This window comes from Gracilibacillus timonensis (assembly GCF_900086715.1).
Classification (GTDB): Bacteria; Bacillota; Bacilli; order Bacillales; family Amphibacillaceae; genus Gracilibacillus; species Gracilibacillus timonensis.
On the sequence record NZ_FLKH01000012.1, the window covers coordinates 1,614,803 to 1,672,473 of the forward strand.

Here is a 57,671-nt window from a genome sequence, read left to right on the forward strand (position 1 = left end):
GTTGTTATTGCCTGAAATACTTGATGAAACAACGTGGTTACATCATGATCGCTTGCTTTATCGTCTGATTCATAGGTGTCCAGTCCAAGATCTAAACCAAGCGATAGGATAAAATGAATCCCATCTACATACTCCTCGGCAATGACTGATTTCTCGCTCGGCGGTTTGATGCTCCAATATTTAAAGCAACGTGTTTCATTAGCGAGTTCACCAATCTCTACTAAGAGTGCTAAGACCTTTTTATCAAAAATATTTTCCGTTTGCAAGTCATGTTGTGTTAAAATATAGTGGTCCAATTCTTTCTGCATGTCGAAAAGTGTCTTCCAGTTCATATTATACTCCTTTTGTCTTGCTGAATTTTTCTCTTTGGAACAACTTCTATTATTATAACATGATTCTATGATATTTTTGAAACCAATGCTTCCACTCATTCGTACATAATGTAACGAGCCCTTTTATCGTCAGGAGGTGGAGAAGGATGATCATCATTCTTTTTCGGGTATTAATTTTAGCAGCTATCATTGTATTATTATATACAGGATATCAATACTGGATTAGCCCTAACCGTAAGCTAGCACTAGCCCAGAAGCGAAAAGATTTTTATTTTTTAGATCAAAATGATGATATTAAGCGAAATTTCTTTATTGCGTATAAAGGATATTTGTTTGAAGGGGAAAAGTATGTAGGTGCGACGGAGGACGCATTTGAAGTGACAAACATCGTGATGCATATCCATAATCCTGAGAATTTAAATCGGTTTGAGCGGCAAGATATGTATTTTTTAGAACAAGAGATATTGATTCGTTATGCACATGCCAAGATTGAGTGGCGTTATCCGATGAATAGACTGCTGCTTCCATAAGATTAAGCAGCAGTCTCTGAAAAGAATTGGTGCCATTTGATGATCGCTTGCTTTCTGCGAACAAGGTATGTTAATAACAGCATTAGCGCAATGATCGGTATGGCATAGTAAATGGACACAGCTTGAATCGATTGCCCTAGCAATGTGTATAAGATGGCAACCGGAATTACGGATATAAGCGTGGTACATAAATAAGAAGCAAAATTACGAGATTTTTTATAAATACAAAAGGACAGTAAATGAAAATGCATAAATGGCAGCATACGTAAGATCATAATTTGGAGGGTGTTTAAATGGATTTGATTCTTCAACCATTTTTCTTCCATCTTCCTACATGACTTTTCTAGCATTGGTAATAGCTTGATCAAGCAATAAAACCCAATGCTGGAGACCACCAAACCAATGATGGAATAAATACTTCCTGCTGCGAAACCAAATACCATTCCTCCAGTCACACAAACCATTAGGACTGGTACAAACAAGATGGGGCGCAACAAATGCACGAGAATAAATAACACTGGTGCTACGAATACATAGCTCTCCTTCACCTCTAATTGACTGATAAACTCCACCGTCATTCCCATCACCCCTCCCTTCCATCTTATGATGGTTTGGAGGGGATTATACCTGTAAAGGCTATGCAGACAGGCTGTTTGTCTTCGCAGACATCCTTTTTCAGGAAAAGAATGACGCTACCCTTCAGTTAAAATAATAAATAATCAATCCAATCTGCACAATCGTTAACAACGGCAATCCGAAACGAAACAGTAGATGCCTGGTTTTGTGTCGAAATTGAAACATCGCCAATGTTGCTCCGAAGGCTCCGCCAATCAGGGCCACCAGCCAAAGATGGGCTTCTGGTGTGCGCCATTTTTGTTTTTCTGCCTTACGCTTATCCCTTTTCATCATAATAAATGCGATATAATTAATAAGTGCCAAATAAATAATCATGTTTCCCCATCCTTATATGTCGTTATTGCTTGATACATCTCTTCTGTCTCCTCTGCCGTTGAACGGTTGAAAATAATCGTATCTTGATCGGTTTCTATATAAAGATAAGGCGTCTGCTCACCACTAATAAACAAGATAACCGAGGAATCATATTCTTCAACCAGGAACCTGCCTTTCCATTGATTGGCCATCGCAAATCCATTGGTCCTTGCCGTAATCGTTGGCGCTTGATCCATCATCTCCACGGTTTGAATCTCTTCCCAAGCAAGCTCTTCCCCATACATACCATCTATCGTTATGCCATCATTGGTTACGGTAATCTCGGTTGTCACATATCCATAACCAGTTAAAACAGCAACAAATACAATCGTCACCACGGCGATACTGCCATTAATCCAGTAGCCTTTTTTACGCTTAGCTGGTACCTCGTAGCGATTGATCCATACGATACCAGCCATCACAACCAATAAAAACATGCCTATACCGATTGATACGCCATATGGCACTTGGAAGATCCCTAAAATATAACTAAGCAAAAATAAGAAAAAGCTATAGGTTAACAGCTTTCCGATGGCATCTACATAACCATTTTCCATAAGATACTTCTTTTCTTCTTCCGAACGATTGATAAACCCGTTAATTAAGGAGAGATCCTTTTTCTTGGCAATCAAAAAGGTAAGTCCCCCGTAAATAAGCACAGCCCATCCCATTAATATAACAAATAGAATTTGTCCTTTATCCATTATCATCCCTCATTTTTTATGCTGGTAACGATGTATACGGTTTGGGAGATTGTTTTGTTTCATGGTATTTTTTCTCTACATAAGTTGAACTATAAATGTAACAAAAACGTGTGACAAGCAAGCCTTTGCTCGCATAATCTCCTGATCATACCGCATAAATAGATCAAGAGCACTATCAGATTCATAAGACATTATTTAATTCAACTTAACTTATATAGAAAGGTAAGAAAATGACTGGAGATGGAAAAGAAGAGGATATCTAAAGGTGACTTCACTTATGAATTTCAACAAATCAACGATCAAATACGATTTACCACAGCGTTAAGGGTTCATGAGTTTTCCGGCTATAGAGGAGGTAATCCATCGTGGATATGGAAAACAACGATCCATAAACATCCTGATAAGTCTCGCTTTACCACAGCGGAATCATTCAAGTGGGGAGGAAATATGTAATAAAATATTATTTTATTTATAAATCGTGATATTTTATAAATGTTCGTGTTATATTCTTAAAATCTTGTTTGCTCAAAACTCCAATTTCTTTTATATGAATATTTTTAAACTTTTTATAGCGATCAAATTGTACATATGATCTTTTGGTTAACCCTGAATAAGGACTATTTATAATTGGAATTCTATTGTAACGCGGACTGCCTGTTATTTTTAAACCTAAAGCTTGATTTCCATCATCGGATAGGACAATAATTAAGACAGGACGCATTTTCGCCTCCTGCCTTTCTTCATATGGGAACCGTAATCGGTAAATATAGCCTTCTTTCATCAATCATCTTCCGTCCAATACTTATAATCAGGATGGTCCGGTTGAATATCTACGTTTCCTAGAGAGTCTACAGGCAATACCTCTTGATCATTTAATTTAGTAATATCAATCTGTTTGGAAATAGCTCTTAATTCACGTCCATGTAAATCTTCTCTAACCGCTTTTGCAGATCTTTTCACAGGAGTGTTAGTATCCATACTGTATCCTCCTTTTCTCCTCAATACTAATCACCACCTTTTGGTAATCAGTATATGCAATTCATTTAATATTAGTCATCTTATATTTACATCATATCACGTATTACATAATTTCTCAATCATCATACATATACTTTAGCTCCAGCAAAAAAGATTAGAATTTCTTCTGTTCCCGCTTTTTTGCGTTCTAACACGAAAAAAGGACACCTCACTCACATGTGAAGCGCCCTTGAGTATCTTATTTTAAAGCAGATTTTGCTTGGTCTGCTAATTGTGCAAATGCTTTTTCGTCGTTAATGGCAATATCTGCTAGCATTTTACGATTTACTTCTACACCAGCAAGCTTTAAGCCATGCATGAAACGGCTGTAAGAAAGATCATTTAAACGTGCCGCTGCGTTAATACGCGCAATCCATAGCTTACGGAAATCACGTTTTTTCTGACGACGGTCACGGTATGCATACTGACCTGATTTCATTACCTGTTGTTTTGCTGTTTTGAATAGTGCATGTTTCGAACCATAATATCCTTTAGCTAACTTTAATATACGTTTACGACGCTTACGTGTAACTGTTCCACCTTTAACACGTGCCATTTTAAACCCCTCCTGTATAAATCAACGAATCTGTTGTTCCTTTTTTTGTTGTACGTTTGACTACCTTATTTAGGCAGCATTTGGTTAATACGTCGCTGATCTCCAGCAGACACAATCGCTGATTTACGTAACTTACGCTTTTGCTTTTGCGACTTGTTGGCGAACATGTGACTTGTATATGCGTGGGAACGTTTGAGCTTCCCAGAACCTGTTCTTTTCATTCTTTTCGCTGTACCGCTGTGTGTTTTCATCTTTGGCATGATTACTTCCTCCTTGAAACTAGAATCTATTTAACTACGCGCACGAATAGCGAGTTATTTCTTTTCGTTTACTGGTCCAAGCATAAGGAACATACTGCGACCTTCCATCTTCGCCCGCTGTTCAACCGTTGAAACATCCTTACATGCTTCCGCCATGCGTTCCAGCACTTTTTGACCTAATTCTTTGTGCATGATCGCACGACCACGGAAACGGATCGATACTTTTACCTTATCGCCCTTCTCCAAGAATTTACGTGCGTTACGTAACTTGGTATTGAAGTCATGTTCTTCAATGCTTGGGCTAAGTCGAACTTCTTTCACGTTGATCACTTTTTGTTTTTTGCGTGCTTCTTTTTCTTTCTTTTGCTGCTCAAAACGGTATTTACCGTAATCCATGATTCGGCATACGGGCGGTTTTGCTTTGGGCGCCACCAATACTAAATCAAGATTTCTTGTTTGAGCGATGTCTAATGCTTCTTGACGAGATTTTACTCCTAATTGATCCCCGTTAGAATCAATGAGACGCACTTCACGTGCACGAATATTCTCATTGACATTCATATCTTTGCTAATAATCAGCCACCTCCGAAATATAATAAAAACGTAATGAAACATGATCGATGGTACTAGACAAGTGTCATTTTTCCATAAAAAAAGCGTCGGTACACATACGGCACCCACACGTCCTCATTTCATTACTAAATGCTCGGATCTGTTACCTGTCAACTGCCTTAAGCGTCAATCAGGTGAGAAGCGGGTGCTTCTACTTGTCTTTTAAGTGATCATATTTAATTTACCTAACATAGTTTACCATGTAGGTATTGCTTTGTCAACTTGTTTTATTGAATCTTTTGGTTAGGTCTTATTTACAGCAACCCTTTTCCTATTTAATAATGGAATGGCAATCCTATTTACGGCAAACACATACGCAGGAAATAACAATATTACAAGAATTAAGAAAAACGTGTGACAAGCAAATCTTTGCTCGCATTATTTCCTGATAACACCTCGTTTGATCCATGAGACATGATTTCAAGATACTATTTGCTTCACTAAATAGATCATTTTTTTATTTTATCACAGTGTTAAATTGATTTTAAAAATATGGCTCTATAGTACCCCTATGAATCATGAAACTATTTTCCCTCCATCAGATGACATCAAATATTATACATGTTATCATGTGAATAAATTACTACATATAAAGAAGGTATTTTGGGATGGACAGGATGAAATAAATCATTGATACCGCAGTAAATTGCGCGCTCCATCATGGCATTCGCTTATAACGAACAGAAGCCGATTATTATAAGGAGGCTGATCAATGCTGAAGAAAAAAACTTATCTTTGGAAAGTGAAACTGCTAATATTTATCATTTTGGCAGTCTGTATTTATTCCCTTCCTAAAGAATATGGATTGTATATTGCATTGATAGCTTCTCTGGCCCCCTTTATCATCGAGGTCATCTACGAAAAAAAGAAAGAGATAGCTGAATCTGAAGCTACCCATAAGCGTTAGCATCATAGACAACTAACGCTTATGATGATGAAAGCTTTAAATGTGAATAATATCACATAATTATATTGAACTCCTTACCTATTTATGATATCCTGTAAATAATACTTGTGAATGATTGAACAAAAGGAGTACTTGCTATGAAAGCATTGATTGTATTTTGTCACCCAAGAGAAGAAAGTTTCTCACATGCCTTATTGGAGCGCATCACCAAGACATTAGTGGCTAAAGGTTATCAAGTAAACGTAAGGGATCTCTATAAAATGGACTTTCAACCGATCTTAACGGGGCCAGAGATGATTCATATTGAAGATGATGTCTTTGTAAGGGAGAATAAAGAATTTCCCGCAGATGTGCAAGCAGAAATGCAATATATGCTAGAGAGTGACCTGTATCTTTATATTTTTCCAAGTTGGTGGAACGGTATGCCCGCAATGATGAAAGGGTATTTTGATCGTGTCTTTCAGCATGGCTTTGCCTACAGTTTTGATGATGAAACAGTCGCCGATCAATTTGCAGGAAAACGTGCTTTATTTTTCACACCAACAGGACAGCCACAGCAAATAGACGGAAAAGAAAATCCATTAACCGCACCGATTCGCACCTTGACATCTGGATGGTTATTTAATGGGAATGACGTCGAAGTAATCGATCATGTTTTTTACGGCAGCGTACCTTATCTAACAACAGAAGAACTAGAACGATATTTACAAGATGCAGAGAAAAGAATAATGGAATTGTAAAATGAGACTGGGTCTAAGCGGAGATAAGTGATCCCTTCGCTTAGACCCAGCTATGATTTATATCATCCTGTAAAGTTAAATTGAAAGCGCTGTATAGGTATGATATACTATGGTAAATATGGGAGGTGAATAAAGTTGCAATCTGTACAAACGCTACTGTTGTTTCTTGTTGTTTTTGTAGCCCTTTATGCGATTTTGAGAACCTTTTTCGATCCACCCAAGGGCAAGTTGAAAAACTTCATCGCAATCACACCCGCTTTGACTGGTGCTGTCGTATTTCTTATCGTCACCTATTTATTCCCCGAGATTATCAGCGCCGATTTAATGATGACCGAGTTACTAGCCGCTAATTTACTGCCTACCTTGATGGTACTGATCACCTTCGTTCTATTGATGAAATTAAAGATAACTAATACTTCCAATGAATGACTTTTTCAATGGAATGTATCAAAAAGGGAAAGCCCCTTCATCGTTATAGGCTTTCACTTTTTATTTTCATGATTCTGTAACGAGGGAGGGATTAACATGATTGGTATATTCTTATTATCATGGCTGTTGTTATCACTGTCAGGCTATTTACTATGGCAGAAACACAAGCAAGACCATTTCTTTCTGATCGTTCAGGCTGTGCTATGGCTGGGGATCAGTGCTTTTATGATTAGTTATTTGATCTCACCAGCAGTCATTACTGCCGTACCAGCTATCATCTATTGGTTTCTTATCTTTATCAGTATGCTATTGGCAGGCATCAGCTTTCCTAAAAAACATATCCCCGGTGAATTGATGGCGATATCCTTATTTCTTTTTACAGGTTTTATCACTATTTTTTCTATTGGCATCTTCTTGCTTGCTCTCGCTGCTATCGGTATCGTTATGTTACTATTCCATTTCAAACAATCCGTCACTGTCGCCTATTAGCCAAAGTTACTTCACATGCTGCTAAGTCTATTAAAAATCCGACCCACTATGGATCGGATTTTTCGTTTACTTATTTTTTCCGCAAAACCTTATTCTGAATTTCATTAGTAATTAATGCCTGGAATTCATTTAAAGGCATCGTCTCAGACTGCTGCTCGCCATAACGGCGAACATTAACTGCCTTCGCTTCTACTTCCTTATCCCCTACGACTAAGGCAAATGGAATCTTGGCAGTTTGGGCCTCGCGAATCTTATAACCGATTTTCTCATCACGATGATCGATTTCGACCCTTACGCCCGCTTCACGCAGCTCATCTTCCACTTTTTTGGCATAGTCGGTGTGGGCATCAGCCGATACAGGAATAATCCGAGCTTGAATTGGTGCGAGCCAAGTTGGCAAGGCTCCTTTGTATTCTTCCAATAAAAAGGCTACAAAGCGTTCCATGGTAGACACAACACCGCGGTGGATAACGACTGGTCGATGTTCTTTTCCATCTTCACCAATATAAGTTAAATCAAACTTCTCTGGTGAGTTGAAATCAAGCTGAACCGTCGATAAGGTTTCGTCCTTACCTAGGGCCGTTTTTACCTGTACATCCAATTTCGGACCATAGAAGGCTGCTTCCCCTTCTGCTTCCACATAGTCCAATTTCATATCATCCATGGTTTCTTTCAATAAGCTTTGCGCCTTTTCCCACATTTCATCGTTATCGATATACTTTTCCGTATCTTCTGGATCACGATAAGATAAGCGGAAATAATATTTATCAATGCCAAAATCTTTATAAACATTCTCGATCAATTGCACGACTCGAATAAATTCTTCTTTCAATTGATCAGGACGAGCAAAGATATGGGCATCGTTTAATGTCATGGCCCGAACACGCTGCAAGCCAGCCAAAGCTCCGGACATTTCATGACGATGCATCATACCCAATTCAGCAATACGGACAGGAAGATTACGGTAACTGTACAGCTCATTTTTATAAATCATCATATGGTGTGGACAATTCATCGGACGTAAAATTAACTCCTCATTATCCATCTTCATTGGCGGGAAGTTATCTTCACTGTAATGATCCCAGTGTCCACTGGTTACATACAATTCCTTACTTCCAAGCACCGGTGTATAGACATGATCATAACCTAAGCGTTCTTCCAAATCAACAATATAACGTTCGATGGTGCGTCGAATCGTTGCCCCTTTTGGTAGCCAAAGCGGTAATCCTTGGCCTACCTTTTGGGATACGGTAAAAATACCGAGCTCTTTTCCTAATTTACGATGATCCCGTTCCTTTGCCTCTTCACGAAGACGTAAATATTCGTCTAATTGACTTTGCTTTTCAAAGGCTGTTCCGTAAATTCGCTGCAGCATCTTATTATTACTGTCGCCACGCCAATAGGCTCCAGAGATACTTAACAGTTTAAAGACTTTGATTTTACTGGTTTGCGGTACGTGAACACCACGACAAAGATCGAAGAATTCCCCTTGACGATAGATCGTCACTGTCTCCTCCTCTGGAATCGCATCGAGCAATTCTAATTTCAGATCATCACCTATCTCTGCAAATAATGCTCTTGCCTCATCGCGTGTTACTTCTTCTCTAACAATTTCTAAGTTTTCATCGACAATCCGCTTCATTTCTTTTTCAATACGTGGCAAATCTTCTGGGGTAATCGCCTCTTCCATATCAATATCATAATAGAAGCCATCTTCAATAGTCGGGCCTACCCCTAACTGCACGTGATTGTACAGCCGCTTAATCGCTTGTGCCATCAAGTGAGCAGTAGAGTGACGTAAAATATCCAAGCCCTCGTCTGTTTTAATCGTGATAATCTCGATCACGCCGTCTGTCTCCAGCGGTGTACGAAGATCATATAATTGCTGATCTAATTTAATGGCTAACGCCTGTTTTTTTAAGCCTGGAGAAATAGAGACGGCAATCTCTTCTCCTGTTGTTCCCTTATCAAAACCCTTAATGGAGCCATCGGGGAAAGTAATATGAATCTGACTCATTTTCTTGCACTCCTTTTCTAGATCGATTGTACTTGCTTTATTTTCATATGCTCTGCACCTATTTTCACATTAAAAAACACCCGCCCCTCTACTAACGTGTAAAGGGACGAGTGTGGTTACCCGTGGTTCCACCCAATTTTCTGCACAACAAATGCGCAGCTCATTGAAAACAAATCAATAACGATGATGAATCGCTGCTAAATAGTAGCGTTACGCGTTCCTTAGCAGTGCTCCGAGGTGGTAATAGGGAGTAGCTGATACAGGAAGTTTTCAGCTGGTACTTCCTTCTCTGTTCGTATCGCAGACAAACTATCTTGTCCTCATCTAAGCATTTTTATCCTAACTATGACACTTATTATAACGATTCAGATAAAAAAAAGCAAGATCCTCATTCTGAAAATAAAATCGGCATACTATTCTCCACTTGTCACTCGATCGTCATTGGGGTAAAAAGGGAAATAACAAGAATCATGAAAAGAACACCTTTCCTGAAAAATATTCATCATCGTATGTGTCTTTGGTTCGAGCGGATCCTCCCCATAGATAAATATCTGCTGAGGACTAAGCATAATCAATGGAGAAATATTCCACTCCTCCTGTTCCAAACCAAAAATAAACAAAGGAAATAACGATTGTAACTTTCTAAAATCAGATGTCGTATAGAGTTCCCCGCTATCCCGATAAATCTGGAACTGCTTGCCTTGCAAGACATGTACCGCTTCTACCTCAGGAGGTTTTTTGCTGATAAACTCTCTAATCGATTGAATAAACGCCTGATGGTCCTCTTCTCGTTTAAATTCATCAATAGCTAGTCCTACCAATTCGGTTAATTGTTCAAAGTAAGGGTGCAGTCTGAACTGTACAATCGAATCAAAGGATATGATTTCTCGATTTAATTGTAGCTGAAATAATGCCGTTAACGTATCACGCAATTCATGTTGATGTACCCTTTCCTCATAGAAGGTCTCCTCTTTATCTAATAGCGAAATAGCAATTAATGTGATCCTTTCGATTTCTTCCTCTAATGAAAAATAGTATTTTTTCCTAAGTATTTGCTGGATCATGTTCATCTCACGCCATTCGGTAAAAACTTTTGTGAGCAGGCATGCCAGCTTCCACGTCTCTTCCTCTCCTTCCATCGAAGCCGCCGGAACAGCTTGAATTGTCTTTCTTGTACTTCTCCTCCTAAAGGCTGTCCATTGCTCATCTTGTTTTACTAGCTTGTAAAACATGGAAGCCTCTTGTTCCTCTGTAAATTGAATCTGCATTACCATAGTAATCATCACCCTTATCACCATCAAACTGGTATATTATATGGGTGAAAAGGCAAAAAAATAACTCCTGTCTAAGGATTAGACAGAAGTCCTGTAAAAAAGTATGGTAGCAACAATGATAACTAGCGGTAACGATTCATTAATTCGATTGGCTGGCTCAGCTGTTTGATCCGCTCAATAATTCTCCCCGCTTTAATCGTCTCGACATCGCCGCGATTATTCGTTGCTAAGTGGCTTTCCAGCTGATCGAGATCGTAATTGGACGTGAAAAATATGGGCAGCTCTTCCATCATACGATATTGCAAGATCGCTCCGAGCACCTCATCACGAAACCAGGGTGAGATCGATTCTGCGCCAATATCATCCAACATCAGTACTGGTACTTGTTTGAATCGTTCTATTTTTTCCTGTAAGGTGTCATTTCCAATCGAGGCCTTCATTTCTCTGACAAATTCCGGCATATAAATGATATCGGTAGGAATATCATGTTTTTTAAGTTCATTGGCAATGACCCCTAAAATATATGATTTACCTGTACCGAATTGCCCGTAGATATACAAACCTTGATGAAAATCCCCTGCCTTACTCGCTTCCACAAATTCAATGATCTGTTTGACCACATCTTTACGCTCATAGCTGGAGGCATCAAGGTCTTCCAGTTTTGCCTGCTTAATTTGCTTCGGAATATATAAACTGTGGACCAGCGATTCTTTTTGGACTTGTTCTTCCTCATGAAGTTTATTGGGACATTTCTCATAACGCAAAGAAATATCCTTTCCATTGATATCCAGATGGGGCGTGTATCCCTTTAGAATATTGATGCATCCTTCTAAATGAGGGCAATCATGACAATCTTTGGAGGCTTGTTGATACTCATATAATTTCATCAAATGCCGGTTAATATCTTGTTCATCCAACTCGACATGCTCGCTCAATCGTCTCTTTATCTCAGGATCATTGATCACCTGATTACGTTGAGCGACAAATTGCTCTTGCATTTTTTTATTCGAGTTCATCCATTTTTTCATTGCTGATTGGATCGGCTCCATCTTTATCACCTTTATTCTTGATTAGCCTGATTTGCTAAATAGTTCGCCAGCATTTCATCCGCTTCCTTGGCCGTTTTTGCTTTTTCTTCGGTGCTTGGTGTTTGTTTTGGTTGTTGCTGCTGTTTCTGTTTCTTATACCATTCTGGCACGATATCTTTTTTGGGACTCGTCTGACGGTATCGTTGATTACTCTTCGTATTGGTTGTCCATTGCTGATATTTTTTGTTTTCCGACTTAGCTAATGTCATCGCCTGACGGACCGTTTTTACATTTTTACGTGCCCAATGACTGGCTATCTTCTCCATATAGGCCTTGGAAAGTTTCATATCTGTCTTTAACATCACATAATGAATCAATACATTCATCACGCCAGGATTAAGCCCTTGATTTGTCATAATATCACTAATCATGCGCAGTTCCTGCCTGGAGGCTTGATGTCCATCCAATTGATCCTCTAACAGTTTTTTTGGCGAGATATGCTCCAGCATATCGATAAATTGTTCTTCTTTCGTTTCCGGTTTGGCGACAGACGCCGAACTGATCACCTTTTGCTGATTGGTTACCTTATTTGAGGAATCCGACGAAGCACGTGGTATCAAATCCATACATGCCTGCTTGAATTCTTCAATCTGTAATTGGTTTTCCTCATTGATCGCCCAAAGCAGTGCCTTTTCAATGTCTTGATTATGAAGTTCATAGGCTACATACATCTGGTTAATAATCTGTTTCGCCTGTTTGGTCAAGATAGTGTCAACGGGAAGCATCCGCTGCCTTAATACTTGCTCCAGCCATTCGAAGTCTACTTCATTATCGATGGGAATGGCTGGTCGTGATTCTACCGATTCTATAGAGGGAGCCCCTGACTCACCAGCAAATGGGAAAACTTCCGTGAATTTTGCTGTTGTTTCTTTTTCCTGACTTGTTCGCTTATGTTTGCGAAAGATCGCTTGTACTTTCTTATATTTCTCGCTGCCAAGTTGATGATACAGCAGATGATTTAAGAAATCATCGTTGAGAAATCGTTCTGGTGACAAAGGCGGATGCAGCAAATAATGAAAGGCTTTATTCCCCTGATGTTCCTGTTCAAAAGTTTGCAGTAAGCCGATTGCTTCCAGCTTTCTTCTGGCTCGATACAGCCGATCCAATGGTAAAGAAATATAGGACATTAATTGGTGATGGGTTTGATATTCTTCTGTCAAGGCTGCTTCCGTATATAAGGTTTGATACAGGGTTAATGCTTCCATTCCTATCAACGGCTGATAAAGGTGCGTTAGTGAATTGGTATAAGATAATGGAACATCATTGGACATCTCGACTATATATAATTCTGATGGTAGTATTTTTCCGATATCTCCTAGTTGCATATATACATAGCCCCTTTATTCTTTATCCTTCGTTCTTATCTGTACGTATCAAATCCTTCAATTCATCAAGAAACACACTGATATCCTTAAACTGACGATATACCGAAGCAAATCGTACATAGGCGACTTCATCGACATCTACCAGACGATCCATTACCATTTCGCCGATTTCATCACTTTTTACCTCTGATGTACCGCGATTTCGTAATTCAGTCTCGATTTCTATCGCTATATTCTCTAATTCCTCTAACGCAACTGGACGTTTTTCACAGGCCCTGATCAGACCCCTTAACAGTTTATCTCTGCTGTATTCTTCTCGAGTGCCTTCTTTTTTTACTACTATAAGTGGTACCTCTTCGATCCGCTCAAAGGTAGTGAAACGAAAATGACACGATTCACACTCTCTACGGCGGCGTATCGTGCGACCTTCTTCAATGGGCCTTGAGTCTAAGACTTTGGTATTCTTATAGTGACAATGAGGACATCGCACAATCCATCACCCTTTATGTTATTTATTCTGTCGTCCCAACAAAGTCTAATTCTTTCTTAATCCTATCATATAGTTTGGGGATGAGTCGATGACTGTAACCAAAATCAAATGGAATAGCCGACTCCGTAGTTGCTGAGATATCAATTGCTGTACGATATGGCTTTACCATAATAATCGTCATAATGACAAATACCTTTCTGCCGGCTTTATAATTGAAACTAATCTCGCCATGATCTTTGGACATCCCCACAATTTGGCATTCCTTCATTTCTTTGAAAAGAGGTTCCAATTTATCAAATGCCTTGTCCTTGGTTGTCTTAAAATAGTGGGTTTTTAATGCCTCATCCCAATGCTTGTCTCTCGTCTCTGAATGGTTATTAAAATTCTTGTTTAACGTGTCCCTAAATGACATGTAATGTAACACCCCAATTATGTATTATTATTTTATCATCATGCACTCGTTCTTATGTTTTCAGCCCAAAGCAAGCAGCTGCAAGTCGTCCAGTGCCAGCGAACGATATACCGTCTGATAAGTTGTATGGATCATTAGCAAGAAAATCGCTACTAATGAATGCCTCACTTAATTATATTGTAACATGTTTTTAAAAAGAAAACGATTAAACACGTTGATTTATCAGGAAAACAATCAAAATCATGAAGGAGGGATAGATTTAGCAGGGATTTCCCCATCCCTAACGGATCAGGCAGGGATTACATACTAAAAACGGTCTATTGATGATGGGAAGTGGTCTCTCTCCTACCTCTTTTTAATTCTTGCTTGGAGACATTTTTTGCCTCTAGCTTATCTACCAGTTTTGTCACAATATCATGCGGATTGATGGTTTCACCACATGTATATACATCGATGCTGGCGTAGGCATGTTCTGGAAAACTATGTATGGTTAAATGCGACTCTGAAATAATCACCACACCACTCACGCCTGCAGGTGCAAATTGATGAAACGCCACCTCTCGCACTTCTGCACCTGCCAGTAAAGCAGCATTTACAAGGATTCTTTCCAGTTTCTCTATATCATTTAAACGTTCTGGGTTACACTCCCATAATTCTGCTATAACATGTCTGCCTAATGTATCCATTTCCCATCTTCTCTCCTATCCCAACTCTTAAAGTGGATAATCATTCACCCTTGTGATTTGCCAATCCTTTAGAACAGCCGCCACTTGTTGTTTGGTTTCCGTAATAGTGCCGCTATTATCAATCACATAATCAGCCAGTTGTTTCTTTTTTTCCAGATCCATTTGACTGCCCATTCGTTTTTCTGCTTCTTCTTTAGACAGCTGGTTCCGTTCCATTAGTCTTTTTTTTTGCACCGATTCGGTCGCTGCCACTACTATAGTTCGGTCGACTAAATATGTCAGATTATTTTCAAATAACAAGGGAATATCCAAAGCGATGGTGGCATGTCCTTGTTGCAGTAATGTCTCTTTTTGCTGCTGCATGCGTTGCCGTATGGCTGGGTGTACAATACTATTTAATTGATGTCGGCTTTCCTTCTCCTGAAAAATAAGCTTGCCCAGCTTCCCACGGTCAAGCGTTCCGTCAGCTTGTAACATTTCTTCGCCAAATACGGTTATAATTTCATGGAGCGCCGGTTCTCCTGGTTCAACTACTTCACGAGCAACAAGATCTGCGTCAATCACGGGGATATGATAGTCCTCCATCAATATTTGACTGACCAGTGATTTGCCTGTAGCAATGTTCCCTGTTATACCAATTATCATGTATGTCTCTCCTCTTTTTCACAGAAACAGAGTAAGCCACCCTGTTTCTGATTCAACTTTCACCCTGTTCAAGAATTGCCCCTCTTTCTTTATCACTAATCTAGGGTAGATAGAATGAGATAGTCACATCCAACATTTTTTCCATGCTAGGCAAGTACTCCGCTGCGTTTAAGATCACCATCATGTTAACAGTGAGGGCTTTGATTGTGTAGTTACTAGACAATCACCATTTTCCAAATACCAATCATCATTAATAGACAACTTGGCAAAAAAGACAATTTCTTTAGCGATTTGCGATCGGCAAAGGTCTTCCCTACTCGAACACCGACCAGCAAACAGCAAATGGTCACGATAAACAGAAAAATCGGTGTCATATAAGGGGAAGCACCAAGCAAATAAATACCAATCCCAGCGCCAAAGGAATCTAAAGACAAGGCGATCCCTATAAATATAGATTCCACACCGTTTATTTTTCCAGATTTATCAATATCTGCCGTCATCGGCTTTTTTAAGATCCTCAGAAAAATAGGGGCATTGTTCTTTGCTTTTCCTTCGAGCAGTAAAGAAATGAATAACACCAAACCAAGACAAGTTAAAATAAAACCACCTGTTATTTCCGTGTAACGAACCGAAAGAAACGTCGATATCACGGATCCAGCTAACATCGACAGCATAAAAACGGCCGCCACGGTAATCGAAATCTTGAACAGCTCTTTAACAGGCAGTGTTATACCACGCAGACCATAAGTAAAAGCCACTAAGAAACTATCCATACTAATCGCCAAAATAAGCAATGGGAGCATCATCGGTTATCATTTCTCCTTTATACAGGACTTTACGGTTAGTATATGGTGAAATAACAACCAATGTGCTAGCCTTATGCCAGCGGTTGACAGCTTGGGCAATAATGCGTACCTCTGCCGCTTATTTTTATTTTCATAATAGTATCCTCGCAGTGTGAACAGGGCTTATCTGTTTGACCGTAAACATTAAGCTGCTGTTGAAACATCCCAATTTGCCCCTGGGAATTAACGTAGGACCGAATCGTCGTGCCCCCTTGCTTTATCGCATCCTTTAGGGTTAAAACCGACGCTTCCAGGATATGCACTATTTGTTGTTCAGATAGCTGTGATCCCTTAATTAGGGGATGAATACCTGCTAAAAAAAGGGTCTCATCGACATAAATATTGCCTAATCCTGCAATGACGGATTGGTCTAACAAAATATTCTTAATATTTCGCTCACTGCGCTGTATCTTCTCCTTGAACAACGAAAAGGAAAACTGAGGTTCCAAGGGATCGTTTGCCAGTAACACAAGGGGCTTTTTGTTTAATTCATCCCCTTTTTTTTGCAGGTGCATGGTGCCAAATTTACGTACATCTTGATAACGCAAATCGGTACCATCCGTTAAATGAAAGACGACATGTGTATGGAGTGCTGTCTCTTCATCTCCAGGAAACACACCATATTTCCCCTCCATTCTTAAGTGGGAAACTAACACATAGCCATCCAAGTCAAACAGCAAGAACTTTCCTTTCCGTCGAATATCATGAATGGTTTGTCCCTTGATTAATTGCTGAAAAACCGCTGTATCATCTGGCTCTTGAATGATCTTCGGCCAGAAAATATCCACTGAAGCGATCGTTTTTTTCGATACTAACTGTTTTAATGTTTGCCTTATCGTTTCTACTTCTGGTAATTCAGGCATGGCATTATCTCCTTATTTTGCATCATACCAAGTATCGCCATAATCTACATCTACCTTTAACGGGACAGATAAATCAATCGCCTGGCTCATGACATCGACGACCAACTTGGAAATAGCGTCTAATTCTTCTTCTGGTACTTCTAATATTAATTCATCATGTACTTGTAAGAGCAGGGTTGACTGGTAATTCCCTGACTCCAGCTGATGATCAAGCTCTAGCATAGCCAGCTTGATCACATCGGCTGCACTTCCTTGAATCGGTGTATTCATTGCCGTCCGTTCAGCAAAGCTGCGCTGGTTAAAATTACGGCTGGTGATATCCGGCAAATAACGACGACGGTTCATAATCGTTGTCACAAAGCCATCTTGTTTAGCCTGTTGGACAATCTCATGCATATAATCCTGAACCCCGGGATAGCTTTCTAAATAACGTTTAATAAAAGATTTTGCCTCTTTTCTTGGAATACCAAGGTTCTGCGACAAGCCATAATCACTGATACCATAGACAATGCCAAAGTTGACCGCCTTAGCCTGACGTCGCATGGTGGAATCAACCTCTTCTTCCCTTACATGGAAGACGTCCATTGCCGTTTGGGTATGGATATCCTTATCTTCTTTAAAGGCCTTTTGCAGTTTCGCATCTCCCGCAATATGAGCGAGTACACGTAATTCAATCTGTGAATAGTCAGCCGCAAGTATCTTCCAGCCTGACTGTGAAGGAACAAAGGCTTGACGTATTTTACGCCCTTCTTCAATCCGGATCGGAATATTCTGCAGGTTAGGGTCAATGGAGCTCAATCGACCGGTCTGTGTTAAGGCTTGATTAAAGCGGGTATGAATCTTACTAGTATCTGGATCAATCACTTTGGTCAAGCCTGCGATATAAGTAGAATCGAGTTTTTTTAATTGTCGATACAACAACAATTTATCAATAATCGCATGCTGGCCTTGCAGTTGTTCTAATACGTCAGCCGCTGTGGAATACCCTGTCTTCGTCTTTTTAATCACTGGTAAGCCGAGCTCTTCAAATAAAATCGGACCAAGCTGCTTCGGTGAATTGATATTAAATGACCTGCCTGCCAATTCATAAATGTCCTTCTCCAAGGAATCCAGCTTTTCGGTTAATTCTTTCCCCATTTCGTTTAATCGGGATTTGTCTACCTGCACACCTGCCGCTTCCATTTTGCCTAAGACCATCGCAAGTGGCAGCTCTAAATCCATCAAAAGCGGCAATTGTTTGTTGTCAACCAAGGCTTGTTCCATTTGCTCTTTTAATCGATAAAGCATGGCTGCTTTACGTACGATATGTTCCTGCCACTGTTCTTTTTCTTCGGGCAAGCCCATTTTGGCTCCCTTGCCATATACCTCTTCGTCAAATCGAATGGCTGTCTCGCCAAAACGATGGCTGATTGCCGGGATATCATGATTATTCTCGGAAGGATTGATCAAATAAGAAGCCAATAATGTGTCAAACGCAATCCCTTTAATATCGATCGATAATCGACGAAGAAGCACAAGAATCTTTTTGGCATCAAATAAATACTTTTTGCTAGAAGCATCCTCTGCCCATTGCTTAAATGCAGTGGACTTTTCCATGGCACTGATTGGAACAAAATAATTCCCCTTCTCATTACTGATCGCAGCACCCACCATTTCTTCCGTATGATAATTCTCACCTAATATTTCAATCTCAAAGGCATCATGACCGGTAAATATATCATCCTGCACATCTTCTATCACTTGATACGCTATCTCTGGAATCTCCTGCTCCTCTTCCGGGCTTTCTTCCCCTTGTACGCGATGAACGAGCGATTGAAAGCCTAGCTCCTGGAAAAGCTGCTGCACCTTCTGTTCTTGATAATCCTCTAATACCGTGTCTTGAATCGATACGGTAATTGGAGAAGTTTGATTAATGGTAGCTAGCTCTTTACTCATTACGGCCGATTCTTTATGTTCCACTAGTTTCTCTTTTAACTTCTGACCGGAGACTTCCTCTAGATGGTCATAAAGGTTTTCAAGTGTACCGAATTGCTTAAGTAATTTGGTTGCTGTCTTCTGTCCAACCCCTGGCACTCCGGGGATATTATCGGATTTATCTCCCATTAAGGCCTTTAAATCAACCACCTGATCTGCTGTAATCTCCATATCCTCTTGCAACGTTTTTTCTGTATAGGTCATCACATCACTGATTCCCTTTTTCGTTAAACGAACTTGGATCTGCTCAGAAACTAGCTGGAGTAAGTCCTTATCTCCTGATATGACTTCTACTTGCATGCCTTGTTCCTTTGCTTGATGAGCAAGCGTACCAATAATATCATCTGCCTCATAGTTTTCTAATTGATAATGTTTGATTTGGAAGGCATCTAACAGTTCTCGCAAAAGAGGAAACTGCTCACTTAATTCAGAAGGGGTCTTCTCTCGACCTCCTTTGTAATCCTTATAAGCCTTATGACGAAAGGTCGTTTTGCCCGCATCAAAAGCTACTAGCATATTACTAGGCGTTTCCTGCTCCAATACCTTTAAGAGCATCGTTGTAAAACCATAGACGGCATTGGTATAGACGCCCTTATCGTTATTTAAAAGTGGTAAAGCGAAAAAAGCCCGATATGCAATACTATTACCGTCTATTAAGATGAGCTTATTGGTCATGTGATCCCTGTCTCCTTTGTGTACTAAATACGTTATTTATATTTTATCATGTTTACCGATCCACTGCACAGAAAGCAAATTTTAACTGATAGTTAGATACATTACTTTGCCATACATTTACCTGTTTTTCCCTTACTCAAGAAAACGAGTAGCAAACACGTCTTTGCTCACATTATTTCCTGATAATACCTCGTTTGAAAGTTGAATGAAATCATGTCTCACGGATCTGGTAGATGCTCTTGATCCATTTACGCAGTATGAGGAGATAACCAGGGGATAAATGCATTTATCCCCTGGTTATCTCCTCATACTGCTACCTTTCAGCAGAACTGAAAGGCGTGTGAATGGTCATTCACACGAATGGATCAAACATGGATTTATTGACCTCATATTATGTTGTCCTCATTAAAAACCATGTATACTTCCAGACACATTTTCTATTGAACACTGGATCAATTATATAAAGTAGTCTCGTGAGATCACTCACCACTTATTTGATAGGTTTACTCTGAAACGAGAACCTTCCGCTAATTTACTATCTACTTCGATTGTGCCATGATGTGCCTCAACAATATGTTTAACGATAGCTAACCCTAAACCTGTACCACCTGTGTTTCGACTTCTGGCCCTATCCACACGATAAAAACGTTCAAATATTCTTGGTATCGAATCCTCTGGAATACCAATCCCATTATCCTCGACTTCAAAAACAATCGTTGCGTCTGGTTGATAAATCCGTAAGATAACCTCTCCTTGTTCCTGGGTATAGCTCAACGCATTATATACGAGATTTAAAACTACTTGTTGCAATAAATCCGGATCGCCATAAAAAGATAGTCCCGGTTCGATATCTGCTTTAAAATAGCGCTGCTTTCCTGAAAATTGCTGTTCAATCAGCGTCAAGCTTTTACTGATCCAATCGTCCACCTCAATTAATTGAATCGAGAGGTTTAATTCCTCTTTTTCAATCTTTGATAGTTCCAACAAATCATGAATTAATGACTGCAGTCGGCTACTCTCATTTAAAATGATCGTCAGAAATTGTCTTTGTGTCTCTGAATCGGCATGTTCATCCTCCAATAAGGTTTCTGCAAAACCTTTTATGGAAGTCATTGGTGTCTTTAACTCATGGGAGACATTGGCAACAAAGTCTTTTCTCATCTGTTCTACTTGTTTTAGTTCTGTAATATCATAAAAAACTAATACCGATCCCTTTAATTCCTTTGATTCATTAATCACCGGAGCACCAACGATTTCGATATATTGTTTTTTCCCTTCCGTAATATTGGTAATATTGCCGTTGACTTTTTCTTCGTATAAAAAGGTTTCTTTCACCACTTTATGTATATCTTGATCCGCTAGCACCTCATAATACAAATAGCCCAAGCAATCACTCGATTGGTACTGAAACATTTCTAAAAATTTACGATTAATTAAATGTACATACCCTCGTTCATCAATTAGCATTAAACCACTTTCCATATTGTCCAATACCGTTGACCACTGATCAGATTGCACCTTTTGCCGAATAGACACTTCTTGTAAATGCCGTGCTAATGCATTAATCGAATTCCCTAATAATTGAGCATCGCCATAAGAAGGCACATAAATGCGGGCATTATAATTCCCTTCTGTTAAACTAGTAACAGTTTTCAAGGTAGAACGAACGGGACGAACATAATGAATGTATATGTTATAAACAAGTACTAATAAGATAATATAACCCATCGCTAATGAAAATAACACCATAAACCGCTCTGCTGTTGAAGCAAACTGCAAGATGACAATACCAATAAACACAAAGATAACAGCACTTACCACCATATAACGCAAAAAGAGCGTGTTTCGTTTGTTACCATTCATGGACGAGGCTCCTCCATTTTGTAACCTAAACCTCGTATTGTTTTAATATAAACGGGTTTCTTCGTATCTGGTTCAATCTTGTCACGCAAATGGCTGATATGGACATCAACAATTCTGGTATCACCAACGAAGTCATAATTCCAAACGGCACTTAATAGTTGATCCCGCGAAAGAACACGCCCTTTATGCTGTACTAAATAATGTAATAATTCAAATTCTTTTCTTGTAAAAGTAAGCGGCTGTTCATGAATAGTAGCTTCATATTGTTGTGGATATACTTTCAAGTCAGCAATTTTTATCACTGGATCCTCCGTGTCAGTATCTAATTGTTTGCGTGTCCTGCGTAAAATAGCCTTGACGCGGGCTACTACTTCTTTAGGACTGAAAGGTTTGGTTAAATAATCATCCGCCCCCAATTCCAAGCCCAATATCTTGTCCAACTCCTCTCCTTTTGCCGTTAGCATTAAGATCGGTGTCTCCACTTTGTTTTGTCGCAAAGCTTTGCATACTTCCGTCCCATCCATTCCAGGTAACATTAAATCTAATATAATTAAATCAAAGTTTCCTGTGTTGGCTTTTGCTAATCCTTCTGTACCATCATAGGCAACCTCTGTTTGAAAACCTGCTCTTTCCACATTATATTGCAGCAAGGTAACAATCGGCTGTTCATCATCAATAATTAACAATTTCTCTGCCATAGTCGATCCTTCCTTCTTGTTTAGTAGTTATCTCGATGCAAGCACTCCATGAGGTTTACTATATTCTAGTATGAGCTTTCCTCTGATTGCTTTTGTTAAGTTTAACCTAACTCTATCTTCATCATACACGGTGCTTGGAGGAATGTGAACAGATTCGACTATTTCTGCTTGTAAAAAATGGTTTACAATAAATTTACCAAAACTTAATATAAGAAAACCTAGGCTGAACTCCGCCCGGTCCTTTACCGACCACTCAAAGAAGTTACTGAACTACCGATAAGATAGATTATGTAAAGTAGTTTGCTTTCTTTAGTGGTGAGTTTGCCCGTTTTTTTATGCTAGGCGAGCGCTCCGGGAATATGCTACGCTTTCCATGGGGACGGCTTCAGCTAACTAAAAAGAAGAGCACTTTTTAGTGGATCTTCAGCTCGTCCTGGTCCCATAGGAGTCTCCGCATATTCCCTCCGCTAGGTAAAAGTTCAACAATGGTTATCACTGCAAGGAGAATGCGTTCTAAGTACCTAGACACTATGATAGTAAAAGGAAAAAATCGTCAACTGATTCTTCGGCTGCGTAGTGGATCACGGTACAAATATAAAAGTCATAACGTAGGATCAAACCGTTCTCAGAAAAAGGTTATGCGGTTTGCTTATTGGCAGAAATATAGTATCTGGAACACTTCATCTTCGCAGTCATTCGATTGTAGTCCTACTAATCAGCGGAGGAAATAGGTAGAGACTCCATAGAGGTTCATAGGCTAAAAACGCAACGACAATCGCCACGCCTGCACTGGCATGTCCTATGCATCGAAGCGGAACCTATTTTCGGAGCGCTGTCTAGCACTGACAAACAATCAACTTTACTACATGGAATAATGGAACTAGATACTTTACATCATCTATCTTATCGGTACCGCCATTCGTTCAAGATCAAAATCGGTCCACATCCTATCATACTCAGAATTCTATGCTTTTCTATCTTTCAAAAAAGCCACTATCATCTAAGATAGTGGCTTTTTCATCAAGGTAGCTTATGGATAACTTCCTTAACAGAAGCAGCGGACTGCTCTAATTGCTGCTTTTCTTCTTCTGTAAGTTCTAACTCAATGATCTCTTCCACACCATTTCCACCAATAATAGTCGGTACACCTAAATAGAGATCGTGATAGCCGTATTCGCCTTCCAAATAGGTAATCACAGGAAGGACACGCCTCTGATCTTTGAGGATGGCTTCTACCATTTCAACGAGGGAAGCGGCCGGCGCATAATACGCACTACCATTTCCTAATAGTTCGACTATTTCTCCTCCACCTTTACGAGTACGTTCTATAATTGCTTCCAAGCGGTCGGGTGTGAGTAAGCTTGCTATCGGGATGCCACCAGCATAGGAGTATCTAATCAGTGGTACCATATCATCACCATGACCACCCAACACAAAACCAGTAATATCCTTTACAGATAGACTCAACTCTTGTGCCACAAACGTACGGAATCGAGCGGTATCTAATACACCGGATTGACCAATCACCCGACGTTTGTCAAATCCAGATTGTTTGAATACCGTGTAGGTCATGGCATCGACTGGATTTGTCAGCACAATCACCAACGAGTCAGGGGCATAGGTGACGATATTATCTGCAATAGTTTTCATGATATTCGCATTCGTCTGAACTAAGTCATCACGGCTCATCCCCGGCTTTCGGGCAATCCCGGCTGTAATCACGATAATATCTGAATCTACGGTATCCGCATAATCTGCTGTTCCAGTAATAGATGCGTCGAACCCCTGCACAGGTCCGGCCTCTTGCATATCCAAGGCCTTCCCTTTCGCAGGTCCTTCCATATCTGGAATATCAACCAGAACTACATCCGCTAATTCTTTTTGCGCCATCATTAACGCCGTTGTTGCGCCTGTAAAACCACTGCCTATGACAGATACTTTCTTCCGTCTTATTGCCATAAATAAGGACAGCTCCTTAGTCCATATTTTTGATTAATTCATCAGCAAATCCTGACGTTTTTACTTCCGTTGCCCCATCCATTAAACGGGCGAAGTCATAAGTAACCACTTTCGAACCAATGGTTTTATCCATAGATTTCAACACTAGGTCTGCTGCTTCTCTCCAGCCAAGATGCTCTAGCATTAATACGCCAGAAAGGACAACGGAGGATGGATTTACTTTATCTAGCCCAGCATATTTTGGTGCTGTACCGTGTGTTGCTTCAAAGATGGCATGACCTGTTTCATAGTTAATGTTGGCACCTGGTGCAATACCGATTCCACCAACCTGTGCAGCTAAAGCGTCGGATACATAATCACCATTAAGGTTCATTGTCGCCACAACATCAAATTCTTTTGGACGAGTAAGAATCTGCTGTAAGAAGATATCAGCAATAGCGTCCTTCACGATTAGACGGCCAGCTGCTTCTGCTTCTGATTGTGCCTTATCCGCTGCCTCTCTGCCTTTTTCTTCAACGATTTGATCGTATTCTGCCCAAGTAAATACTTTATCTCCGTATTCTCTTTCTGCTAGTTCATAACCCCAGCTTTTGAAGGCACCTTCTGTAAACTTCATGATGTTACCTTTGTGTACTAACGTCACACTCTTACGCCCTTCGTTAATGGCATAATCAATAGCCGCACGTACTAGACGTTCTGTTCCTTCTTTCGATACCGGCTTCACACCTAGTCCAGAAGTTTCAGGAAAACGAATATTTTCCACGCCCATTTCATTTTGAAGGAAATCAACAACTTTCTTCACTTCATCGCTTCCTTCTTGCCATTCTATCCCTGCATAGATATCTTCTGTATTTTCACGGAAAATGACCATATCTGTATCTTCTGGACGCTTAACAGGTGATGGTACGCCTTCAAACCAGCGTACAGGACGAAGACAAGTAAACAAGTCCAGTTTTTGACGCAATGCTACATTTAAGGAACGAATACCTCCACCAATTGGGGTAGTAAGAGGACCTTTAATCGCAATCTTATATTCACGGATAGCGTCTAAGGTTGCTTCAGGAAGCCATTCGCCTGTTTGGTTATATGCTTTTTCACCAGCAAGTACTTCTTTCCATTCAATACCTTTTTCACCGTTATATGCTTTATCAACTGCCGCTTCTAGTACCCGCTTAGAGGCTGCCCAGATATCAGGACCTGTTCCATCCCCTTCAATGAAAGGAATAATTGGTTTATTAGGTGTTTGAACGACACCATTTTCTACTGTGATTTTGTCTCCCATGTTTTAAATCCTCCTAGTTTTATAATTATTTATAAATCATTTCCATAAAGAAAATGTTTAACGCTCTTGAATGTCAACATATTTTTTGTTTGTTGGGCCTACATATTCTGCCCTTGGTCGGATTAAGCGGTTGTTTTCATACTGTTCTAAGATATGTGCTGTCCAGCCCGAGAAACGACTGATGGAAAAAATAAGGGTGTATAAATCATGTTTTATCCCTAAACTATGGTACACGGAAGCGGAATAGAAATCAACATTTGCCGGCAGGCCTTTTTCGGCTTTAATATAATCTTCAATCGTAACCGATATTTCGTACCATTTCTCCATACCATGACGGGCAGTTAATTCCCTTGACATCTCTTTTAAATACTTGGCACGTGGGTCCCCTGTTTTGTACACACGGTGTCCCATTCCCATAATTTTTTCTTTGTTTGCCATTTTCTCTTTGATATAAGGAACGGCATTCTCGACTTCACCTATCTCCAGCAGCATGTCCATCACTCGTTCATTTGCTCCACCGTGCAGCGGCCCTTTCAAGGCACCGATGGCGGCCGTAATACCAGAATACATATCTGATAATGTAGCGACACACACGCGCATGGTAAAGGTGGAGGCATTTAATTCATGATCGGCATGAAGCACTAATGCCTTATTGATTGCCTCTATTTCTAGTGCCTCCGGTTCTTCCCCTCTTAGCATGTACAAAAAGTTAGCAGCATAACTTAATCCTTCTTTTGGTTGCACTACTTCCTTGCCATCACGAATACGGGAAAAAGCCGCTACTATAGAAATGACTTTTGCCTGCAATCGTACGGCCTTACGTCGATTTGCTTCCTCAGACATTTCATCCGCTTCCTCGTCATAAATCCCTAACAAAGATATAACCGTTCGCAGGGCAGCCATTGGGTGCACATTATGTATATCATATGAATGAAAATGATTTACTATCGCTTCTGAAATCGTCATATTTTCAAATAAGTCTTTCTCTAGTGCCTCCAGCTCCTCTTTCTTAGGAAGACGTTTATTCCAAAGTAAAAATATTACTTCTTCAAAGCTAGCATTTTCTGCCAAATCATCAATCGTATAACCTGCATAAGTTAATTGATCATCAATAATAGAACTAACTTCCGATTCAAGCGCTACTATCCCTTCAAGACCTTTTGCTGTTGTCATAAGTTCCCACTCCTTTTCTTATCTAAACTACTAGTCTATTATGTTGAAAGCCATTATTTACATATTGCTTTGAACATCCCCATGCCTATTATAAACAAACGAAAAAATGAAGTAAATGAAAACGATTAAAATTGTTCATAAATAGACCATCTATATCATAGCTTGTACAAATAACTAATCTTTATCATATCATATTTTCAATGATTTTTAAAAAAATAGCTCTAGACGATGATCAAACACACCATCAAGCCATGCTAATCCTCTACTATAACAGGGTACGCGGCTCTTTTGAACACGTCCTTAAACAGAAAGGTCTGACTTATATGCTCTGGAAACAAATGCTGCTAAGAAGCCTTTATTTAGCGTTTTGGCTCTGCTTAGCTGGGTTATTATTATATGGCCTGGTGCATTACCTCTTCCCGCTTTTATTAGGCGGATTATTTTCTTTGCTTATTTATCCGATAATCAAATGGGTAGAGCAGCGTTTTCGGCTGCCCTATATCGTAAGTTGCATACTAACGATCCTATCGCTTATTATTAGCGGGATGGCTTTGGTAATTATGATAGGAATTGAATTGTTACAAGGTGTTTATTATTTATCGGAATGGCTGCCCCGTTATCTGTATGAATTATTGGAAAAAATCATCTACTCCCTGCAATCATGGATTCAGCCCATTTTGAATAAACTGAATCATTATATGGAAGCCCTGCCTAATCAGCAGCACATTTTGGTGGAGGATACCTTTGCGAAATGGAGTGTAGAATTAACCACGTATTTCTCTTCATTACTGGAGGGCTTGTTTAATGGACTCGTTGAACAAATGGTTCATTTACCTGGTTCCATTACTATTTTTATCTTTTCTTTGTTGTGTACCTTTTTCATTTGTAAGGACTGGGATCGTGCTTATACGACCCTAAACCGTTTTGCCCCTTTTTCCATCAGTCTAATCACACAATTGTATATTCAAATCCGAGAGAAAATTGGACTGTATATCAAGGCACAATTATTGCTGATCATGATTTCCTTCGTGATCATTCTCACTGGATTACTTATTTTTCAAATTCCTTACCCACTGACGATCGCACTCTTGATTGCGGTGATTGATCTCTTACCTGTTGTTGGTACAGGCCTGATTTTCATCCCTTGGAGTCTTTATTTAATGATGGCCGGTGATTACGGTTTGGCAATTGGGCTCTTTGTCCTTTATGCGATTGTTCTGCTGCAAAGACAGATATTGGAGCCAAAAATTATTGCCAATGCCTTAGGTATTCATCCTTTACTCACATTGCTGACGATTTATTTAGGCTTTCGTCTCTTCGGTGTCATAGGAATTTGGTTTGGGCCGCTTCTGCTCTTTATCGGAAAAGCTAGCGTTGACATCAAATTATTTCACATGCTCCGAAATTATATCAAACATCATCAATTTACCATCGATAAAACTTAAAATTTCCTTTGGATGACCATTTTATTGCCAAATTATGAAACATATTTCGAAAAGGCACCCTGGTGAATGGAATTAATAAACAAAAACCAAAGAGATCGGTGACAAACCCAGGAGATAACAGGGCAACGGATCCTAATAAGATACAGAGTCCATCAAATACATAAGCATTCGGGGCATATCCCCTATTCATGTCTACCTGCGTCTTTCTAAGGGTTTCTATTCCTTGTTTTCTTGCTAACCAAAGACCGATTACTCCAGTTAAAACAATCAATATACCTACCCACCAAGGTCCGATATAACCACCTATCCAAATAAACACCGCGATTTCGACGGCAGGCATTAGGATAACTAACAATAATAACCAGCGCAACATACGATATCACTCTCCATAAATAGTTTGTAAGAAAAGCAAGCGACTTTTCCACTTCGACCACGCAAATGCCTGAAAAAAAGTTACTTGGATAGCGACACGAGCTTTTCATCACACGAAGGGGGAAGAGAAGATCAACACTTTATTGAGTTATATACTTTTCTTTCCTGATCAAAAAGGAGAAGATGCGCACCTTCTCCTTTTGAATTCTATCTCATTTTATTTTGCGTATTTTGTTTATTATAACACACTGGCATGTCCAGCGTAAATGTCACCTTTTTTAGCGTCCATCGTAATATCCTGACCGTTTTCGATAATATCAAGGGCGTTCTCCACGCCTACAATTACCGGAATATCTAAGCTTAGTCCTGCAATAGCTGCATGAGATGTTAAGCCGCCTTCAACGGTGATAAGCCCACTCGCTTGCTCTAGCACTGGAATCATGTCTTTATCCGTGCTGTACGTTACGACAATGTCATCTGGCTTTACCTTGTTTTTAGCGTCTTCTGCATTCTTACAAATAACTGCTCGTCCATAAGAACTGCCTTTGCCAACACCTTGTCCTTTTGTTAAGACATCACCAATCACATGAATTTTCATAAGATTGGTTGTCCCACTCTCTCCAACTGGTACGCCTGCTGTGATAATTACACGATCACCACGTTGGAATTGATTTGTTTTCAAGCCTTGTTCAATGGCCTCTGCTAATACATCATCCGTTGTATACAATAAATTGCCAACGATCGTTTCTACCCCCCACACCAAGGCTAAGCGGCGACTCACTTGTTCATCAAATGTCATGGCTACAATTGGCGCTTCCGGACGGTATTTGGAAATCATACGTGCGGTAAATCCACTCACAGTTGGAGTAAGAATGGCGTCCGCATCAAGATTCATCGCCGAGTGATTGACGGACTGACTAATGGCATCAGTAATCGTCATCTCGGAAGATTTGGAACGAAGATCAAGCACCGCCTTGTGAGGAATGGAAGTCTCCGCCTTTCGGGCAATATTGCTCATGGTTTGAACAGCCTCAACAGGATAATCTCCGGCAGCTGTTTCCCCAGACAACATGATTGCATCGGTTCCATCTAAGATAGCATTCGCTACATCGGATGCCTCTGCTCTTGTTGGACGAGGGTTTCGTTGCATAGAGTCTAACATTTGGGTTGCCGTAATCACTGGTTTCCCTGCGTTGTTACATTTGAAAATCATTTCTTTTTGCACTAACGGGACTTCCTCTGGTGGAATTTCAACACCTAAGTCACCACGTGCCACCATCAAGCCATCACTAATTTGAAGAATGGAGTCTAGATTGTCAACTCCTTCTTGATTTTCGATTTTCGGAATGATATGAATTTGAGTTGCCTCATTTTCCTCAAGCAATCCTCTGATTTCCAATACATCCGATGCCCGACGAACGAACGAAGCGGCAATGAAGTCCACACCTTGCTCGATACCAAATTGGATGTCTGCTGCATCTTTATCCGTGATACCTGGAAGATTCACACTAACATTTGGTACGTTTACACCTTTTTTATTCTTTAGTACGCCTGAATTCAAGGCAACTGTCTTTAACTCTTGTGTATCTTTATGAATCTCTACTACCTCTAAGGCAATTAAACCATCATCTAGTAACAGCTTAGAGCCAACTTCCACATCATGAATCAGTTGTGGGTAGGTAACCGAAATATGCTCCGAATCACCTTCAATCTCGTTCATGGAGACATAAATGGTATTTCCCTTCACGATATCAATCATGCCATCCTTCAGTACTCCTGTACGAATTTCTGGTCCTTTTGTGTCCAATAAAATGGCAACGGTTTTGCCTAATTTTTTTGCGGCCTTGCGTATATTAGCTATTCGGGCACCATGCTCTTCAAAATCACCATGAGAAAAGTTAAGACGCGCGACATTCATTCCCGCTTCTATTAATTGTTCTAATTTCTCTTCGGACTCGGATGCTGGGCCGATCGTACATACGATCTTTGTTCTTCTCATTTTTTTCTTCCTCCTTTATTAACTTACCGGGTGGTTCCAAAAATACTGTAGTCACTATATTTAGATAGATAACTGATTAGCTAGCTTATACATATTCATATTAATTGTGTGTTTGGTGCTCAACACTTCATTGATATCACGGTCGACCACAATATTATTTTCTACGCCAACCATTCTACCGCCGATTCCATCCATCAACAAGTCTACCGCCTTTGCTCCTAGTCTGCTCGCTAATACGCGATCATAACCAGATGGCGAGCCGCCTCGCTGAATATGACCAAGTACGGTTACACGTGTATCCATTTTGGTTTCTTCTTCAATCCGTTTTCCATACGTAACGCCACTGTCTACCCCTTCCGCCAAAATAATAATGCTGTGTTTTTTGCCACGTTCTTGCCCTCTTTTTAATTTGGCTACTACACTTTCAAACGTTTCATGCTGCTCAGGAATAATGACTGTTTCCGCACCATTGGCCAATCCTGCCCACAAGGCCAGATCACCTGCCCCTCTACCCATTACTTCAATGACATATGTACGTTCATGCGAGGTAGCTGTGTCACGGATCTTATCAACAGCATTAACAATCGTATTCAAGGCTGTATCAAAGCCAATGGTGTAATCTGTACCAGCAATATCATTATCAATCGTACCAGGTACACCAATACATGGAAAACCTTTTTGCGTTAATTTTTCAGCTCCACGGAATGATCCGTCGCCACCGATGACAATTAAACCTTCCAAACCTATTTTCCGCATTTGTTTAATAGCTTTTTCTTGGCCTGCGTCAGTCTTGAACTCATCTGATCTAGCAGAATACAGAATAGTCCCTCCACGCTGGATAATATCTCCTACTGAACCGAGCACCATTGGCTTGATGTTACCTTCCATCAACCCTTCAAAGCCATTGTAAACACCATAGACTTCTAAATCGTTAAAAATAGCAGTACGAACAACCGCTCGAATAGCTGCGTTCATTCCAGGTGCGTCGCCCCCACTAGTTAAAACACCAATTTTCTTCAACACAATCACCTCTTTAATAGTTGAAAACCTGCACGTTTATCCAATGGTTAAGCAAAAGACTTATTGCTAAAATATACCGTGTTGCTTTATTACTTTATCCCTGTCTTTGCTTTACCTCTGTTTACGTGTCATGTCGTCTTTTTAGCTTTTTACTTTTGACTATTGTCATTATACATGAAATAACAAGGAATCTCATCCCTCCACCTATCTATTTTAGCTCATTTATTCACAATTTGAAAGTTTTATTACAATCAGAATGAAAGATAACGTATGAAAGAGCAGTCAGTTTTTTCTGGAGTGAAAATCTTCATCATTGATTGTACTGATAATAGTTGTCCAGCTTGCTCTTTTATCGCAGTGTGGTTGCAGTAACTATAAAAACTCCTCATCGCTGTGATGAGGAGGAATTTCTTTTTATTCAGGTATGGGCGATTTCACATCACCAATTTTTTGATATTTTTCCCAGCGTTGGTTTAACAATGTTTCGGTTGACTCGCCTTGTAATTCTTCCAGTGATCTATCCAATGTTTCGCTAATATAAAGGGCCTGTGTTACGACATCGCGATGTGCTCCCCCAAGCGGTTCTGGGATCACTTCATCGATAACGCCTAATTCCTTTAAATCGGGTGCTGTAATTTTTAAGGAGGCAGCTGCACGTTCTGCTTGGGCAGAATCTTTCCATAACAATGCTGCGGCACCCTCAGGGGAGATAACGGAATAAGTAGAATTCTCTAACATATGAATGTGATCCGTTACACCAATACCTAAGGCACCGCCACTTCCACCCTCCCCAATAACAATAGAGATTGTTGGAACTTCCAGAGTTGACATTTCCATTAGATTGCGGGCAATTGCTTCACTTTGACCACGTTCTTCTGCTGTTTTCCCTGGATAAGCACCTTTTGTATCGATAAACGTAATAATTGGCCTATTAAATTTTTCGGCTTGCTTCATATGGCGGAGAGCTTTACGGTATCCCTCTGGATGCGGGCTTCCAAAATTTCGTTTAATATTATCCTTGGTGTTTTTACCACGCTGCTGTCCAATAATGGTAATCGGCTGACCTCTGTACTTTGCCATTCCTGCTACGATCGCCTCATCTTCTGAATAGAAACGGTCACCATGAAATTCAATAAAATCAGAAAATAATTGCTCAATATAATCTAGCGAAGTAGGGCGATCAGCATAACGAGCAATTTGGACACGGTCCCAAGGCTTTAAATTCCCATAAATATCATTCTCCAGCTTTGCCAAACGAGCTTCCATTTTGCCGATTTCATCTGATAAGTCAATATTTGTATCTTGCGTCATTGTTTTTAATTCTTCGATCTTCTCACGCAGTTCTACTACTGGCTTTTCGAATTCAAGAACTTGTTTCATCTGATTCACCTCCGAACCCATGAATATCTAGGATTGTGCTCAGAGTCTCTCTCATTTTCAAGCGCGATATCACTTTATCCACTTGGCCATGTTTTACTTGAAACTCTGCCGTCTGAAAATCTTTCGGAAGCTTCTCACGGATGGTCTGTTCGATAATACGCCGGCCGGCAAAGCCAATTAATGCACCAGGTTCGGCGAAATTGTAATCCCCAATCGAGGCAAAACTTGCAGAAACACCGCCTGTAGTCGGGTTGGTCATAATTGATATAAACAAGCCACCTTCTTTATGGAAACGTTGAATGGCCATCGATGTTTTGGCCATTTGCATCAAGCTTAAGATTCCCTCTTGCATCCGGGCACCGCCTGAAGCTGTATAAATTATGATTGGTAGCTTTTGTTGTCGTGCATTTTCTATTGCCCTAGTAATCTTTTCGCCAACAACAGATCCCATACTTCCCATTCGAAAACGAGCATCCATTACAGCAATAGCAGTTTTATGACCATTAATAGTTCCGGTACCTGTGACAACCGCCTCGTTAAGACCCGTTTTTTTGCGATCATTTTCTAACTTCTCTTGATATTGCGGAAAATCTAGGGGATTCTCAGATAATAAATCACCGTCCCATTCTTCAAACGAGGCTTCATCAAATAAGGCTGTTATACGCTCATTAGCGGCTATTTGATGGTGATGCCCACAAGAAGGACAGACATATAAGTTTTTTTGAAATTCTTTTTGATAAATGATTTTTTTACAGCCGGCACATTTCTGTAGTAGCCCCTCCGGCACGTCTTTTTTAGCATTTTCTCCAGAAACGGGTGTGTTTCTTTTCTTGTTACCAAACAAATCTTTCAACAATGGAGATTCCTCCTTTACAACTCTCACAATCCATCTATTCAATTCATTTATCGAACCTTTGGGGTTGTCTATATCATAGAGGCAACTTTATAGTGCTGTTTCTGTGTATGACTATACGTATAAGTACTTTTTCTATGGGTACTGCTTTGGAAGCCACACCACATGTAAAATGCTGCCTTATGTCAGTGCTGGACTCCTCATGGAACTTCCTGTGATAGGACACTGCCTGCTATAAAATGTGAATGCCACTGAGTTTCATTTCCGTACGCATTCCACAACAAAACGGTCCCTGTCCTATACAGTGTGGGATCGTTTTGCCTGTCCAAAAGCAACTTCCTTTTCAAATATTTTATCTCATCATGAAAACAGACGAATGAACTATTACATTATATCAGATCATCCAATGATGTAAAGAGCGTTTCTATTCAGGCGGAGTTTTCAACACGACATTATCCTCGCCAAAAAACTGTTTAAGTTGCTTGATGACTGGCCACCTGCTATCTAAATTATATTCGTCAGAAAGTTTGTACAATTTCTGTTCCTGTTCATGATAGAGATAAACAACGGCTGTTCCTGGGTATTGCTTAGCTAATTCATCTAACCGAGAGATCGCCTCTTCCTGGCGAACTTTGATATAAATTTGTTGTGGTGATGGTTCTTCTTCTAGCTGATATGGTTCTAGCTTGTCGATAATAATTTGTTTTTTATCATTTCTTGTTTCCACTCTTCCCTCTATAAAGACAAATTGGTCCTCTTCCAACCAATCATTCACTTGGCGGAAGGTGACAGGAAATAGAACAGCGTCCATTTCAGCTAGTTCATCAGATAAGGTTACAAAAGCCATTGCTTCCCCTTTTTTTGTGCGGATAACCTTTAAATCTTGCACCACGCCAGCTAATTTTATTTTCTTATTTGGAAATTGGAGCACTTGCTGGATACTGAGATAACCACGCCGTCTTAATACTTGACGCTCCTCTGCCAATGGATGCTGTGACACAAAGAAGCCAAGTACTTCCTTTTCTTTCATCAACTTCTCCATGATCGGCATCTCCTGTCTTGCTGTATAGCCAATATCAAGGGAGAGTCCCATATCGAAATCCCCTTGCAAACCAAACTCTTTAAACAGTTCTCCTTGCTCAATGGCCTCCTCTAAGGTCGCGATCAAGGTCGCCCGATTTTGTTGCATAACATCAAAGGCCCCTGCTAGAATCAATGTGGTAATAATAGACCGATTGATCTTTTTTAATGGTACACGCAGACAGAAATCAAACAGGCTAGTAAAGGGCTGGCGGTCCCTTGCTTCTATCATTGTTTGCACAGCTTGATAACCAATGCCTTTAATGGTTGTTAAACCAAGCCTGATGTTTTCCTGCTCTACTTTTGTTCTGGCCAGACTATGGTTAACAGACGGCGGTAGTATCGTTAACCCCTTTTGTCGTGCTTCACGCACATAAATAAATAATTTATCGGTATTCCCTCGATTCATATTTAACATTTCTGTATAAAAAACTAATGAAAAGTTCGCTTTAAAATAAGCCAATTGATACGTGATCATACTATACGCCACGGCGTGACTCCGGTTAAAACCGTAATCCGAGAAACGGACAATCCAGTCAAAAACTTCTTCGGCCACTTCTTTTGTGTATCCTTTACCTAAAGCTCCTTTTATAAACGCCTCTTTATTTCCTAATAATAATGCTTTGTCCTTTTTACTGACGGCCCTCCTTAGTATATCTGCCTGGCCATAGGTGAAGCCTGCCATTTCGTGTACAATTTGCATAATCTGCTCTTGATATACCAATACACCGTATGTTTTTGCCAGAATCGGAGCTAAGTCAGGATGTAGATAGTCTATTTTTTCCTGACGATGTTTACGCGCTACATAGGTAGGAATAAAGTCCATTGGTCCTGGACGGTAAAGTGCATTGACGGCCACTATATCCTCAAACTCGGTAGGGCGTAGTTTTTGCAATGTTTGTTGCATCCCTTGTGATTCTAACTGGAATATCCCATTCGTTTCCCCTTTTTGCAGCAGTTGGAAGGTAGCTTTATCTGAAAACGATAAATCGGCCAAATGGTCGTTTTTGGGGTAATGAAAGGCGATCTGTTTTGTCATTCGCTCAATAATCGTCAGATTGCGTAATCCGAGAAAATCAAATTTCAAGAGACCTACTCGTTCCAATTCATGCATGGCAAACTGTGTAAGAGGAACATCATGTTGTGACGGCATCGTCGCTGTATGCTGCGTCAATGCATCTCGACTAATCACTACACCAGCAGCATGTGTCGATACATGCTTTGGCAATCCTTCCAGACAGTTGCAAACCTTGAATAACTGACGCAGCTTAGCGGATTGCTTTACGTAATTTGTTAATTCAGGAGATTGTTTTAACATGGCAGCAATCGGCAGTGAACTATCCCTTGGCAATAACCGCAAAATATAAGATTGATCATTTTCAGGGATCACCAGTACCTTGAATAATTCTCTTAACAAAGAACGAGCAGCAAACGTGCCAAAGGTGACAATTTGAGCTACATGGTCTGTACCGTATTTATGCGCCACATAATCAATCACTTGATCTCGCTTCTCATCAGAAAAATCAATATCGATATCCGGCATCGTGACTCGTTCCGGATTCAAAAAACGCTCAAATAGCAAATCATAGCGGATCGGATCAACATCGGTAATCCCTAATAAATAAGCAATCAGCGAACCTGCCGCCGATCCACGTCCAGGCCCAACTAAGATGTCGTGCTCTTTCGCATACTTGACAAAGTCCCATACAATCAGAAAATAATCACTGAAACCCATGGATTGAATGACCTCTAACTCATGTGCCAACCTTTGTTTAACTGCATCCGTTACGGGATGATATTTTTCAGGTAATACTGCAACAGCTAACTCTTTAACCATTTCGTTGGCTGTTTTTTGGGGAGAAACAGGGTATTGGGGCAGCTGCTTTTCTTCAAAAGAAAGCTCGACATGACATTGGCTGGCCAATCGATTAGTTGCTGCAATTACCTCTGGCCATTCTTGGAATTGGTCAGTATATACAGATGGATCAGGTAAGAAGGTTCCCTCAACCTCTCTAGTGTTTTCTTCCGTCCATGTTACCCCTTGATCGATCGCTCGCAAGCAACTATAGGCCATTTGATCTTGTTTATGTAAATAACGCACATCCGCTAGAGCCACTTTTTCCATTGGATATGCCGCTAACTTCTCTTTATCAGCTACTAATGCGTTCGAAATACCAATATAAGTATTGGGCAACACTTGAAAGTGTGCGAAGGTATCATTCCATAAGAACGAATCAATGGAATCTGCTAGCAGGATGGTATGAAGATTATTCGCAAAGGGTTGGTAATCATTCATTTCTAAGCCATCTTCATGCTGTATCTTTGTACTCAACTGCAACAATGCTTGATAGCCGTCGTTATTTTTGGCTAGAACCAGGACTGGTACCGATGATCCCTTTATATCGATTGGTATAGTTATTCCCATAATGGGCTGAATATTCTCCCGCTTACACGCCTGATAAAAGGCAATGAGACCATGGACCGTTCGATTATCAGTAATCGCCAAATATCGATATCCCAAGTGTTTAGCCTGCTTGACAAGAGAGTCAATTTGTAATGTGCTTTGCAATAAACTATAGCCAGTTGTCACTTGTAACTGTGCTTCTAATACCATCTCATCACCTCCAAACATACGAGCATAAGTTTCCTTATCCTCTATTATAGCAAAACTTATGCTTCCTGTAAGTCGATAAACATATCTCCAATATTTTCGTCATATATATAATACAGGAAAAGTTCTAAAAGTGCTAAAAATAGGACAACTCCACTGTGTCAGGAGGGGGAGTGCAAATGGAAGAACGATTTATGGCAACGATGATTCAATGTTTCTTTATTGCATTCGGTGTAATGATCGGAGGCTCCTTAATAGGTAGTATTGGGGCATTTGTGACAGGCGATGCCCCTTTTACACATATCAGTAGAATTGCGAAAAGTCTACGAATCTGGGCGATTGTCGCAGCGATTGGCGGTACATTTGATGCGATTTATAACTTTGAAAGAGGTCTATATGAAGGCTCTACCATCGATTTGGTCAAGCAGTTGCTCCTGATCATTATTGCCATGGGCGGTGCACATACAGCCTTGTTAATTATCGAATGGCTGATTCAAGAGGAGTTGGAATAATGCATATTCCTCCTTATTATAAACGACCAGCTTGGCAGCGATTTTTGGCTGGAGTCGCCCTTGGATCCATCATTGGCTATTTTATCTTTTTGTATATGTTTGGTTCCTTGCAACAGCAATGGATTGAAGAAAAGATAGCTTTACGAACAAGATATCAAGACCTTTATCAGAACTATACTACTCTGGTCCAAAATCACCAAAAACTGGACCAACAAACCAAAGAAGGTGTTCAAATTACCGAGATAGAGATAGAATTTTTGAACTTAGAACAATTAGACCTTGCCAATGATCGCTTGATGAGGCATCAATTAGAGGAAGCGATTAGGGAAGAAGCCGGACAAGCCATCGGAAAAAAAGTAGAAGATATGACCGAGTCGATTGATTTCTTGATCGCGACGGTTGAAAACAAGACGATCCGCATTGACGATTTTCGTTTTCAAGCTACTGTCTCTCGCATGGTTGTCAGTGAAACACTTTATCTTTCCATCGAGTTAACAAAGGCAGATTAACGCAGCTCGCTGGCAGAGTTCCGCGCAGCGAGCTGCCCCTTACGAATCAAACTGACAAACTTTTTCCAAATCAGCCAACACGGCTGGAACAGAATCCCAGCTATGAATCTGAGCTCCAGCTGCCAATGGGTGCCCCCCACCTTCATAGATAGCGGCAACCTGATTAATAACTGGCCCTTTGGAACGCAAGCGCACACGGATCACCTCGGTTTCCTCCACAAAAATGGCCCATGCCTTGATTCCCTCCACATCACCTAGGATGCCAACGATTGAGCTCGTTTCTTCAGGTTCCACCTGGAATTTATCGAGTACATCTTTTGGTAACTTAATATAACTGACTCCTGCTTCCGAAATAGAAATATGTTGTAGAACATAACCTTTCAAACGAGCAATGTTCTCCGTTGTTTTGTACATTTGATTATACAGGTAGGAACGATCAAAATCATAAGCTACCAATTCAGAAGCATACTGAAAGGTCCTTTCTGTCGTACTTGGAAAAAGGAATCTCCCTGTATCTCCAACAATACCGCAATAAAGCAGAGAAGCTGCCTTATTGTTTAGATATAAGCCCTGTTCTCTCTCCTCCCGATAAAAATGATAAATCATTTCACTTGTCGAGCTGGCATTCACATCTACCCATTGAATATCGCCATACTCATCCACAATCGGATGGTGATCAATTTTGATTAATTCCTTTGCATGGCTGTATCGTTGATCGGAAATACGTGCTTGGTTCGCCGTATCACAGACAATAACCAAGGCATCCGTATAGGCCTCATCTGCTACTTGGTCCATCCCAGCTAAAAAAGTAAGAGAATCCTCTTCTTCCCCCACTACTAAGACTTCCTTTGTAGGGTAACTTGACTTAATAATCTCCGCTAATCCATTCTGTGAGCCATAAGCATCTGGATCTGGACGCACATGACGGTGAATGATGATACGTGGATATTGTTTCATTTTTTGATGAATAGTAGACATAATGGACATCGTAAAATCTCCTTTTTTTGATAGGTTGTTTATACTGGTAATTTCATAGCTAAAAGGGTAAAATAGTATAGGATTTGCACGATTAACTTGCTGAATTGGAGGCCGTATTGCAATGATTGTTTTCCCAATTGTCATTATCTTATCAATTATCATATACGTTTATTATAAATTTTCTCTGTTAAGAGAGTCGGACCCATTAATACAGGAAATTAAGAATGCCAAAGCACGAATTGTTTTAGGTATCTTTATGAGTATGTTCGGCATTAATCAATATCTATTCTATCAAACACAAATCGCACTATTTATCACCATTATATTTCTCTTTTTTGGTATTGTACAAGGGTATGGTGGTATCAAACGTTACCTTCACTATAAAAAAGAACTGCGGAAAAGAAACGATTCATAACCTCACTTACCTGTTTTTATTCTAATACATATAAGAGAGCAGCTGCTGTTCAGCTCTGCTCTCTGGGCTTTCTCCAAACGTTAGCGATCAATTAATTGCGCCACTAGCATCGCCTTACCAACCACCTTTTTTTCATGTAACACTTCCACATCTACTTTCGCCGACTTTCTACCGATATCAATAATCTGGGGTTGAAATGTGACGGTGGTTTCCAGTTGTACTGGCTTAATAAAATAGACCGTAATATGCTCGACTACTAAGTCACCCTTTTTCATCTGACGCAGCATTCGTCTGGCCGATTCGATCACATAGGAAACGAAGACACCATACGATAAGGTTCCAAGCTGATTAGTCATTTGGGGAGTTATCTCCGCACGGTAGATCATTTGATGAGAATCAGAGGGGACTTGATCAAAGTAACTTGCAACAATGTCATCAATCGTTTCACCAACTTGTGGCTGTTTCTGAATATGCTGTAGCGCCTTCAATACATCTTGACGTGATACTAATCCTTCCAGTTGATGATGTTGATCAATCACAGGCATGATCTCTATTCCTTCCCAGACCATCATATGAGCGGCATAAGCTAGTGATGTTTCTTTCATCACGGTTAGGGGATTTTTCGTCATCACCTTTTCGATCAAGACGTCTCTTTCCTTATCGATCACATCTTTGGATGTCACAATCCCAACTACTTTATTCATATTATCCACTACCGGATAGCGGCTGTGCGTTGTTTCCTCTTCCCATTCATACCACTTATCCACCACATCTTTCGTGTTAAGAAAACAGGTATGCTCGATATCCGTATAGATATCCTCTACTAACACGATTTCTTTCTTGATTAACTGATCATAAATAGCGCGATTAATCATGGCTGCGACAGTAAAGGTATCATAGCTTGTGGAGATAATCGGAAGTTGTTTTTCATCTGCCAGCTGCTTTGCTTCCTCATCTGTGTCAAAGCCTCCCGTAATCAGTACGGCCGCTCCTTCTTTTAATGCTAATTGGTGAGCCTCTGTTCGGTTCCCCACAATGAGCAATGAATCTTTCTCTGTATAACGCATCATGGCATCTAACTTCATCGCACCTATCACAAATTTATTTAATGTCTTGTACAATCCATCTCTGCCCCCGAGTACTTGACCATCTACAATACTAACAATTTCTGCAAAAGTTAAATTTTCAAAGTTTTCCTTTTGTTTTCGTTCAATTCGAATGGTTCCTACTCGTTCAATGGTGCTCACAAGGCCCTGATTTTCTGCTTCTTTGATGGCTCGATAAGCGGTCCCTTCACTGACATGTAGCTCTTTTGCAATTTGTCGCACTGAAATTTTATTACCTACTGCAAGAGACTCAATAAAAGATAGAATTTGTTCATGTTTTGTAGCCAATTGCAACTCACCATTCTTTCATCTGTACTAATATTTTAACACATGTTTTTATTATACAGTTGATTATCCTATTATTCAATTTATTCTTGAACTATTTATTTATTCGGCTTCTTGATCTGAACTGTTTTATGTATCTACATGGAAACTGTATTACTTTTGTATGGCGAAAAAACGGGATCTATTCATATAGCTTTTTATAAGAACAACAGGCCAAATTCCTCCCGATCTTTTACCGACCACTCAAAGAAGTCACTGAACTGCCTATAAGATGGATGGTGTTAAGTAGTCCACTTTCTGGAGTGGTAAGTTTGATTGTTTTATCTGTGCAAAGCAAGCGTTCCGGGAATATGCTGCGCTAGTTTGGAGTACAACAATGGTTGTTACTGCAAGAATGAAGTGTTCTAGGTACCAAGACAGTGTTGTAACAAAAGGATAAAATTGTCAGCTAATTCTTCGACTGTGTAATGGATCACGTTTATGAGAATCACAACGTATGATCGAATCGTTCTCAAAAAAGGTTATGCAGTATGGGCTGAAATATAGTATCATGAACGTTTCATCCTAGCAGTTCATTTGATTGTAGTACTACTACTCAGCGGAGAAAATAGGCGGAGACTCTATAAAGGCCGCTGACTAAGATCGCAACGTCCTGTTGCAACCCTGCACTTGCATGTCCTATGCATCGAAGCAGAACCTATTTTCGGAGCACTGTCTAGCACAGACAAACCATCAACTTTACTACATGGAATAGATGGACTTGTTACTTTACATCATCCATCTTATCGGTACTCTCGTTCATTCAGGGTCAACATCATTCCAAGTCCCATCATACCAAGGATTATATATTTGCTTATAAAAAAATGGGGACATGTTTTCTTTTTCATATCCCCATTTGTTTATTCCGTTATATTGCTTTAGCTAATGTTAAAGTTCAATACTTCCCCCTGGTTCTAGGTGTACCCCTTCGCCTGTTCTTACTTGTTTGCTAAAAGCTGCTCCATCTTGAGCAATTAGCGGAAACGTATTATAATGCATCGGCACCACTTTTTTAGCCTGAATCCAATCGGCCGCTATTAAAGCATCCTCAGGTCCCATCGTGAAATTATCTCCTATCGGTAGAAAGGCTAAGTCAATATCATTCATTTCTCCAATCAGCTTCAAATCAGAGAACAAACCAGTATCTCCAGCATGATAGATCGTTTTGCCCTCAACAAATAAGAGTAACCCTGCTGGCATACCACCATAGATCAAGTTTCCTTCTTCATCTTGAAACATCGATCCATGAAATGCTTGGGTTAATTTCACCCTGCCGAATTCAAAATTATGTGCCCCTCCAATATGCATAGGGTGGGTATCCAGCCCCCTTGAGCCTAAATACTCTGCCAATTCATTTGGTGCTACGATTAAACAACCAGATCGTTTTGCAATATCAATCGTATCTCCTACATGATCATTATGCCCATGGGTTAATAAAATCACATCTGGATTTTGTGTAGCGGGATCTAGATCACTTGTCTCATTCCCTGTAATAAAAGGGTCGATTAAAATCTGGTGGTTTGCTGCCTCCACCTTTACACAAGACTGTCCATGAAACGATACCTTCACTCTCATCACTCCTCTTAAAAAATCCTTATTCATCTCTTTCCCATTTTTAAAGGTTTTAAACGTGAGGTTAATAATACTGCCATTCCCTTTCGTACATCTGAATAAGCACAGGATCAATCAAAGTATTAATCTCTCTGTCTTCTTCTGCCTGCATGGGGTTGTCTTCATCCTTGCCAAACATCGCCAAGCTAGGCAGCAGGTCACTGGTTAAATATTCGGTATCCACATCGATACTAATATTATCCATGGTCATTGGTTCTCTACTTGCTAAGACAAAGCCCCAATTACCAAAGCTGGGAACATCAATATGCAGATTTTCTACATTCATCCCTGTTGCCGCTATCGTATTGGAAATAGTCCAGTACACCTCCCTGGCGAACACGGGGCTCGTTGCTTGAATAGCCGTAACACCGTCTGGTTGCAAATGATTTCGTACTAAGGAATAAAACTCTTTGGTGTAAAGCTTATTCAAACTCTCATTATTCGGATCCGGTAAATCTACGAAGATTACATCGAATAAAGCCGTTTGCCCTTCTAAATATTGAAAGGCATCGGCTTGAATAACTTCTACTCGATCGTTTTGGAGTGAACCCTCGTTTAAGCTCAATAAATAAGGATTTTTATTGGCCAGCTCTACAACCGATCCATCCAAATCAACTAAGGTAATCGATTGTAAACTATCATATTTTAATAGTTCCCGCACAGCCAAACCATCTCCACCTCCCAACACAAGTGCCTTGCGAGGCTGATCTACCATGCTTGCTGCTGGATGAATTAATAATTCATGATACCTATGCTCATCAATAGAACTAAATTGCAGCCCGCCATCTAAGTATAGACGAACATCATCCTGCCGTTTGGTAAGGATGATTTTTTGATAGGGACTTTCCTCTGAATGGATGATGGGATCGGTATATATTTTCTCTTCAAATTGCAAAGCAATCATTTCTCCAAATAATAAACCGATGATTAATATAACACCAATTACTCCCCCAACCACCGTATGTATCCATTTGCGTGCCAATTCTTTGCGAAATAAATATAAGACTACCATCGCCACGGTTAAATTAATTAGACCTACTAAAAAGGCTGTCTTCACCATTCCCAGCTGAGGTCGTAGAAAGAAGGCGAATAACAGTCCGCCAATTAATCCACCTGCATAGTCAGAAAAAAGAACCCTGGCCGTGCTTTTTTGCAGGGTCACACCTATCTCATTGGCTTTACGAATTAATATCGGTAGCTCCACTCCTGTTAAGGCACCTACTATCAACGTAATGGAATATAAGAACAACGCATCTGTTCCGCTTCCAAAAAAGGCCGTTGCCGCAAACATAAGGAAACTGGATAAACCTCCAATTAATGCTACAAAGTATTCAATATAAATAAATGAAAGAATGAGCTCTTTCGTCACTTTCTCACTTAAGCTGGCGCCAATTCCCATTCCAGTAAGAAATAAAGAAATGGTCAATGTATATTGTTTGACACCATCTCCTAAAATATAGGACCCTAGAGCTCCGAAAAGCACTTCAAAGATAATCCCGCAAATGGAGACAATCCCTGATGCCCAGTAAATAAATTGGCTTTGCTTAAACTTGGTTTCCATTGTTCTTCCCTTCTTCCATTTTAAGCCCAAACTTCTTATTATCAACAGAAAAGGAGCTGTCGTCTCAACAGCCCCAAGTCTTTTGAAATGCACGAAATATTACACGCTCTTTCCTGCAAAATGTTATCATACATAAGATCCCCTACTGGATGAAGTACATATTATGTAATAGAAGCCCCAATTACAAAGGCTAAACCTAGGGATACACCGAAGGAAATGATACCTACTGCCAGATTGTTTTCTTTCAGTTGTTCTTCAACAGAAAAACTGCGAGTCAATGCTTCAAAGATGAAATAAGCGACGAGTTGCAATACCATACCATACGCTCCCCAAATCAGTGTTTCAGTAATGGTAATACTATGGTAAATCGCAAACGCCAGCACAATACAAATCCCGACTATCTTCCCTGCCACAGAAAGGGCAATGGCTTGATTGCCTTGTTTAATTTGCTCCCAATCCTTATACTTTGTTGTCAGCCACTCAAATAAAACGAGTCCTATAATAACAATTATGATAGCCGCAATAAAATAAAAAAACGTTAACACAAATGGAGCCATATTTACATTCCCTCCTTTATTATTTTCCTACACCAGGTCCGCCACCCCGATAAGAGCCGGTACCTCGTTTACGGTTGGTGGTTACATTATCATAACTAGCGGTAGAGCTATATCCACCGTAACAGCCGTTGTTTCTGCAATAATTATGCCGATCCGTTACCCAATTGTTGCCGAACAAACCATCTAACATCCTAATCGTGAAATAGGTCGTTAAGAAACTAGGGGCGTAATTATTCCTTACAAATTGCTCACTGGCAACTTCTACGAGTGTTGCATCTTCCACTTCTTCACTTTCTTTCAATGTGACAAACTGGTCCTGATAAATAAGAATTTGCTGACCTTCTTTATAATCACTAACTTCAGTAGCTGGTTGAATGTCATTTAATAAAGTGGCCAGTTCCTCTACACCAAATTGTAATGTACCGTAAACATTGGCAGTAGCCTGTTCACCTGACACAGTATCAACAAAAGGAAAATGATTAGAAATTAATGCTTCGATATCGGCGTTGCTGTCTGTCTCTAATTGATCAATCGTCTCTTGCTTTGATTCGCTCACTTGTAAATCGGATTCTGTGATTGCCCCTGATTCATTAAAGAGCGATCCTCCACCAAAGGCATTTGCTTGGCATCCTGCTAACAATCCTCCCAGCAGAAGGAACATCAATAGGAGCAGTTTTTTATACAAAGAGGTCACCTCCTGACATCTTGGCCAAACAGGTAGAAAGAACCTAATTACATTTAGGTTCTTTCTACTGCAACTAATTACTCTTTACCTAACTTCTTCTTCAACTCTGCCAACTCATCGTCCACACCGTTTTTTTCCAATGCTTCAAACTCATCATCCAGTGTTTTGCTTGCCTGTGATAAATCTTCGCTGGTATCTGCTTCTGCCTCAAATTGTAATACCTTTTCCTCCATACGCTCAAATCCACGTTTGGAGTCATCATTACCAATTGAAGACATGGTGCGATTCATTTTAGTACGTGTTTGAGCAGATTCTGCCCTTGCTTTCAAGGAATCTTTCTTCAATTGCATATCCTGGTATTCTTTTTTCATTTCATCCAGTTTGTCACGAAGTTGATCTGCATCTTGTTTTGCGCGTTCCCATGAGGAACGGAGCGTATTTGCTTGTGATTCTTGTTCGTTTTTATCTTGCAATGCTCTTCTCGCCAGATCGTCATTACCTGCTTCAATGGCTTGTTCCGCTTGAGTTTGACGTTTCTCCACTAATTTTTGAGCATCATCTGATTTACGCTTCAACATCTTTTCATTTGCAATTTGTTTAGCTACTGCCTGCTCTACTTCTCGAATATCAGACTCCATATCTCGCATAAATTGATCCAGCATTTTCACCGGGTCCTCCGCACGGTCAATCATGGAATTCAATTCAGAGCTCACTACCGTTTTGATTCGATTAAAAAATTTAAACATAGAACATTCCTCCTGTTTTTTTATTGGCTAGTACCTGCAATAATCTTAATTTCGTAAGGCTGAATAGGATATCCTATACTCGCTTCTACATCACTGCCCCACTCCTCCACACTAATATATGAGGTTTCCTCCTCATTACAATATTCTGCGTAATGAATGCGCTGACCGGTAAGGGAACTGCTTCTGCCTTCTCCGGTTACTTCCGCATGACCATCCTCATCCAAATGATAAGCAGTTTGTTGAAAACTTAACTTACTAGGAAAATCATTTGCATCTGGCAGCTGTATTTTCTCATAGATACCTAATTCTAACGCATCATCCATCTCAGCACTCAGCCAGATCGTTTTACTCTCTCCCAAAAGCTGATAGCTGTACCAGACGTATTTACCTTCCCTATACGTTATTTTACCAACCACTTCATAATCTGCCAAATCATATTCCAGAATATCCCCTACTTCAATAGAGAGAACATCCCTTTGTTTGACTTTCTTTGGTTGGTCTTTTTTTGAGAATAGTTTTGCAAAAAACCCCAACTGGTGCACCTCATTTCCTTTAATACTATTATTTACGTGTGACTCCCTAGAAGGTTTCAATTTTTTTAAAAAGATTATCTATAATAAGTTGAATAAAATAATTTCTCATGGATCGAATAGGCGCTCTTGATCCATTGACGCAGTATGATCAGAAAATCATGCGAGCAAAGACTTGCTTGTCACACGTTTTTGTTACATTTAGACGTTCAACTTATCTAGTTTGATGAACCACATCTAGTCCTCCTGTTACATCAATTACAGAACCTGTGATCATGTCTGCATCCTTTTCGCACAGGAACATCACTGTGCGTGCAATATCCTCTCCTGTACCAGAACGGCCAATCGGCGTTGCTTGATCAGGAACCATTCGGCTGTAATCAATGGTTGCTTCTTTCATTTCACCAGTGATATCCCCAGGACAAACCATATTTGCGGTGATACCATGCGCCGCTTCTTCATAGGCTATCGATTTAGTTAAGGAAACTAGCCCAACCTTTGCTGCAGCAAAAGCGGCACGATTTTTCCATCCCGCAGCAGTATGTGCAGCTTGAAAACCGTAGTTAACTACACGTCCAAATCTCTGCTCCCTCATGGCTGGGATCGTTCTTTTTAATAAATGAAAAACAGCGTCCAGGTTACCTCGGACGGCGCTATTCCATTCCCCCTCTGTGTAATCCATCAGATTCTTTCTTTCAAAAATGAATGGACCTGCATTATTAATTAAGTAATCAATCGTACCGAATTTTTGCACAGCCTGATGCACGGCAGTTTCTATGGCTTCTTGGCTGCTCACATCTAATGGAATAACTTCCAGTACGGTATTAGGATAGGCAGTCTCAAGTTCCTTTGCCCTTTCCTTATCGGAATAGTATGTAACAGAGACGGTATGACCACTATTAATAAAAGCTTCCGTCACCTTTAAACCCAAGCCTTTTGTTCCTGCTGTTATAAAGGCATGTCCCACAATGTTTCCCCCTCAAGCATTTTTAATGTCCAAAAGCCTAATCTCCTCCCTGTACACAACGTACAAGTGGAAGTTACCATTTTTCACTGGATGACTTTCATCTAAACACTTCTATATTCCTATGGTACACGAATCATGACTATTTTTCTATTATTGTGCTAACAAAATACGCCCTCATCTATCAAAAAATTTTAACAAAAGTGTAAATTTATCTATACACAAAGAAAACGTATACATGTTATAATGAATATATAGTTCAAAGGGGGATTTTATTATGGCATTTGAATATGATCGAATTCTAGTAGCAGTTGATGGATCAGAAGCTTCAGAATTAGCTTTCAAAAAAGCAGTAGATGTTGTCTTACGAAATGATGCCAAACTATTTTTGGTTCATGTCATTGATACAAGAACCATTACCACCATTGCTCCAGAGGTATATGATCAAAGTCTGGCTTCACGCTCCGAAGACTATGCCAAAACGTTACTGGATGAGTACAAGGAGAAAGCAAGCAATCGTGGTGTGAAGGATATTACCACTCATGTTGAAATAGGCTCACCAAAAATCAAAATCCCAAAAGACCTAGCGAGCAAATTTGAAGCAGATTTAATTATATGCGGGGCAACAGGGATGAATGCAGTGGAACGCTTTTTAATTGGAAGTGTATCAGAGAGCATTACAAGATATGCCAAATGTGATGTGCTTGTGATAAGAAGTTAGCGCAAAGAAGTTGTAAGATAGCATAGAGATCAAAAGCATGGAGATCCCCATGTTTTTGATCTCTATTTTAACATATATAGTAAAAATATCCAGGGTGCGATCTTCCTTTTTTCATATAGAAGGCGACGTTATTTCCCACTTCTGCACGCGTGAAATAACACCTTTTTTCATTGGGATTGGAATGGGCTAATTTACCAGAAAAGTAGCTATTCCCTTGTTTTATGACGTCGAGCGTTATTGTATGATAATTTTGAAAATTACGATTTTTTTTAATTTATTAATTTCTCTTTTTAATTGTGCTATAGTTAGTAAGTATGGTTTTCTTCATACACTTGTAACCTTTTCTTAACAGATCAAAATGCATTTTTTTCTGTGCTATTAAAGGCGACATTTTACTTATATTATAAAGCCATCCATTTTAGATACGGAATACATGGTACGCTTTATAGTATAAATAAGGTGAATCCAGAAATAATTTGAAATCTGTAAATAAAAAGTGTTATAAGTAAACATTCGTATCTGTAATCGAAGGGGGTAAACATATTGAAAACGGAACAAGTAGGCTTCTCCGGTCAAAAAATAAAATCAGAAGGACCATGGAGAAGAAGCTTAAAAGAATTCTATAAAAAACTAATTAAAAATAAGAGTGCCTTAGTTGGTGGATATTTCATTATATTTTTAGTACTAGTAGCTCTTATCGGACCATTCTTGACAAGCATGGAGCCGGACACAGTAGATTACGGGGCGAAATTCGTCGGTCCATCCGCTGATCATTGGTTTGGCACTGATCAACACGGTCGGGATATCTTCACTCGTGTCATTCATGGTGTTGGTATTACCATGTTTATCGGTTTTGTTGCGACCGTGTTAGGCGGATTCGTCGGGACGATCATTGGGGTTATATCCGGTTATTACGGTGGAAAAGTGGATGCCGTGATTATGCGGTTAATGGATATCTTGCTGGCGTTTCCTGGTATCTTATTAGCATTAGCGTTGGTTAGTATCTTTGAACCGAGCAGAACCAATGTAATCTATGCCATTGCTATCTTTGCTATTCCAACTTTTTCCCGAATTGTACGTGGTTCCACACTCGCTAATAAGAACCTGGAATATGTGGATGCGATGAAGGCATTAGGCGCCTCGGATTTACGAATTATTGGGAAGCATATTCTGCCAAATATCTTGTCACCAATTATTGTACAGGCCAGTTTATTTATAGCAAGTGCGGTCCTAACCGCTAGTGGTTTATCCTTCTTGGGAATGGGGGAACAACCGCCTTCTCCTGAACTTGGTGCCTTACTTAGTGATGGCCGAGACTATATGTGGGATGCTGGACATATTGCTCTTTTCCCTGGCTTGGTTATTATGTTAATCGTATTGGCATTTAACATCCTAGGTGACGGATTACGAGACGCATTAGATCCTAAATCGAACAAAAATTAAAGGAAGAAGGTGTGACAATTGTTTCAATTTATTGTCAGACGTATTTTACAATTAATACCTGTATTACTAGGTGTTACAATATTAGTGTTTTCACTTATGCACCTGACCCCCGGTAACCCGGCACAAATTATCGCAGGTGAAAACGTGCCTGCCGATACCATTGAACAGATCGAAAATCGACTAGGCTTAAACGACCCAATTGTTGTACAGTATTTTCATTTTCTTAAAGACGCCGCCATGCTGGATTTTGGAACATCTTGGCGAACCAGTCTTCCTGTAGGGCAGGAGCTCTGGCCAAAGTTTTGGGTTACGTTTGAATTAGCAGTTTACAGTACCATATTTAGTGTATTCCTTGGACTAATTGCAGGAGTTATCTCCGCCGTAAGACAGTATTCTTTCTCTGATGTTGGTATTATGTTAGTCGCACTATTTGGACTATCCATGCCTAATTTCTGGTTAGGTTTAATGTTGATGCAATGGTTCTCTCTTAACCTTGGCTTATTACCGCCAACAGGCTGGGGATCGTTCCAACAGGTCATTCTGCCAGTTGTGACTTTAGGAACCATGGGGGCAGCGGTGATTGCCCGTATGACACGATCCAGTATGCTGGAGGTCATATCACAGGATTATATCCGAACCGCTCGTGCAAAAGGATTAAAAGAAAGAACGGTTATCTATCGTCATGCTTTAAAGAATGCCTTAATCCCGGTGGTTACAGTCATCGGTCTACAGTTTGGAAGTCTTTTAGCTGGTGCCGTATTAACCGAATCTGTTTTTGCAATTAATGGAATGGGCAAATTGATTGTTGATCGAATCTTAGCAAGAGACTTCCCTGTCGTTCAAGCGTCAGTCCTTGTTATTTCCGTCGTTTTTGTCATTGTCAATCTTATTGTCGATATTTCCTATAAATTCTTAAACAAACGAATTAACCTAGACTAAACTTTTGAAGTGAGGTGATATTTCATGAATAAAGAAACCATTTTAGATATTAAAGATCTTCAGACCTCTTTTACGGTCGATGGATTTGAAATAAAAGCTGTCGATGGGGTTTCCTTCCAGCTTCCCAAGGGTAAAACGATTGGTATTGTTGGAGAATCTGGTTCAGGGAAAAGTATTACAGCTATGTCGATTCTGCAGCTTCTAGATAAACCAGGTAAGATTAAAGGTGGGGAAATCAACTTCAAAGATCGCGATTTAACGAAATTAAGCGAGAAAGAGATTCGGTCGATTCGTGGTAATGAAATCTCGATGATTTTCCAAGAACCAATGACCTCGCTTAACCCGGTCTATACGATTGGACAACAAATACGCGAGACATTGAATGTACACCAGGACCTTGGTAAAAAAGCAGAAGCAGATAAAGCGATAGAGTTGTTAAAATTAGTAGGTATCCCATCTCCAGAAACACGTATTAAACAATACCCTCATGAACTATCGGGGGGTATGAGACAAAGGATTATGATTGCGATGGCCTTGGCCTGTAATCCAGAATTATTGATTGCAGACGAACCAACAACCGCATTAGACGTTACCATCCAAGCACAGATCTTACAGTTAATTAAACAACTGCAAGAGGAATTAAACATGTCGGTTATTATGATCACTCACGATATGGGTGTAGTGGCAGAAACATGTGACTATGTTGCTGTCATGTATGCAGGTAAAGTCGTGGAGTATCAGCCAGTCAATGACCTGTTTAAGTCACCAAAACATCCGTATACGGTTGGCTTATTAAACTCTATTCCACGTCATGATACCGATGTTGATGAATTAGAACCGATTAAAGGAAATGTACCAAGTCCGAAAAATATGCCAGAGGGGTGCCGTTTTGCACCGAGATGTCCTTTCGCAACAGAATTATGTGTGAAAGAACTACCAGCACTTGAAGAAATCAAAGACGGCGAACAAATCCGCTGTTGGATTTATACGGACCGTTGGGATGGAGATCCGGAGGTGAATGTGAATGAGTCAAAAAGAACTGCTCAAAGTTAATCATTTGAAACAATATTTCCCTATTAAAGGGGGAATCTTTGGCAGAACCATTAACCACGTAAAAGCGGTCGATGATATCTCTTTCACTATAAATGAAGGAGAAACACTAAGTGTAGTAGGTGAATCCGGCTGCGGGAAGTCTACCACTGGCAGAGCTATCTTACGCCTGGATGAACCAACAGATGGTACAATTGACTTTGATGGTATTGATTTACTGTCTTTAAATAAACGTGAGATGAGAAAGAAACGTAAGGACTTACAGGTTATTTTTCAAGATCCGTATGCTTCGCTTAATCCTAGACAAACCGTTAGTCAAATTTTAACAGAAGCAATGGAAATTCAAAATGTGGTTCCAAAAGCAAAAAGACGGGAACGCGCAATGGAGTTGATCGAAACGGTCGGGTTAAACCCAGAACAGATTGATCGTTATCCCCATGAGTTTTCTGGCGGACAACGACAACGTATCGGAATAGCCCGCGCTCTTTCTGTTGAGCCTAAACTGATTATCTGTGATGAAGCAGTCTCAGCACTTGATGTATCCGTACAGGCTCAAGTATTGAATCTATTGAGAAAGTTGCAGCGAGAGTTTAACCTGACATTTCTTTTTATTGCCCATGACTTGGGAGTAGTTCGTCATATTTCGGATAAGATCATTGTGATGTACCTTGGGAAGATTGTAGAAGTAGGTGACAAAAAGTCTATCTTTGACAATCCGAAACACCCTTATACCAAGGCATTACTTTCTTCGATTCCTGTTCCTGATCCAGAAGCGAAGAGAGAACGGATTATATTAAAAGGGGATATCCCTTCTCCGATTGACCCACCAACTGGGTGTCGATTCCATACGAGATGTCCGTTCGCAACCGAAGTGTGTAAAAACAAAGTTCCTGAACTTCGCACGATCGAAGGCATGCAAGAAGGTCACAAAGGAGCTTGTCATCATATGGAAGAGATTATGGCACAAGAAAAAACGGTATAAGAGGATGTTCAAAAAGACCAACAAAAAAAGACGCGGCGAATTTCTGCGTTGGCGATATAGGAACTTCTACTAAGACAGCCCACGCTCTGTAGGCAACGCAGAAGTCAACACATCCTGCGTGAGTCCGTTCCTCACGTATGAAAAGCATACGTTCCGGTACCGGGAGACTGCGCCGCCTTGAACTTTCGACGTACAGGACGTACTAGTGTCGGCGTTGCAACAAATGGGTTCGGTGGGGCGAGTAATCGCAGTCCCAGGACGCCTGAGGTTTTAGCCAACGAGGTCCTATTTAACGGCATTTTTGAACACGCACTATAACGTATATTTTAAAAACAGCCTGCTTACAAAACGAGCAGGCTGTTTTTATGTGGCATGTTTGATATGCTTATCTCTTCTCTAAATAATTACCTCCATATCATTTACATATACAGCATTTCCAGTTATCTTCACATCCAATGTATTTGCGCGTTTTGAAACTTTTACTCCGACCATCCCTTCTTTACTTATTTCATGCCCTTGCTCCACCATCAGGTTTAAAGACTCATCAAAACCCTTATCCATATAAGTAGCAAAATAAGCACCCATTGCCCCAGAAGCCGTGCCAGTTACTGCATCCTCTATCGTCCCTGAATACGGTGAAGAAAAATGACGGGCGTGCATATCTGCCTGAGGATTATACGTTTCTGTACAAAAAGGATGAACAGAGGAAGCTGGGATTTCCTGCAATATGGAAGGGAAATCCTGATTATTCGGTTTCATCTTTTGAAAAACCGCTAATTCTTTGATGGGTACCAATAGTGTCCAGGTACCAGTACTGCCATATACAATCGGTAATTGGTCGTCAAGCTCCGTTTCTTGTAAACCAATGGATTTGGCTAGATCCTGCTGGAACCCCTAAATGCTTGAAAGGTGGGAGATGCTTGATTCATGATGATATCTGTCTCTTTGTCTGACGTAGAATCAATCGTTAGTGGCAAAACACCTGCCTTTGTTTCTATCGTTAATGTTGACTTTTCGACTAATAGCTTTTGTGTTTTTACTGCATAAATGGTTGCGATGGTCGCATGACCACATAAGTTCATTTCATGTCCTGGTGTGAAAAAACGTATTCCACAGTCTGCTATCTCTGACTCCACCAAAAAGGCAGTTTCATTAAAGCCTACTTGATAAGCAATTTCCTGCATCTGTATCTCAGTTAATTCGTCTCCGTTTAAAACGATTCCTGCAGGGTTTCCTTTACCGGGTTTTGTGGTGAAAGCATCATAATGATAGACCTGGATGGATGGCATCCTATCTCTCCTTTTGTTTAATCGAATTTTCTATACATAAAAAGGCTTCTTCACTTTTAGAAGAAGCCTTTTTGTTGATTCATATCTGCATTATGCGAAATAGAACCTATTCCTCAATATAAGCGTCGTTTAATTGATAGATACCTTGAGCATCAATCGTGAAATCTTTCACTGAATCATTTACCCCTAATAGGTACTGCTGATGATGTGTATATAACATCGGAGCAAGATCTACCAGTCTTTCTTGCACTTCCGAATAGATCGCCAAACGCTCATCTGGATCTGTTTCGACACGTCCTTCATCCAATAAGCGATCTACTTCTTCATCCTCAAGGAAGGCACGGTTTCCTGGGTCCCCTAATTGTGAGCTGTGGAATAATGGATATAAACCATAATCAGCATCACCAGTTACAGTAGACCAGCCTAAGATAAACATATCGTGTTCACCATTAGCTGTACGTTCAAGGTATGCGCCCCATTCTAATTCTTCAATTTCCACATCCACACCAATCTCGCTTAGTTGAGATTGCAAGTTGATAGCTGTATCGACACGCTGTTCATTATCATTAGTCCAGATGGTTGTTTGGAAGCCATCTTCATAACCCGCTTCTGCCAACAATTCTTGGGCAGCTTCCGGGTCATATTCAAGACCTTCAATCGAATCATCGTAACCAAATACCGGCGGGGCTAAGGCGCCAATGGCTGGAATCCCCACACCATTCATAACACCATCAATAATTTGTTCTTTATCGATAGCCATGGTTAATGCCTGGCGTACTCTTGGATCATCAAATGGTTCTTTTTGAGTATTAAAACCAATATAAGAAACTGATACACTGTCCTCTTGGATTACACTGGCATCAGAAAGGTTATCTACACGAGAAATATTGTTTGGACCAATTTGATCCGCTACATGCGATACACCTGATTCCAATTCTGCCACACGAGCACTCTGTTCAGAGACAACCTTAAATTGAACACTATCCAATTTGGCTGGCTCTCCCCAGTAATCATCATTTCTAGTTAACGTAACACTTTCACCTGCTGTCCAGTCATCCAATTCGAATGGACCTGTTCCTACAGGATTTTGGGTAATATATTCGTTATAATCTCCACCGTCTTCCACTGTAGCATAGTCTTCATCAACGATTTCAGGACTCATAATACTAGTCCCACTATGAGCTAAGTTTGCCAGCAATGGTGCAAACGGTTCAGTTAGCGTCAATCTAACCGTGTAGTCGTCAACTACCTCTACATTGTCTACTTCCGCTAATAAAAAGGCACGAGGAGAAGCAACATCAGGGTCCTTCAATCTATCAAATGTTTTCTTTACTGCTTCTGCATTAAAATCAGCATCATCATGGAACTTCACGCCTTCTTGAAGTGTGAATTCCCAAGTTAAATCATCCGTTTGTTCCCACTCTGTTGCCAATCCCGGTTCCACTTCCATATCTTCGTTCAATGTGGTAAGTGTTTCAAACATATTCTCACGGACGTTACTAGAAGGCACATCATTATCTCCTTGTGGTGACAATGAAACCACATCGGAAGGTAATGAAATGACTAAATCTCCTCCAGAACCAGAGGCCTCTTCCCCTGATGAGTCTGAAGAGTCATTTTCTGAAGTATCCTCTTCTGGCTCTCCATCTCCAGCACAAGCAACGAGTGCGAGCGACAACATAAAGAGTAAAGACAGTAGTAAGTATCTAGACTTCTTCAATCAAAATTCCCCCTTAATATTTTGTAAAGATCATGTAAAGAAATCATAATCTTTTTCTAATATATAAGAAAATTCGCAAAAATTCAACCGCTTGGAAAGAATTTCAAAAATTCTAATTATTTAAACTATTTCAAATTTTGCAAAGAGAAGCATACCAGAGTGTTATTAGCGTTTTGAGAACAACTATAAAACGACCGCTCTCTTTCTATGCTTGTATAGAAAGAGAACGGCCAACTTCCTCGTTCGTAATATTTTGCTTTTTAAGCTTGTCCCACTGGTGTATTCTGCGTCAAACGCATCACATCTCGGGCGATCATTACTTCCTCGTTCGTCGGGATCACTATTACCTTAACCGGAGAGTGTGGATAATTGACAAAGGCTTCTTTTCCACGAATATGATTGGATGTTTGATCCCAATATACACCCATAAACTCTAAGCCTTTTAGAACACGTTCTCGAATGTCAATACTGTTCTCACCAACACCAGCCGTGAAGATAATTGCGTCTACCCCCTGCATACGGGCTGCATAGGAGCCAATATATTTATGAATTCGTTCTGCGAATACCTCTAGTGCTAATTCAGCCCTGTCTTCACCTTCTGCCGCCTTCTCTTGGATATCTCGAAGATCACTGGAAAAGCCAGATAAAGCCAGCATACCACTTTTCTTGTTTAAAATACTCATGACTTCTTGTGCTGATTGTCCTGTTTTATCCATGATATATGGAATCAACGCCGGATCAATGTTCCCAGACCTTGTTCCCATTGTTACACCGGCAAGCGGGGTAAAGCCCATCGAAGTATCAATCGATTTGCCACCTTCAATAGCTGCAATACTTGCCCCATTACCTAAGTGACAGGATATCAAGCGTAATTGATCCAAGGGAATACCCATTAACTCCGAAGCCCTCTCGGATACATATTTATGTGATGTACCGTGGAAGCCATATTTACGAATGCCATATTTCTTATAATATTCATAAGGTAAACTATACAAGAAAGATTGCTCAGGCATCGTCTGATGGAACGCCGTATCAAATACTGCTACAGCAGGCACATTTGGCAATACCTCACGAAAAGCTTTGATCCCTGTTAAATTAGCAGGGTTGTGCAACGGGGCCAATTCAGAAATTCCCTCAATTTCTTGAATTACTTCCTCTGTAATCACAACCGAGTCATTAAATTTTTCACCACCGTGAACCACACGATGTCCAATTCCGTCAATCTCTTCCAGAGTTTCAATGACCCCAGCTGATGTTAATTTTTCTAATAATAATTTTACTGCAACTGCATGATCTGCAATTTCTGTTACTTCTTTATCTTCTTCATTTCCATACTCTATGGTGAAAGTAGAGTTGTTGATACCGATTCGTTCAATAAGACCTTTAGATACAACTTTTTCCTCAGGCATTTCAAACAATTGGAATTTCAAAGAA

At 40.1% G+C, this 57,671-nt stretch carries 56 protein-coding genes, 1 pseudogene and 2 other annotated features (2 of these 59 running past the window's edge); of the genes and pseudogenes, 14 read left to right on the forward strand and 43 right to left on the reverse strand.

The features are described 5' to 3' along the window. Positions 1-332, reverse strand: partial view of a dUTP diphosphatase gene (locus BN6556_RS18810; protein WP_066194630.1) — the 5' portion only. It extends 154 nt beyond the left edge of the window; only the first 332 of its 486 coding nucleotides appear in the window; it begins with the start codon at positions 330-332; its stop codon lies off the left edge, out of view. Positions 333-478: 146 nt separating this feature from the next. Here BN6556_RS18810 and BN6556_RS18815 point away from each other — a divergent pair, with 146 nt between their 5' ends. After that, a complete protein-coding gene (locus BN6556_RS18815) occupies positions 479-862 on the forward strand; it encodes a sigma-w pathway protein ysdB (RefSeq protein ID WP_066194633.1) in 384 nt (127 codons plus the stop codon). A gap of 2 nt (positions 863-864) precedes the next feature. Here BN6556_RS18815 and BN6556_RS18820 read toward each other — a convergent pair whose 3' ends face one another. From BN6556_RS18820 to infC, 8 genes are all read right to left on the reverse strand, one after another. After that, complete coding sequence (locus BN6556_RS18820) at positions 865-1,440, reverse strand: TVP38/TMEM64 family protein (RefSeq protein WP_078060164.1); 576 nt, start codon at positions 1,438-1,440, stop codon at positions 865-867. 121 nt (positions 1,441-1,561) lie between these two features. Continuing rightward, a complete protein-coding gene (locus tag BN6556_RS18825; protein ID WP_066194636.1) occupies positions 1,562-1,813 on the reverse strand; it encodes a DUF1294 domain-containing protein in 252 nt (83 codons plus the stop codon). Then, a complete protein-coding gene (locus BN6556_RS18830) occupies positions 1,810-2,556 on the reverse strand; it encodes a DUF3784 domain-containing protein (RefSeq protein WP_066194639.1) in 747 nt (248 codons plus the stop codon). The genes BN6556_RS18825 and BN6556_RS18830 overlap by 4 nt, the downstream gene beginning before the upstream one ends. Before the next feature lie 469 nt (positions 2,557-3,025). Continuing rightward, positions 3,026-3,337, reverse strand: coding sequence for a hypothetical protein (locus BN6556_RS18840; RefSeq protein WP_066194649.1), 312 nt, complete (start codon positions 3,335-3,337; stop codon positions 3,026-3,028). Then, positions 3,337-3,534 (reverse strand): hypothetical protein, encoded by a 198-nt coding sequence (locus tag BN6556_RS18845; RefSeq protein WP_066194652.1) that lies wholly within the window; start codon positions 3,532-3,534, stop codon positions 3,337-3,339. Before BN6556_RS18845 ends, BN6556_RS18840 begins: the two co-directional genes overlap by 1 nt. 238 nt (positions 3,535-3,772) lie before the next feature. Further along, on the reverse strand, positions 3,773-4,129 hold the full coding sequence (rplT, locus tag BN6556_RS18850) for a 50S ribosomal protein L20 (RefSeq protein ID WP_066194657.1): 357 nt from the start codon (positions 4,127-4,129) through the stop codon (positions 3,773-3,775). A 65-nt stretch (positions 4,130-4,194) separates the two neighbouring features. Continuing rightward, entirely contained in the window at positions 4,195-4,389 is a 195-nt protein-coding gene (rpmI, locus tag BN6556_RS18855) for a 50S ribosomal protein L35 (protein ID WP_066194660.1), read from the reverse strand. Between the two features lie 54 nt (positions 4,390-4,443). Beyond that, a complete protein-coding gene (gene infC / locus BN6556_RS18860; RefSeq protein WP_066194663.1) occupies positions 4,444-4,950 on the reverse strand; it encodes a translation initiation factor IF-3 in 507 nt (168 codons plus the stop codon). Between the two features lie 83 nt (positions 4,951-5,033). Next, positions 5,034-5,164: a sequence feature (ribosomal protein L20 leader region), on the reverse strand. A 549-nt stretch (positions 5,165-5,713) separates the two neighbouring features. On the opposite strand from infC, the gene BN6556_RS18865 reads away from it, so the two are divergent. The 4 genes from BN6556_RS18865 to BN6556_RS18880 all read left to right on the forward strand — a co-directional run bounded on the left by BN6556_RS18865 (position 5,714) and on the right by BN6556_RS18880 (position 7,566). Beyond that, entirely contained in the window at positions 5,714-5,908 is a 195-nt protein-coding gene (locus BN6556_RS18865; RefSeq protein WP_066194664.1) for a hypothetical protein, read from the forward strand. A gap of 137 nt (positions 5,909-6,045) precedes the next feature. After that, the gene (locus tag BN6556_RS18870; RefSeq protein WP_066194666.1) at positions 6,046-6,648 is read left to right on the forward strand and encodes an NAD(P)H-dependent oxidoreductase; all 603 of its coding nucleotides are present in this window, start codon (positions 6,046-6,048) and stop codon (positions 6,646-6,648) included. A 135-nt stretch (positions 6,649-6,783) separates the two neighbouring features. After that, positions 6,784-7,077 (forward strand): hypothetical protein, encoded by a 294-nt coding sequence (locus BN6556_RS18875; protein ID WP_066194669.1) that lies wholly within the window; start codon positions 6,784-6,786, stop codon positions 7,075-7,077. A gap of 96 nt (positions 7,078-7,173) precedes the next feature. Next, positions 7,174-7,566 carry a hypothetical protein gene (locus BN6556_RS18880; protein WP_066194672.1) on the forward strand — a complete coding sequence of 131 codons (393 nt, stop codon included), beginning with the start codon at positions 7,174-7,176 and terminating at the stop codon, positions 7,564-7,566. 70 nt (positions 7,567-7,636) lie between these two features. Here the strand turns inward: BN6556_RS18880 and thrS are convergent, their stop codons facing one another. From thrS to citZ, 16 genes are all read right to left on the reverse strand, one after another. Then, positions 7,637-9,583, reverse strand: a complete 1,947-nt coding sequence (thrS, locus tag BN6556_RS18885; RefSeq protein WP_066194675.1) for a threonine--tRNA ligase — start codon at positions 9,581-9,583, stop codon at positions 7,637-7,639. A 99-nt stretch (positions 9,584-9,682) separates the two neighbouring features. Next, positions 9,683-9,919 (reverse strand) — a binding site (T-box leader). A 77-nt stretch (positions 9,920-9,996) separates the two neighbouring features. Beyond that, a complete protein-coding gene (gene ytxC, locus BN6556_RS18890; protein WP_235817552.1) occupies positions 9,997-10,866 on the reverse strand; it encodes a sporulation protein YtxC in 870 nt (289 codons plus the stop codon). Between the two features lie 113 nt (positions 10,867-10,979). After that, entirely contained in the window at positions 10,980-11,906 is a 927-nt protein-coding gene (gene dnaI / locus BN6556_RS18895; RefSeq protein ID WP_066194681.1) for a primosomal protein DnaI, read from the reverse strand. A gap of 11 nt (positions 11,907-11,917) precedes the next feature. Continuing rightward, positions 11,918-13,270, reverse strand: coding sequence for a replication initiation and membrane attachment family protein (locus BN6556_RS18900; protein ID WP_066194687.1), 1,353 nt, complete (start codon positions 13,268-13,270; stop codon positions 11,918-11,920). Between the two features lie 22 nt (positions 13,271-13,292). After that, on the reverse strand, positions 13,293-13,760 hold the full coding sequence (nrdR, locus tag BN6556_RS18905) for a transcriptional regulator NrdR (protein WP_066194689.1): 468 nt from the start codon (positions 13,758-13,760) through the stop codon (positions 13,293-13,295). A 22-nt stretch (positions 13,761-13,782) separates the two neighbouring features. After that, positions 13,783-14,172 (reverse strand): cytosolic protein, encoded by a 390-nt coding sequence (locus BN6556_RS18910; protein ID WP_066194693.1) that lies wholly within the window; start codon positions 14,170-14,172, stop codon positions 13,783-13,785. Positions 14,173-14,489: 317 nt separating this feature from the next. Beyond that, a complete protein-coding gene (gene speD / locus BN6556_RS18915) occupies positions 14,490-14,858 on the reverse strand; it encodes an adenosylmethionine decarboxylase (protein WP_066194696.1) in 369 nt (122 codons plus the stop codon). Between the two features lie 27 nt (positions 14,859-14,885). Then, entirely contained in the window at positions 14,886-15,503 is a 618-nt protein-coding gene (gene coaE / locus BN6556_RS18920) for a dephospho-CoA kinase (protein ID WP_066194703.1), read from the reverse strand. A gap of 215 nt (positions 15,504-15,718) precedes the next feature. Beyond that, a complete protein-coding gene (gene ytaF, locus BN6556_RS18925; RefSeq protein WP_066194706.1) occupies positions 15,719-16,309 on the reverse strand; it encodes a sporulation membrane protein YtaF in 591 nt (196 codons plus the stop codon). Positions 16,310-16,380: 71 nt separating this feature from the next. Continuing rightward, on the reverse strand, positions 16,381-17,211 hold the full coding sequence (gene mutM, locus BN6556_RS18930; protein ID WP_066194709.1) for a DNA-formamidopyrimidine glycosylase: 831 nt from the start codon (positions 17,209-17,211) through the stop codon (positions 16,381-16,383). A 12-nt stretch (positions 17,212-17,223) separates the two neighbouring features. After that, positions 17,224-19,860, reverse strand: a complete 2,637-nt coding sequence (gene polA, locus BN6556_RS18935) for a DNA polymerase I (RefSeq protein WP_066194711.1) — start codon at positions 19,858-19,860, stop codon at positions 17,224-17,226. A gap of 483 nt (positions 19,861-20,343) precedes the next feature. Next, positions 20,344-21,723, reverse strand: coding sequence for a two-component system histidine kinase PnpS (gene pnpS, locus BN6556_RS18940; RefSeq protein ID WP_066194714.1), 1,380 nt, complete (start codon positions 21,721-21,723; stop codon positions 20,344-20,346). Beyond that, on the reverse strand, positions 21,720-22,421 hold the full coding sequence (locus tag BN6556_RS18945; protein WP_066194717.1) for a response regulator transcription factor: 702 nt from the start codon (positions 22,419-22,421) through the stop codon (positions 21,720-21,722). Before BN6556_RS18945 ends, pnpS begins: the two co-directional genes overlap by 4 nt. Positions 22,422-23,441: 1,020 nt before the next feature. Continuing rightward, the gene (mdh, locus tag BN6556_RS18950; RefSeq protein ID WP_066194720.1) at positions 23,442-24,380 is read right to left on the reverse strand and encodes a malate dehydrogenase; all 939 of its coding nucleotides are present in this window, start codon (positions 24,378-24,380) and stop codon (positions 23,442-23,444) included. Between the two features lie 16 nt (positions 24,381-24,396). Then, the gene (icd, locus tag BN6556_RS18955; RefSeq protein ID WP_066194721.1) at positions 24,397-25,662 is read right to left on the reverse strand and encodes an NADP-dependent isocitrate dehydrogenase; all 1,266 of its coding nucleotides are present in this window, start codon (positions 25,660-25,662) and stop codon (positions 24,397-24,399) included. 57 nt (positions 25,663-25,719) lie between these two features. Continuing rightward, the gene (gene citZ, locus BN6556_RS18960; protein ID WP_066194725.1) at positions 25,720-26,835 is read right to left on the reverse strand and encodes a citrate synthase; all 1,116 of its coding nucleotides are present in this window, start codon (positions 26,833-26,835) and stop codon (positions 25,720-25,722) included. A 323-nt stretch (positions 26,836-27,158) separates the two neighbouring features. On the opposite strand from citZ, the gene ytvI reads away from it, so the two are divergent. Further along, positions 27,159-28,280: a sporulation integral membrane protein YtvI gene (gene ytvI / locus BN6556_RS18965; RefSeq protein WP_066194728.1), complete on the forward strand. Its 1,122-nt coding sequence runs from the start codon at positions 27,159-27,161 to the stop codon at positions 28,278-28,280. Here ytvI and BN6556_RS18970 read toward each other — a convergent pair. The 6 genes from BN6556_RS18970 to BN6556_RS18995 form a co-directional block, all read right to left on the reverse strand. Next, complete coding sequence (locus BN6556_RS18970) at positions 28,261-28,653, reverse strand: FxsA family protein (RefSeq protein ID WP_066194731.1); 393 nt, start codon at positions 28,651-28,653, stop codon at positions 28,261-28,263. The genes ytvI and BN6556_RS18970 overlap by 20 nt on opposite strands. 237 nt (positions 28,654-28,890) lie before the next feature. Further along, entirely contained in the window at positions 28,891-30,651 is a 1,761-nt protein-coding gene (gene pyk, locus BN6556_RS18975) for a pyruvate kinase (protein ID WP_066194733.1), read from the reverse strand. 60 nt (positions 30,652-30,711) lie between these two features. Next, entirely contained in the window at positions 30,712-31,671 is a 960-nt protein-coding gene (gene pfkA / locus BN6556_RS18980) for a 6-phosphofructokinase (RefSeq protein ID WP_066194735.1), read from the reverse strand. A 414-nt stretch (positions 31,672-32,085) separates the two neighbouring features. Then, entirely contained in the window at positions 32,086-33,051 is a 966-nt protein-coding gene (gene accA, locus BN6556_RS18985; protein ID WP_066194738.1) for an acetyl-CoA carboxylase carboxyl transferase subunit alpha, read from the reverse strand. Beyond that, positions 33,035-33,907 (reverse strand): acetyl-CoA carboxylase, carboxyltransferase subunit beta, encoded by an 873-nt coding sequence (accD, locus tag BN6556_RS18990; RefSeq protein WP_066194740.1) that lies wholly within the window; start codon positions 33,905-33,907, stop codon positions 33,035-33,037. Before accD ends, accA begins: the two co-directional genes overlap by 17 nt. A gap of 421 nt (positions 33,908-34,328) precedes the next feature. Further along, positions 34,329-37,598 (reverse strand): DNA polymerase III subunit alpha, encoded by a 3,270-nt coding sequence (locus BN6556_RS18995; RefSeq protein ID WP_066194742.1) that lies wholly within the window; start codon positions 37,596-37,598, stop codon positions 34,329-34,331. Positions 37,599-37,774: 176 nt separating this feature from the next. Between BN6556_RS18995 and BN6556_RS19000 the strand changes: the two genes are divergently transcribed. Both BN6556_RS19000 and ytrI read left to right on the forward strand, forming a co-directional pair. Then, a complete protein-coding gene (locus BN6556_RS19000) occupies positions 37,775-38,107 on the forward strand; it encodes a YtrH family sporulation protein (RefSeq protein WP_066194744.1) in 333 nt (110 codons plus the stop codon). After that, positions 38,107-38,616: a sporulation membrane protein YtrI gene (ytrI, locus tag BN6556_RS19005; protein ID WP_066194746.1), complete on the forward strand. Its 510-nt coding sequence runs from the start codon at positions 38,107-38,109 to the stop codon at positions 38,614-38,616. The genes BN6556_RS19000 and ytrI overlap by 1 nt, the downstream gene beginning before the upstream one ends. 39 nt (positions 38,617-38,655) lie before the next feature. Here ytrI and BN6556_RS19010 read toward each other — a convergent pair whose 3' ends face one another. Further along, positions 38,656-39,603 carry a DHH family phosphoesterase gene (locus BN6556_RS19010; protein WP_066194748.1) on the reverse strand — a complete coding sequence of 316 codons (948 nt, stop codon included), beginning with the start codon at positions 39,601-39,603 and terminating at the stop codon, positions 38,656-38,658. Positions 39,604-39,715: 112 nt separating this feature from the next. Between BN6556_RS19010 and BN6556_RS19015 the strand changes: the two genes are divergently transcribed. Continuing rightward, entirely contained in the window at positions 39,716-40,009 is a 294-nt protein-coding gene (locus BN6556_RS19015) for a YtpI family protein (protein ID WP_066194912.1), read from the forward strand. A gap of 80 nt (positions 40,010-40,089) precedes the next feature. On the opposite strand, the gene BN6556_RS19020 is transcribed toward BN6556_RS19015, so the two are convergent. The 8 genes from BN6556_RS19020 to BN6556_RS19055 form a co-directional block, all read right to left on the reverse strand. Continuing rightward, positions 40,090-41,403 carry a DRTGG domain-containing protein gene (locus BN6556_RS19020; protein WP_066194915.1) on the reverse strand — a complete coding sequence of 438 codons (1,314 nt, stop codon included), beginning with the start codon at positions 41,401-41,403 and terminating at the stop codon, positions 40,090-40,092. 924 nt (positions 41,404-42,327) lie between these two features. Beyond that, positions 42,328-43,008 carry a metal-dependent hydrolase gene (locus tag BN6556_RS19025; protein WP_066194919.1) on the reverse strand — a complete coding sequence of 227 codons (681 nt, stop codon included), beginning with the start codon at positions 43,006-43,008 and terminating at the stop codon, positions 42,328-42,330. Between the two features lie 67 nt (positions 43,009-43,075). Then, positions 43,076-44,611, reverse strand: a complete 1,536-nt coding sequence (locus BN6556_RS19030; RefSeq protein ID WP_066194923.1) for a polyamine aminopropyltransferase — start codon at positions 44,609-44,611, stop codon at positions 43,076-43,078. Between the two features lie 161 nt (positions 44,612-44,772). Further along, positions 44,773-45,168: a DUF350 domain-containing protein gene (locus BN6556_RS19035; RefSeq protein ID WP_066194927.1), complete on the reverse strand. Its 396-nt coding sequence runs from the start codon at positions 45,166-45,168 to the stop codon at positions 44,773-44,775. A gap of 19 nt (positions 45,169-45,187) precedes the next feature. Beyond that, positions 45,188-45,853 carry a DUF4247 domain-containing protein gene (locus BN6556_RS19040; protein WP_235817553.1) on the reverse strand — a complete coding sequence of 222 codons (666 nt, stop codon included), beginning with the start codon at positions 45,851-45,853 and terminating at the stop codon, positions 45,188-45,190. 77 nt (positions 45,854-45,930) lie between these two features. Further along, positions 45,931-46,599, reverse strand: coding sequence for a PspA/IM30 family protein (locus tag BN6556_RS19045; RefSeq protein WP_066194930.1), 669 nt, complete (start codon positions 46,597-46,599; stop codon positions 45,931-45,933). A gap of 20 nt (positions 46,600-46,619) precedes the next feature. Further along, positions 46,620-47,132 (reverse strand): DUF4178 domain-containing protein, encoded by a 513-nt coding sequence (locus BN6556_RS19050; protein WP_066194932.1) that lies wholly within the window; start codon positions 47,130-47,132, stop codon positions 46,620-46,622. Positions 47,133-47,343: 211 nt separating this feature from the next. Beyond that, on the reverse strand, positions 47,344-48,099 hold the full coding sequence (locus BN6556_RS19055; RefSeq protein ID WP_316245347.1) for an SDR family oxidoreductase: 756 nt from the start codon (positions 48,097-48,099) through the stop codon (positions 47,344-47,346). A gap of 271 nt (positions 48,100-48,370) precedes the next feature. Here BN6556_RS19055 and BN6556_RS19060 point away from each other — a divergent pair, with 271 nt between their 5' ends. The 5 genes from BN6556_RS19060 (at position 48,371) to BN6556_RS19080 (ending at position 53,228) form a co-directional block, all read left to right on the forward strand. Then, positions 48,371-48,814 carry a universal stress protein gene (locus tag BN6556_RS19060; RefSeq protein WP_066194938.1) on the forward strand — a complete coding sequence of 148 codons (444 nt, stop codon included), beginning with the start codon at positions 48,371-48,373 and terminating at the stop codon, positions 48,812-48,814. Between the two features lie 543 nt (positions 48,815-49,357). Then, entirely contained in the window at positions 49,358-50,257 is a 900-nt protein-coding gene (locus tag BN6556_RS19065) for an ABC transporter permease (protein WP_066194941.1), read from the forward strand. Between the two features lie 18 nt (positions 50,258-50,275). Next, positions 50,276-51,196 carry an ABC transporter permease gene (locus BN6556_RS19070; protein WP_066194944.1) on the forward strand — a complete coding sequence of 307 codons (921 nt, stop codon included), beginning with the start codon at positions 50,276-50,278 and terminating at the stop codon, positions 51,194-51,196. A gap of 24 nt (positions 51,197-51,220) precedes the next feature. Further along, entirely contained in the window at positions 51,221-52,249 is a 1,029-nt protein-coding gene (locus BN6556_RS19075) for an ABC transporter ATP-binding protein (RefSeq protein ID WP_066194947.1), read from the forward strand. Further along, positions 52,221-53,228, forward strand: a complete 1,008-nt coding sequence (locus BN6556_RS19080) for an ABC transporter ATP-binding protein (RefSeq protein ID WP_066194951.1) — start codon at positions 52,221-52,223, stop codon at positions 53,226-53,228. The genes BN6556_RS19075 and BN6556_RS19080 overlap by 29 nt, the downstream gene beginning before the upstream one ends. 396 nt (positions 53,229-53,624) lie before the next feature. Here the strand turns inward: BN6556_RS19080 and BN6556_RS19085 are convergent. The 3 genes and pseudogenes from BN6556_RS19085 to BN6556_RS19095 all read right to left on the reverse strand — a co-directional run. After that, positions 53,625-54,517 (reverse strand): annotated as a pseudogene (locus tag BN6556_RS19085) (PhzF family phenazine biosynthesis protein). 106 nt (positions 54,518-54,623) lie between these two features. Continuing rightward, positions 54,624-56,237 (reverse strand): glutathione ABC transporter substrate-binding protein, encoded by a 1,614-nt coding sequence (locus BN6556_RS19090; RefSeq protein WP_392388602.1) that lies wholly within the window; start codon positions 56,235-56,237, stop codon positions 54,624-54,626. A 260-nt stretch (positions 56,238-56,497) separates the two neighbouring features. After that, on the reverse strand, positions 56,498-57,671 hold the 3' portion of the coding sequence (locus BN6556_RS19095; RefSeq protein WP_066194953.1) for an acetate kinase. Its footprint extends 35 nt past the window's final position; the window shows 1,174 of its 1,209 coding nt (coding positions 36-1,209); the start codon falls outside the window, past its right edge — the gene reads right to left on this strand; the stop codon is at positions 56,498-56,500.

What these genes read in the sequence shown, in the direction of transcription:
- BN6556_RS18815 (WP_066194633.1), top strand. Translation starts at nt 479, where the DNA reads ATGATCATCATTCTTTTTCGGGTATTAATTTTAGCAGCTATCATTGTA.
- BN6556_RS18820 (WP_078060164.1), bottom strand. Translation starts at nt 1,440, where the DNA reads ATGACGGTGGAGTTTATCAGTCAATTAGAGGTGAAGGAGAGCTATGTA.
- BN6556_RS18825 (WP_066194636.1), bottom strand. Translation starts at nt 1,813, where the DNA reads ATGATTATTTATTTGGCACTTATTAATTATATCGCATTTATTATGATG.
- BN6556_RS18830 (WP_066194639.1), bottom strand. Translation starts at nt 2,556, where the DNA reads ATGGATAAAGGACAAATTCTATTTGTTATATTAATGGGATGGGCTGTG.
- BN6556_RS18840 (WP_066194649.1), bottom strand. Translation starts at nt 3,337, where the DNA reads ATGAAAGAAGGCTATATTTACCGATTACGGTTCCCATATGAAGAAAGG.
- BN6556_RS18845 (WP_066194652.1), bottom strand. Translation starts at nt 3,534, where the DNA reads ATGGATACTAACACTCCTGTGAAAAGATCTGCAAAAGCGGTTAGAGAA.
- rplT (WP_066194657.1), bottom strand. Translation starts at nt 4,129, where the DNA reads ATGGCACGTGTTAAAGGTGGAACAGTTACACGTAAGCGTCGTAAACGT.
- rpmI (WP_066194660.1), bottom strand. Translation starts at nt 4,389, where the DNA reads ATGCCAAAGATGAAAACACACAGCGGTACAGCGAAAAGAATGAAAAGA.
- infC (WP_066194663.1), bottom strand. Translation starts at nt 4,950, where the DNA reads ATGAATGTCAATGAGAATATTCGTGCACGTGAAGTGCGTCTCATTGAT.
- BN6556_RS18865 (WP_066194664.1), top strand. Translation starts at nt 5,714, where the DNA reads ATGCTGAAGAAAAAAACTTATCTTTGGAAAGTGAAACTGCTAATATTT.
- BN6556_RS18870 (WP_066194666.1), top strand. Translation starts at nt 6,046, where the DNA reads ATGAAAGCATTGATTGTATTTTGTCACCCAAGAGAAGAAAGTTTCTCA.
- BN6556_RS18880 (WP_066194672.1), top strand. Translation starts at nt 7,174, where the DNA reads ATGATTGGTATATTCTTATTATCATGGCTGTTGTTATCACTGTCAGGC.
- thrS (WP_066194675.1), bottom strand. Translation starts at nt 9,583, where the DNA reads ATGAGTCAGATTCATATTACTTTCCCCGATGGCTCCATTAAGGGTTTT.
- ytxC (WP_235817552.1), bottom strand. Translation starts at nt 10,866, where the DNA reads ATGATTACTATGGTAATGCAGATTCAATTTACAGAGGAACAAGAGGCT.
- dnaI (WP_066194681.1), bottom strand. Translation starts at nt 11,906, where the DNA reads ATGGAGCCGATCCAATCAGCAATGAAAAAATGGATGAACTCGAATAAA.
- BN6556_RS18900 (WP_066194687.1), bottom strand. Translation starts at nt 13,270, where the DNA reads ATGCAACTAGGAGATATCGGAAAAATACTACCATCAGAATTATATATA.
- BN6556_RS18910 (WP_066194693.1), bottom strand. Translation starts at nt 14,172, where the DNA reads ATGTCATTTAGGGACACGTTAAACAAGAATTTTAATAACCATTCAGAG.
- speD (WP_066194696.1), bottom strand. Translation starts at nt 14,858, where the DNA reads ATGGATACATTAGGCAGACATGTTATAGCAGAATTATGGGAGTGTAAC.
- coaE (WP_066194703.1), bottom strand. Translation starts at nt 15,503, where the DNA reads ATGATAATTGGTATAACAGGGAACATTGCTACAGGCAAATCACTGGTC.
- ytaF (WP_066194706.1), bottom strand. Translation starts at nt 16,309, where the DNA reads ATGATGCTCCCATTGCTTATTTTGGCGATTAGTATGGATAGTTTCTTA.
- mutM (WP_066194709.1), bottom strand. Translation starts at nt 17,211, where the DNA reads ATGCCTGAATTACCAGAAGTAGAAACGATAAGGCAAACATTAAAACAG.
- polA (WP_066194711.1), bottom strand. Translation starts at nt 19,860, where the DNA reads ATGACCAATAAGCTCATCTTAATAGACGGTAATAGTATTGCATATCGG.
- pnpS (WP_066194714.1), bottom strand. Translation starts at nt 21,723, where the DNA reads ATGAATGGTAACAAACGAAACACGCTCTTTTTGCGTTATATGGTGGTA.
- BN6556_RS18945 (WP_066194717.1), bottom strand. Translation starts at nt 22,421, where the DNA reads ATGGCAGAGAAATTGTTAATTATTGATGATGAACAGCCGATTGTTACC.
- mdh (WP_066194720.1), bottom strand. Translation starts at nt 24,380, where the DNA reads ATGGCAATAAGACGGAAGAAAGTATCTGTCATAGGCAGTGGTTTTACA.
- icd (WP_066194721.1), bottom strand. Translation starts at nt 25,662, where the DNA reads ATGGGAGACAAAATCACAGTAGAAAATGGTGTCGTTCAAACACCTAAT.
- citZ (WP_066194725.1), bottom strand. Translation starts at nt 26,835, where the DNA reads ATGACAACAGCAAAAGGTCTTGAAGGGATAGTAGCGCTTGAATCGGAA.
- ytvI (WP_066194728.1), top strand. Translation starts at nt 27,159, where the DNA reads ATGCTCTGGAAACAAATGCTGCTAAGAAGCCTTTATTTAGCGTTTTGG.
- BN6556_RS18970 (WP_066194731.1), bottom strand. Translation starts at nt 28,653, where the DNA reads ATGTTGCGCTGGTTATTATTGTTAGTTATCCTAATGCCTGCCGTCGAA.
- pyk (WP_066194733.1), bottom strand. Translation starts at nt 30,651, where the DNA reads ATGAGAAGAACAAAGATCGTATGTACGATCGGCCCAGCATCCGAGTCC.
- accA (WP_066194738.1), bottom strand. Translation starts at nt 33,051, where the DNA reads ATGAAACAAGTTCTTGAATTCGAAAAGCCAGTAGTAGAACTGCGTGAG.
- BN6556_RS18995 (WP_066194742.1), bottom strand. Translation starts at nt 37,598, where the DNA reads ATGGTATTAGAAGCACAGTTACAAGTGACAACTGGCTATAGTTTATTG.
- BN6556_RS19000 (WP_066194744.1), top strand. Translation starts at nt 37,775, where the DNA reads ATGGAAGAACGATTTATGGCAACGATGATTCAATGTTTCTTTATTGCA.
- ytrI (WP_066194746.1), top strand. Translation starts at nt 38,107, where the DNA reads ATGCATATTCCTCCTTATTATAAACGACCAGCTTGGCAGCGATTTTTG.
- BN6556_RS19010 (WP_066194748.1), bottom strand. Translation starts at nt 39,603, where the DNA reads ATGTCCATTATGTCTACTATTCATCAAAAAATGAAACAATATCCACGT.
- BN6556_RS19015 (WP_066194912.1), top strand. Translation starts at nt 39,716, where the DNA reads ATGATTGTTTTCCCAATTGTCATTATCTTATCAATTATCATATACGTT.
- BN6556_RS19030 (WP_066194923.1), bottom strand. Translation starts at nt 44,611, where the DNA reads ATGGAAACCAAGTTTAAGCAAAGCCAATTTATTTACTGGGCATCAGGG.
- BN6556_RS19035 (WP_066194927.1), bottom strand. Translation starts at nt 45,168, where the DNA reads ATGGCTCCATTTGTGTTAACGTTTTTTTATTTTATTGCGGCTATCATA.
- BN6556_RS19045 (WP_066194930.1), bottom strand. Translation starts at nt 46,599, where the DNA reads ATGTTTAAATTTTTTAATCGAATCAAAACGGTAGTGAGCTCTGAATTG.
- BN6556_RS19060 (WP_066194938.1), top strand. Translation starts at nt 48,371, where the DNA reads ATGGCATTTGAATATGATCGAATTCTAGTAGCAGTTGATGGATCAGAA.
- BN6556_RS19075 (WP_066194947.1), top strand. Translation starts at nt 51,221, where the DNA reads ATGAATAAAGAAACCATTTTAGATATTAAAGATCTTCAGACCTCTTTT.
- BN6556_RS19080 (WP_066194951.1), top strand. Translation starts at nt 52,221, where the DNA reads ATGAGTCAAAAAGAACTGCTCAAAGTTAATCATTTGAAACAATATTTC.